Annotated in this window: 58 protein-coding genes and 1 riboswitch (2 of these 59 only partly in view); of the genes, 46 read left to right on the forward strand and 12 right to left on the reverse strand. The window is 51.4% G+C overall.

Annotated features, from left to right (window positions below; all coding sequences use genetic code 11):
* The 12 genes from NSQ22_RS07675 to NSQ22_RS07730 all read left to right on the forward strand — a co-directional run.
* Positions 1–663, forward strand: partial view of an ABC transporter ATP-binding protein gene (locus NSQ22_RS07675; protein ID WP_008879385.1) — the 3' portion only. 318 nt of this gene lie to the left of the window's left edge; 663 of the gene's 981 nt are visible here — the last part of the coding sequence; the start codon falls outside the window, past its left edge; it ends in the stop codon at positions 661–663.
* The gene (locus NSQ22_RS07680; RefSeq protein WP_099232826.1) at positions 653–1,426 is read left to right on the forward strand and encodes an ABC-2 family transporter protein; all 774 of its coding nucleotides are present in this window, start codon (positions 653–655) and stop codon (positions 1,424–1,426) included. The genes NSQ22_RS07675 and NSQ22_RS07680 overlap by 11 nt, the downstream gene beginning before the upstream one ends.
* Before the next feature lie 2 nt (positions 1,427–1,428).
* Positions 1,429–2,217 carry an ABC-2 family transporter protein gene (locus NSQ22_RS07685; protein ID WP_029760904.1) on the forward strand — a complete coding sequence of 263 codons (789 nt, stop codon included), beginning with the start codon at positions 1,429–1,431 and terminating at the stop codon, positions 2,215–2,217.
* Positions 2,218–2,362: 145 nt separating this feature from the next.
* Positions 2,363–2,752 (forward strand): MerR family DNA-binding transcriptional regulator, encoded by a 390-nt coding sequence (locus NSQ22_RS07690; protein WP_060475808.1) that lies wholly within the window; start codon positions 2,363–2,365, stop codon positions 2,750–2,752.
* Entirely contained in the window at positions 2,749–4,278 is a 1,530-nt protein-coding gene (locus tag NSQ22_RS07695; RefSeq protein ID WP_099232824.1) for a long-chain-fatty-acid--CoA ligase, read from the forward strand. The genes NSQ22_RS07690 and NSQ22_RS07695 overlap by 4 nt, the downstream gene beginning before the upstream one ends.
* Before the next feature lie 26 nt (positions 4,279–4,304).
* Entirely contained in the window at positions 4,305–5,984 is a 1,680-nt protein-coding gene (locus NSQ22_RS07700) for an acyl-CoA dehydrogenase family protein (RefSeq protein WP_029760901.1), read from the forward strand.
* A gap of 169 nt (positions 5,985–6,153) precedes the next feature.
* Entirely contained in the window at positions 6,154–6,303 is a 150-nt protein-coding gene (locus tag NSQ22_RS07705) for a hypothetical protein (RefSeq protein WP_190300632.1), read from the forward strand.
* Between the two features lie 75 nt (positions 6,304–6,378).
* Complete coding sequence (locus NSQ22_RS07710) at positions 6,379–8,220, forward strand: monovalent cation:proton antiporter family protein (RefSeq protein WP_029760899.1); 1,842 nt, start codon at positions 6,379–6,381, stop codon at positions 8,218–8,220.
* Positions 8,221–8,289: 69 nt separating this feature from the next.
* Positions 8,290–9,225, forward strand: a complete 936-nt coding sequence (locus tag NSQ22_RS07715; protein ID WP_029760898.1) for an alpha/beta fold hydrolase — start codon at positions 8,290–8,292, stop codon at positions 9,223–9,225.
* 68 nt (positions 9,226–9,293) lie between these two features.
* Complete coding sequence (locus tag NSQ22_RS07720) at positions 9,294–9,962, forward strand: SOS response-associated peptidase (RefSeq protein WP_029760897.1); 669 nt, start codon at positions 9,294–9,296, stop codon at positions 9,960–9,962.
* Between the two features lie 12 nt (positions 9,963–9,974).
* Complete coding sequence (locus NSQ22_RS07725) at positions 9,975–10,379, forward strand: DCC1-like thiol-disulfide oxidoreductase family protein (protein WP_029760895.1); 405 nt, start codon at positions 9,975–9,977, stop codon at positions 10,377–10,379.
* A 57-nt stretch (positions 10,380–10,436) separates the two neighbouring features.
* Entirely contained in the window at positions 10,437–10,832 is a 396-nt protein-coding gene (locus NSQ22_RS07730) for a ClpX C4-type zinc finger protein (protein WP_008879374.1), read from the forward strand.
* A 12-nt stretch (positions 10,833–10,844) separates the two neighbouring features.
* Here NSQ22_RS07730 and NSQ22_RS07735 read toward each other — a convergent pair whose 3' ends face one another.
* From NSQ22_RS07735 to NSQ22_RS07750, 4 genes are all read right to left on the reverse strand, one after another.
* A complete protein-coding gene (locus tag NSQ22_RS07735; RefSeq protein ID WP_011887283.1) occupies positions 10,845–12,041 on the reverse strand; it encodes an MFS transporter in 1,197 nt (398 codons plus the stop codon).
* A gap of 111 nt (positions 12,042–12,152) precedes the next feature.
* Positions 12,153–12,998 (reverse strand): MetQ/NlpA family ABC transporter substrate-binding protein, encoded by an 846-nt coding sequence (locus tag NSQ22_RS07740; RefSeq protein WP_172437897.1) that lies wholly within the window; start codon positions 12,996–12,998, stop codon positions 12,153–12,155.
* Between the two features lie 40 nt (positions 12,999–13,038).
* Positions 13,039–13,704, reverse strand: coding sequence for a methionine ABC transporter permease (locus NSQ22_RS07745; RefSeq protein ID WP_011887284.1), 666 nt, complete (start codon positions 13,702–13,704; stop codon positions 13,039–13,041).
* A complete protein-coding gene (locus NSQ22_RS07750; protein ID WP_011887285.1) occupies positions 13,694–14,707 on the reverse strand; it encodes a methionine ABC transporter ATP-binding protein in 1,014 nt (337 codons plus the stop codon). Before NSQ22_RS07750 ends, NSQ22_RS07745 begins: the two co-directional genes overlap by 11 nt.
* 89 nt (positions 14,708–14,796) lie before the next feature.
* A riboswitch (SAM riboswitch) is annotated at positions 14,797–14,904 on the reverse strand.
* A 192-nt stretch (positions 14,905–15,096) separates the two neighbouring features.
* On the opposite strand from NSQ22_RS07750, the gene NSQ22_RS07755 reads away from it, so the two are divergent.
* From NSQ22_RS07755 to NSQ22_RS07830, 16 genes are all read left to right on the forward strand, one after another.
* Positions 15,097–16,632, forward strand: a complete 1,536-nt coding sequence (locus NSQ22_RS07755) for a bifunctional ADP-dependent NAD(P)H-hydrate dehydratase/NAD(P)H-hydrate epimerase (protein WP_029760892.1) — start codon at positions 15,097–15,099, stop codon at positions 16,630–16,632.
* Positions 16,633–16,907: 275 nt separating this feature from the next.
* Positions 16,908–17,348, forward strand: a complete 441-nt coding sequence (locus NSQ22_RS07760; RefSeq protein ID WP_011887287.1) for a GNAT family N-acetyltransferase — start codon at positions 16,908–16,910, stop codon at positions 17,346–17,348.
* Between the two features lie 126 nt (positions 17,349–17,474).
* The gene (locus NSQ22_RS07765) at positions 17,475–18,224 is read left to right on the forward strand and encodes an IclR family transcriptional regulator (protein WP_008879365.1); all 750 of its coding nucleotides are present in this window, start codon (positions 17,475–17,477) and stop codon (positions 18,222–18,224) included.
* Between the two features lie 2 nt (positions 18,225–18,226).
* Positions 18,227–18,928 carry a 5-oxoprolinase subunit PxpB gene (pxpB, locus tag NSQ22_RS07770; RefSeq protein ID WP_029760891.1) on the forward strand — a complete coding sequence of 234 codons (702 nt, stop codon included), beginning with the start codon at positions 18,227–18,229 and terminating at the stop codon, positions 18,926–18,928.
* Positions 18,912–19,892: a biotin-dependent carboxyltransferase family protein gene (locus NSQ22_RS07775; RefSeq protein ID WP_029760890.1), complete on the forward strand. Its 981-nt coding sequence runs from the start codon at positions 18,912–18,914 to the stop codon at positions 19,890–19,892. Before pxpB ends, NSQ22_RS07775 begins: the two co-directional genes overlap by 17 nt.
* The gene (locus NSQ22_RS07780; RefSeq protein WP_029760888.1) at positions 19,879–20,649 is read left to right on the forward strand and encodes a 5-oxoprolinase subunit PxpA; all 771 of its coding nucleotides are present in this window, start codon (positions 19,879–19,881) and stop codon (positions 20,647–20,649) included. The genes NSQ22_RS07775 and NSQ22_RS07780 overlap by 14 nt, the downstream gene beginning before the upstream one ends.
* The gene (locus NSQ22_RS07785; RefSeq protein WP_008879361.1) at positions 20,646–21,839 is read left to right on the forward strand and encodes an NRAMP family divalent metal transporter; all 1,194 of its coding nucleotides are present in this window, start codon (positions 20,646–20,648) and stop codon (positions 21,837–21,839) included. The genes NSQ22_RS07780 and NSQ22_RS07785 overlap by 4 nt, the downstream gene beginning before the upstream one ends.
* Before the next feature lie 154 nt (positions 21,840–21,993).
* Complete coding sequence (locus NSQ22_RS07790) at positions 21,994–22,830, forward strand: HAD family hydrolase (RefSeq protein WP_029760887.1); 837 nt, start codon at positions 21,994–21,996, stop codon at positions 22,828–22,830.
* Positions 22,831–23,033: 203 nt separating this feature from the next.
* Entirely contained in the window at positions 23,034–24,716 is a 1,683-nt protein-coding gene (locus tag NSQ22_RS07795; protein ID WP_008879359.1) for a long-chain fatty acid--CoA ligase, read from the forward strand.
* Entirely contained in the window at positions 24,716–25,696 is a 981-nt protein-coding gene (locus NSQ22_RS07800; RefSeq protein ID WP_008879358.1) for a phosphotriesterase-related protein, read from the forward strand. Before NSQ22_RS07795 ends, NSQ22_RS07800 begins: the two co-directional genes overlap by 1 nt.
* 320 nt (positions 25,697–26,016) lie before the next feature.
* Positions 26,017–27,696: a DUF6044 family protein gene (locus tag NSQ22_RS07805; RefSeq protein ID WP_172825304.1), complete on the forward strand. Its 1,680-nt coding sequence runs from the start codon at positions 26,017–26,019 to the stop codon at positions 27,694–27,696.
* Between the two features lies 1 nt (position 27,697).
* Positions 27,698–28,720, forward strand: a complete 1,023-nt coding sequence (locus NSQ22_RS07810; protein ID WP_081157365.1) for a glycosyltransferase family 2 protein — start codon at positions 27,698–27,700, stop codon at positions 28,718–28,720.
* Positions 28,721–28,896: 176 nt separating this feature from the next.
* Positions 28,897–29,706 (forward strand): hydroxyethylthiazole kinase, encoded by an 810-nt coding sequence (gene thiM, locus NSQ22_RS07815; protein ID WP_008879355.1) that lies wholly within the window; start codon positions 28,897–28,899, stop codon positions 29,704–29,706.
* Between the two features lie 15 nt (positions 29,707–29,721).
* Positions 29,722–30,525, forward strand: coding sequence for a bifunctional hydroxymethylpyrimidine kinase/phosphomethylpyrimidine kinase (thiD, locus tag NSQ22_RS07820; RefSeq protein ID WP_008879354.1), 804 nt, complete (start codon positions 29,722–29,724; stop codon positions 30,523–30,525).
* A gap of 5 nt (positions 30,526–30,530) precedes the next feature.
* Positions 30,531–31,196 (forward strand): thiamine phosphate synthase, encoded by a 666-nt coding sequence (gene thiE, locus NSQ22_RS07825; protein WP_011887289.1) that lies wholly within the window; start codon positions 30,531–30,533, stop codon positions 31,194–31,196.
* Positions 31,197–31,350: 154 nt separating this feature from the next.
* Positions 31,351–32,901 (forward strand): IS1182 family transposase, encoded by a 1,551-nt coding sequence (locus NSQ22_RS07830; RefSeq protein ID WP_013399800.1) that lies wholly within the window; start codon positions 31,351–31,353, stop codon positions 32,899–32,901.
* 133 nt (positions 32,902–33,034) lie between these two features.
* On the opposite strand, the gene NSQ22_RS07835 is transcribed toward NSQ22_RS07830, so the two are convergent.
* The gene (locus NSQ22_RS07835; protein ID WP_008879352.1) at positions 33,035–34,030 is read right to left on the reverse strand and encodes an acyltransferase family protein; all 996 of its coding nucleotides are present in this window, start codon (positions 34,028–34,030) and stop codon (positions 33,035–33,037) included.
* 48 nt (positions 34,031–34,078) lie between these two features.
* Between NSQ22_RS07835 and NSQ22_RS07840 the strand changes: the two genes are divergently transcribed.
* The 4 genes from NSQ22_RS07840 to NSQ22_RS07855 all read left to right on the forward strand — a co-directional run bounded on the left by NSQ22_RS07840 (position 34,079) and on the right by NSQ22_RS07855 (position 35,550).
* Positions 34,079–34,321, forward strand: a complete 243-nt coding sequence (locus tag NSQ22_RS07840; protein ID WP_223812841.1) for a hypothetical protein — start codon at positions 34,079–34,081, stop codon at positions 34,319–34,321.
* A gap of 2 nt (positions 34,322–34,323) precedes the next feature.
* Positions 34,324–34,503 (forward strand): H-type small acid-soluble spore protein, encoded by a 180-nt coding sequence (locus NSQ22_RS07845; protein ID WP_008879350.1) that lies wholly within the window; start codon positions 34,324–34,326, stop codon positions 34,501–34,503.
* A gap of 108 nt (positions 34,504–34,611) precedes the next feature.
* Positions 34,612–34,782, forward strand: a complete 171-nt coding sequence (locus NSQ22_RS07850; protein ID WP_029760881.1) for a twin-arginine translocase TatA/TatE family subunit — start codon at positions 34,612–34,614, stop codon at positions 34,780–34,782.
* Between the two features lie 189 nt (positions 34,783–34,971).
* Positions 34,972–35,550, forward strand: coding sequence for a YitT family protein (locus NSQ22_RS07855; protein ID WP_008879348.1), 579 nt, complete (start codon positions 34,972–34,974; stop codon positions 35,548–35,550).
* Between the two features lie 115 nt (positions 35,551–35,665).
* On the opposite strand, the gene NSQ22_RS07860 is transcribed toward NSQ22_RS07855, so the two are convergent.
* From NSQ22_RS07860 to NSQ22_RS07870, 3 genes are all read right to left on the reverse strand, one after another.
* Positions 35,666–37,045 (reverse strand): S8 family peptidase, encoded by a 1,380-nt coding sequence (locus tag NSQ22_RS07860; protein WP_081157369.1) that lies wholly within the window; start codon positions 37,043–37,045, stop codon positions 35,666–35,668.
* A gap of 95 nt (positions 37,046–37,140) precedes the next feature.
* The gene (locus NSQ22_RS07865) at positions 37,141–37,431 is read right to left on the reverse strand and encodes a spore coat protein (protein ID WP_035498240.1); all 291 of its coding nucleotides are present in this window, start codon (positions 37,429–37,431) and stop codon (positions 37,141–37,143) included.
* Between the two features lie 20 nt (positions 37,432–37,451).
* Positions 37,452–37,637 (reverse strand): hypothetical protein, encoded by a 186-nt coding sequence (locus NSQ22_RS07870; protein WP_008879345.1) that lies wholly within the window; start codon positions 37,635–37,637, stop codon positions 37,452–37,454.
* Between the two features lie 357 nt (positions 37,638–37,994).
* Between NSQ22_RS07870 and NSQ22_RS07875 the strand changes: the two genes are divergently transcribed.
* Positions 37,995–38,135 carry a hypothetical protein gene (locus NSQ22_RS07875; protein WP_008879344.1) on the forward strand — a complete coding sequence of 47 codons (141 nt, stop codon included), beginning with the start codon at positions 37,995–37,997 and terminating at the stop codon, positions 38,133–38,135.
* Positions 38,136–38,210: 75 nt separating this feature from the next.
* Here NSQ22_RS07875 and NSQ22_RS07880 read toward each other — a convergent pair whose 3' ends face one another.
* Both NSQ22_RS07880 and NSQ22_RS07885 read right to left on the reverse strand, forming a co-directional pair.
* Positions 38,211–38,567, reverse strand: coding sequence for a hypothetical protein (locus NSQ22_RS07880; RefSeq protein ID WP_008879343.1), 357 nt, complete (start codon positions 38,565–38,567; stop codon positions 38,211–38,213).
* A 44-nt stretch (positions 38,568–38,611) separates the two neighbouring features.
* Positions 38,612–39,715, reverse strand: coding sequence for a histidine kinase N-terminal domain-containing protein (locus NSQ22_RS07885; RefSeq protein WP_081157366.1), 1,104 nt, complete (start codon positions 39,713–39,715; stop codon positions 38,612–38,614).
* Positions 39,716–39,898: 183 nt separating this feature from the next.
* Here NSQ22_RS07885 and NSQ22_RS07890 point away from each other — a divergent pair, with 183 nt between their 5' ends.
* The 4 genes from NSQ22_RS07890 (at position 39,899) to NSQ22_RS07905 (ending at position 44,161) form a co-directional block, all read left to right on the forward strand.
* Complete coding sequence (locus NSQ22_RS07890; protein WP_015374614.1) at positions 39,899–41,032, forward strand: IS4-like element IS5377 family transposase; 1,134 nt, start codon at positions 39,899–39,901, stop codon at positions 41,030–41,032.
* Between the two features lie 164 nt (positions 41,033–41,196).
* Positions 41,197–42,120, forward strand: a complete 924-nt coding sequence (cysK, locus tag NSQ22_RS07895; protein ID WP_008879341.1) for a cysteine synthase A — start codon at positions 41,197–41,199, stop codon at positions 42,118–42,120.
* A 186-nt stretch (positions 42,121–42,306) separates the two neighbouring features.
* Positions 42,307–43,416 (forward strand): AbrB family transcriptional regulator, encoded by a 1,110-nt coding sequence (locus tag NSQ22_RS07900; protein ID WP_008879340.1) that lies wholly within the window; start codon positions 42,307–42,309, stop codon positions 43,414–43,416.
* Positions 43,417–43,522: 106 nt separating this feature from the next.
* A complete protein-coding gene (locus tag NSQ22_RS07905; RefSeq protein ID WP_008879339.1) occupies positions 43,523–44,161 on the forward strand; it encodes a Bax inhibitor-1/YccA family protein in 639 nt (212 codons plus the stop codon).
* Between the two features lie 55 nt (positions 44,162–44,216).
* On the opposite strand, the gene NSQ22_RS07910 is transcribed toward NSQ22_RS07905, so the two are convergent.
* Together NSQ22_RS07910 and NSQ22_RS07915 are read right to left on the reverse strand one after the other, a co-directional pair.
* Positions 44,217–45,017 carry an ABC transporter permease subunit gene (locus NSQ22_RS07910; protein WP_081157378.1) on the reverse strand — a complete coding sequence of 267 codons (801 nt, stop codon included), beginning with the start codon at positions 45,015–45,017 and terminating at the stop codon, positions 44,217–44,219.
* Positions 45,014–45,901 carry an ABC transporter ATP-binding protein gene (locus NSQ22_RS07915; protein ID WP_081157379.1) on the reverse strand — a complete coding sequence of 296 codons (888 nt, stop codon included), beginning with the start codon at positions 45,899–45,901 and terminating at the stop codon, positions 45,014–45,016. Before NSQ22_RS07915 ends, NSQ22_RS07910 begins: the two co-directional genes overlap by 4 nt.
* Before the next feature lie 173 nt (positions 45,902–46,074).
* On the opposite strand from NSQ22_RS07915, the gene NSQ22_RS07920 reads away from it, so the two are divergent.
* The 9 genes from NSQ22_RS07920 to NSQ22_RS07960 all read left to right on the forward strand — a co-directional run.
* The gene (locus NSQ22_RS07920; protein ID WP_008879336.1) at positions 46,075–46,662 is read left to right on the forward strand and encodes a TetR/AcrR family transcriptional regulator; all 588 of its coding nucleotides are present in this window, start codon (positions 46,075–46,077) and stop codon (positions 46,660–46,662) included.
* Positions 46,663–46,721: 59 nt separating this feature from the next.
* On the forward strand, positions 46,722–47,516 hold the full coding sequence (gene hyi, locus NSQ22_RS07925) for a hydroxypyruvate isomerase (RefSeq protein WP_081157385.1): 795 nt from the start codon (positions 46,722–46,724) through the stop codon (positions 47,514–47,516).
* On the forward strand, positions 47,513–48,409 hold the full coding sequence (locus NSQ22_RS07930) for an NAD(P)-dependent oxidoreductase (protein ID WP_081157380.1): 897 nt from the start codon (positions 47,513–47,515) through the stop codon (positions 48,407–48,409). Before hyi ends, NSQ22_RS07930 begins: the two co-directional genes overlap by 4 nt.
* Positions 48,410–48,586: 177 nt before the next feature.
* On the forward strand, positions 48,587–49,909 hold the full coding sequence (locus NSQ22_RS07935; RefSeq protein WP_081157381.1) for an FAD-binding oxidoreductase: 1,323 nt from the start codon (positions 48,587–48,589) through the stop codon (positions 49,907–49,909).
* A 2-nt stretch (positions 49,910–49,911) separates the two neighbouring features.
* Positions 49,912–51,270, forward strand: a complete 1,359-nt coding sequence (locus tag NSQ22_RS07940; RefSeq protein WP_008879332.1) for a (Fe-S)-binding protein — start codon at positions 49,912–49,914, stop codon at positions 51,268–51,270.
* Positions 51,267–52,715: an FAD-linked oxidase C-terminal domain-containing protein gene (locus tag NSQ22_RS07945; RefSeq protein WP_081157382.1), complete on the forward strand. Its 1,449-nt coding sequence runs from the start codon at positions 51,267–51,269 to the stop codon at positions 52,713–52,715. The genes NSQ22_RS07940 and NSQ22_RS07945 overlap by 4 nt, the downstream gene beginning before the upstream one ends.
* A 107-nt stretch (positions 52,716–52,822) precedes the next feature.
* Positions 52,823–55,006 carry a malate synthase G gene (locus NSQ22_RS07950; RefSeq protein WP_081157383.1) on the forward strand — a complete coding sequence of 728 codons (2,184 nt, stop codon included), beginning with the start codon at positions 52,823–52,825 and terminating at the stop codon, positions 55,004–55,006.
* Positions 55,007–55,184: 178 nt separating this feature from the next.
* On the forward strand, positions 55,185–56,411 hold the full coding sequence (locus NSQ22_RS07955; RefSeq protein WP_060475815.1) for a malic enzyme-like NAD(P)-binding protein: 1,227 nt from the start codon (positions 55,185–55,187) through the stop codon (positions 56,409–56,411).
* On the forward strand, positions 56,408–56,822 hold the 5' portion of the coding sequence (locus NSQ22_RS07960; protein WP_011887305.1) for a fumarylacetoacetate hydrolase family protein. Its footprint extends 365 nt past the window's final position; the window shows 415 of its 780 coding nt (coding positions 1–415); it begins with the start codon at positions 56,408–56,410; its stop codon lies off the right edge, out of view. Before NSQ22_RS07955 ends, NSQ22_RS07960 begins: the two co-directional genes overlap by 4 nt.

The raw sequence follows: 56,822 nt of genomic DNA on the forward strand, positions 1-56,822 counted from the left end.
CAGCTCATTTGGGACATTCCGCCGATGGAGACGTTTTTGGTCAATAAAGCGATTTATGACATCGACGATCGATCATTCCGCCAGACGTTAGAAGAGCTTACTGAGCTGCTCGATTTAGCGCCGTTGTTGGACAAACCGACGCGCAGCTTGTCGCTTGGACAGCGGATGCGCTGCGAGTTGGCGGCGGCGCTTTTGCATCGACCGCAAGTGTTGTTTTTAGATGAGCCGACGATCGGGCTTGACGTTCATACGCAAGAAAACGTGCGCCGCTTTATTGTCGATTACAACCGAGAGCATGAGACGACCATTTTGTTGACATCGCATTACATGGGCGATGTCGCGGCCCTTTGTGACCGGGTGATGATCATCAACTATGGGCGGCTCATTTACGATGGGGAGCTCTCGGTGTTGACGGAGAAGCTGGCGCCGTACAAGCGGCTTGAAGTCCGGTTTTCGCGGCTCCCAAACATCAGCTGGGACGAGTATGGCGAAGTAGCGGAAATGGAAGAGGGAACGGTCGTGCTCAGAGTGGCACGTGAGACGGCGGCGGGGACGGCGGCGCGGTTATTGGAGCGGTTTGATGTCCGTGATATTAATATTGAAGACCCACCGCTTGAGGAAGTGATTACGCGCGCGTTTCAGGAGGGTGTATATGGTTCGTAAATATATCGCCCTGCTGCGTATGAAGTATATCGAAATGCTCGCGTACCGCTTGGCGACGTTCGTTTGGATGACGGGTGCCATCACCCAGCCACTCATTACGATGTTCGTTTGGATGAACATTCATCCGGAAGAGAGCGAGTCGTTTCTCTTTTATTTTATGGCCGTTATTTTTGTCGAACGGATGACGAGCGCATGGGATGTATGGGAGCTTGACCGTGAAATCCGCGAAGGGACGTTTTCAAACTTGTTGCTGCGGCCGCTTCATCCGATTCATTGGGCGATTGCGGAAAATATCGTCTATAAATGGTTGTTTCTCGTCATTTTAGTGCCGGTTTGGATGGTAGGAGCGGTGTGTTGGCCAGCGCTTCGCCCGCATATGACAGGAAGCCAAATCGGGTGGTTTTTGGGGGCCGTCGTGCTTGGTGCCGCCCTTCGCTTTTTGCTGAGTTACTCGTGTGGGTTGCTTGCGTTTTGGGTGACCAAAGTGGCGGCCGTGTACGGCGTCATCGATGTCATTTCATTGTTTTTGTCGGGAAGAATCGCGCCGCTTGAAATGCTTCCGCCGCAGCTTCGGGAATGGAGCGAATGGCTGCCGTTCCGCTATATGATCAGCTTCCCGATTGAAATCGCCACCGGAGCGGTGAGAGCGGAGGAATTGGTGCGCGGCTTTGCCATCGCGGCAGGGTGGCTGTTTGTGTTGGCCGCTGTTTTACAATGGCTGTGGAAGGCGGGAATGAAAAAAAATCAAGCGGTAGGTGGATGACTATGCGGCGATACGGGCGGGTGTTCCGCGAATTTTTCCGTGCCTGTTTTGTGGAAGAAATGGAGTATCGAAGCGAATTTTTTGGCAATTTTGCAGCTAGTTTTTTTGGCGTTGGCATGGCGCTGCTCACCGTCCATATCTTTTTTTACCAGACGGATGATTTAGGAGGCTGGACGTATGCAGAAGTGCTTGTGTTGCTCGGCATCTTTAATATGCTGCGCGGGTTCATTGACTTCGCCCTTCGTCCGAACATGCCGCGTCTGCTTGAACACGTCAGGCGTGGTACGCTCGATTACATTTTGACAAAACCGGTCGACAGCATGTTTTACGTCAGCTTCCGCCATCTTGTCTTTTGGCGGCTCATTGATGTGGCACTCGGCCTCGGCGTCATCGGCTATGGCTTGTATATCGAGCGCTATGTTCCGTCGGCGGTCGATGTACTTATGTTTCTTGTCGTTATGGCTGCTTCGCTTTTGTTGATTTATTCGCTATGGATGATGCTGATGACGACGTCGTTTTGGGTCGTGCGCATCGATGACTTGTCGTTTATTTTCGATTCATTTTTTGAAACGGCTCGCTTTCCTGGCAGCATGTACCGCGGCGCGGTCCGGATGGTGATCACTTACGTGTTGCCGGCTGTATTAATTACGAATACACCTGCGCTGGCGCTGCTTGGAAAATGGAGTGTTTCGACAGTGCTTGCCGCTTTGGCTGTGGCCATTCTCTTTTTATGGCTTGCCCGCCGCTTTTGGCGCTTTGCTTTGCGCTTTTACACAGGCGCGGGCGGGTGAGGTTTTATCCGTCTTCATGCAAAGGGTGTCTCGTTTCTGTTGAGACACCTTTTTTCTTTGATGAGAAAGCAGGAGGTTGATTGACTTTTACGTCAACGTCAATTAAAATAAAATTCAGAATATTAAATCTACAGAAAGGATTACGATGGGCTATTTTACCATTTCTGATTTGGCGCAGGAGTTTCATGTAAGCACACGGACGATCCGCTATTATGAAGAGCGCGGGCTGCTTACCCCGATTCGGACGGAGTCAGGGCAACGGCTGTATACGAAAAAGGAGCGGGCAAAGCTCAAGCTCATTTTGCGCGGCAAACGGTTCGGCTTTTCGCTTGAGGAAATTCATGAGATGATTGCGCTGTTTGATGAGGATCGCACCGGAAAGAAACAACTCGAAAAAACGGTCGAATACGGACGTAAAAAAATTAAGGAGGTGAGCGAGCGGATTGACGATTTGCTGAAGCTGAAGGCGGAGATGGAGGCGTTGCTTTCCGATTTTGAAAAGCGATTGCGAGAATGGAAGGATAGAGCTGAATGAACATTTCTGAACTTCTCGCCCGTCATGCGAGGAAGTTTCCTGAAAAAACGGCGGTCATTGATGGGGAAACGGAGCTTTCGTATGCTGAAGTGAACCGAACGGTCAACCGTTTGGCGTCATCGCTCGCTCGGCTCGGGTTGGGGTGCGGTGATAAAATCGCGTTGTATATGCCCAACACAAAAGAGTTTGTGTTTTCGTACTTTGCCGTTTTGCGCCTTGGCGCGGTTGTCGTGCCGATCAACGCCCGTCTTACGGCATCGGAAGTACAGTATATTTTGGATCATAGCGATGCGAAGGCGCTCATCGCCCACGATTCAGTGCATCAGGCGCTCGTTCCGCTTGTTGGTAAAAGCGATGTCATTTGGATCAAGACAGGAAAGGAGGAAGATGGCTGGCGGTCGCTTGAGGAGTTGATCGGTTCGGGGGATCCAAAGGAGATCGTCTGTTTGGCTAAAGAAGAGGATGAAGCGACGATTTTGTATACATCGGGAACAACCGGGCGACCGAAAGGAGTGTTGTTCACTCATCGCAATATTATCACGGTTGCGGACATGATCGTGATCGAAACGAAAATCGATCGCCATAGCCGCTTGCTGCACCTGATGCCGCTTAGTCATTCGGCACCGCTTCATCTGTTTTTCGTCGGTGGTATGTATGTCGGCGCCACTCACGTCGTAGCGCCCGCGTTCTCCCCTGAGGCGTTGCTTGAATTGGTGGAGCGGCATAAGATTACTCACTTTTTCGGCGCACCAGTGGCGTATTTGTTAACGGCAAAACACCCTCGGTTTATGGATTACGACCTGTCTTCCGTCCGTTATTGGATGTACGGAGGGGCTCCGCTGTCGCGCGAGGAAGTGCGGTTTGTTGCCAGCCGTTTTGGCGCTGAGCGGGTGATGTGCCTATACGGATTAACGGAGGCCGGCCCGAATGGTACGTATTTAGCTCCTGAGGAACATGAAGAAAAAGCAGGAAGTGTCGGTAAATATGCCGCCCTCCATTGTGAAGTGGCGATCGTCGATGAACAAGGAAATGAAGTTGCGCCTGGTGAAGTCGGCGAGATCGTGTTGCGCGGCGAAAGCGTGATGAAAGGATACTACAAAGATGAGGAAAAAACGAATGATGTGATCCGAAACGGCTGGCTGTACACGGGGGACTTGGCGCGCCGTGATGAGGACGGCTACATTTGGATCGTCGATCGGAAGAAAGATGTCATTATTTCTGGAGGAGTTAACATTTATCCGAAGGAAGTCGAAGATGTGCTGCGGACGCATCCAGCGATCGCTGATGTCGCCGTGATCGGTGTGCCTCATCCGGAGTGGGGCGAAACAGCGAAAGCGTTCGTTGTGCTGAGTGCGCCGCTTGAGTTGCTTGCTGAGGATTGTAAGCGCTTCCTATCTGGTAAGCTGGCTGACTATAAAATTCCCCGCTTGTATGAGGCGATTGCTGAATTGCCGCGCAACGCGACGGGAAAAGTGTTGAAACAAGTGCTCCGGGCGCGGGAGGCGGCGCAGGAAGTACAGGGATGATGAGAAAAGAGGAAAGGGGAGGGACGATGAAACCGCTTCGTGAAGCCGATCCGAATTTGCTTGCCAATTTGAAACGGTATTTGGATGATGAATTGTACCAGTATGCTGAAGAAAAAATTGAATCGTTTTACGAATTTTGCTTGACGGAGGTCGACCGCCGCGCTGTGCATACCGACCGTGAAGGGCAACCGCGTCTAATGAAGTACGACCGTTTTGGAAACGACATTTCCGAAGTGTGGGTGAATGAAGGATACGAACAGACGGCGAAACAGACGTATGAAACGGGAATCGTCGGCTATGTGCATAAACCGATTCCCGAGCTCGGGAAACAAGGAAACTATATTTACTCGTACGCCCAAGGATACATCTTATCGCAAGCCGAGCCCGGGTTTTATTGCCCGGTGACACTGACGATGGCGACGGCGTATGTGCTTGAACATTTCGCTGATCATGAGTTAAAAACTCGGTACTTGCCTCATGTCATTTCCACCGGTGAGATCGAGCTGTATGAAGGGGCGACGTTTTTAACTGAGCGGCAAGGCGGGTCGGATGTTGGGGCCAATGCAGTGCGCGCTGTACCGTGCGGGGATCATTATAAACTGTACGGAGAAAAATATTTTGCCAGCAATGCCGGGCGCTGCGGCGTAGCGCTCGTGTTGGCGCGCATCGACGGGAGCGGGCCAGGGACGAAAGGGTTGAGCTTGTTTCTCGTTCCATGGCGCAACGAGGATGGGACGTTAAACGGCATCACCATCCGCCGTTTAAAGGATAAATTAGGTGTGCGCGCCGTGCCGTCCGCCGAAGTTGTGTTTGATGGAGCCAAGGCTTATGTCGTCGGCGATCCGCGAAAAGGTTTTTATTATATGATGGAAGCGCTCAATTTGTCTCGTGTTTGCAATGCGATCGCCTCAGTCGGTATCATGAAGCGGGCGCTCGAGGAAGCGAAACAATACGCCGAGCGGCGCACGGCGTTTGGCCATCAACTGACCGATTACCCAATGGTGCGCGGGACGCTCGCCGACTTGACGGCGCGTCAAGAAGTGGAAACGAGCGCCTGCTTTGAGATGGTCGCCTTGTTTGACCGCGTCATGACCGCGCCACATGAGGCAGATGAATCGGAGAAAGCATGGCTCAGGCTTCTGATTGCCCTTCTTAAGATGCGTACGGCCGAAGAGGCGATCGCGTTTAGCCATGAAGCGATTGAAATGCACGGTGGCAACGGGTACATTGAGGATTTTGTCACCCCGCGTCTGCTTCGTGACGCCCAAGTGCTGACCGTCTGGGAAGGGACAGCCAACATTTTGGCGCTCGAGGTGCTGCGGCTCATGCGCAAATACCGTATCCACGAGCGGTTTGCCGCCGAGATGAAGGCACGGCTCGAGAGGGTGGCGGACGAGATGAAGCTGCTCGCTCGTCCCGTGGCAGAGGGGCTTAAGGAATTGGTGGCAGCACTCGCACGTCTTGGCGGCCAGGCGGAGGAAGTGCAGACATTTCATGCGAAAACGGTGGCCAACCGGATGTGCGATGTGTATTTGAGCATCATTGCTCTCGAGCGCGGGCAAGAAAATGAGCGAAATCGATTGATCGCTGAGCTGTTTTTGCAACGTGTCTGGGAGCGGGGGCTTGTCGATGAACGGATGACATCGGTGCGTGAGTTTGACTTGATTGTTCAAGCGAAAGGAGCAGCGCCGCTTTCGCATTCATGAGCGGATGGCACGCAAGGGATGATGAGCGAAAGAGATGCACGCTCTTTTGCGGGCATCTCTTTTTGCTAGATGGATAGCTGCCTAAACGAACAAGTGGGTCAAGTGACAAAATTTCAAGCAAATATCCTATACAACAAAGGAAGGAATCGTTTCCCGACTCAATGTCATCTTGTCGTGTGTCTACAAAAACGATGACTGCTTAAAATCGGCCGAGGTGGAAACAGCGATTCAGTTGCACCGCGCCTTAAAATTCGTTAAGATGAAAAGTCTAGAAGGCCGTAAATTGATTTTGGCGGTGGCTGCCGCTAAACACGGATGAGCCGCTCTGTTCTCGTTTGGCAGGAACACGGCTCCGACGGCCTTTTAGGAATGTTCGTTTGGAAAGGGGAAAGTTATGGCCGAACAGTCATCGCTCACTTCGTTATTGATTGTTGTTGTTGCGGCGTTTTTAACGCCTATCGCATTAAATCGGCTTCGGTTGCAAATCATTCCGGTCGTGGTGGCGGAAATTCTCGTTGGCATTGTGATCGGAAAAACAGGGTTTGATCTTGTACAACCGGACATGTGGATTGAGACGTTGTCTACGCTTGGTTTTTTGTTTTTAATGTTTTTAAGTGGGCTGGAAATTGACTTTTCGATGTTTGCCAATCAACCGAAAACAACCGGCAAACAAAGAAAAGAACCAAATCCGTTTGGAGTTGCTCCACTCATTTTTGTGGCGATTTTTGCTTTGTCGTACGGTCTTTCCTATTTATTTGTCGTCTTTGGTTATATAGACAACGCGTTTTTCATGACACTCATCATTTCGACCATTTCCCTCGGGGTCGTTGTGCCAACGTTAAAAGATACAAACTTGATGGAGACAACCATTGGACAGACAATTTTACTTGTTGCGGTGATTGCTGATTTAGCGACAATGATTTTGCTGGCTGTGTTCGTTTCGCTTTATGAGCCTGAACATGGAAGTACATGGCTGTTGCTTGGCTTATTTGCTTGCGGGGTCGTGTTTTATTTTGTCGGAAAACATTTCAAGAGACGGTCGTTTGTCGAGACAATGGCGAAGGGAACAGTTCAAATCGGAACCCGCGCGGTATTTACTTTGATGATTGTGCTCGTCGCATTGTCCGAGACATTTGGAGCGGAAAACATTTTAGGAGCATTTTTAGCCGGGGTGCTCGTTTCGCTGTTGTCGCCGAATAAAGAGTTGCGCCATCAGCTTGATTCGTTTGGCTACGGTTTTCTCATTCCCATCTTCTTTGTCATGGTCGGTGTTGATTTAAATTTACGTTCGCTCATCACTGAACCAACGATTTTAATGATGATTCCGTTTCTTTTTTTGGCGCTGATCGTATCGAAAGTCGTCCCGGTGTTTTTGCTCCGCATTTGGTATGATACGAAAATGACGTTGGCCGCCTCGTTTTTGCTTGTGTCGACATTGTCGCTTGTCATTGCGGCAGCTGCCATCGCCAAACGGATCGGGATGATCGATGAGACGATGGAAGGGGCGCTCGTTTTAGTAGCTGTTTTGTCTAGCATTGTGGCACCGACTTTGTTTAAAAAATTGTTTGTTCGCCCGAAAGACGAAGGAAAAATCACCGTATCACTCATCGGAGTGAATCAGTTTACCTTGGCGGCTGCCCGGGAGCTTGATTTGCATCGATACGACGTAAGGCTTTTTCATGCTCAGCGGGAAGACATGGAGCGAACAGGAGCGGGCGATGTTTTCTCCATCGTTCGTATCGCTGATTACACAAAAGAGGCGTTGGAAGAGCAGGGAGCTTTTGCGGCTGACATTGTTGTCGCTTGGACTGGGAATGAGAAGGTGAACGCTGATGTGGCGCTAGCGGCGAAGGAACAAGGGGTTGGGCGAGTTTTGGTGCTTGCAGAAAGCCCGAAACAAGTGGAGCGGTTGAACGACGAGGGGATTGAAGTGTTATCTGTGCTCCGCTCAACCAGTTCCATGCTGCGGGCGTCCATCGAATCACCAAGGGTGGCGCGGATGATGATCAACAAAGATACAACACTGCATGAAGTGGCCATGAACAATCCGGATTATGACGGGATCACGCTTCGTCGTTTTCCATTTATGGGCGACTGTATTATCGTCCGTATTTTCCGCGAGAATGAGTTTATCGTGCCTCATGGCGATACGGAATTGCAAAAAGGCGATCGGCTGATTGTGACGGGTTCGGGCGAATATGTTGAACAGTTGCGCCATCGGCTTGAGAAAGCATAAAAATGATAGAGGAGAGAAGAGGGTCACGTGTAGTGGATAGAATGAAAAAACGAATGAGGAGAGGAAGCGATGGAATTAGGCCGCGCATCACATCGTCCTATACGGCGTGTTTGGATTCCGTTGTCGCTTGCCATTGTTGCGCTCGGGGTGCTGGCTTGCATCGGTTTGTCCGTTTATGTCGGCTGGCAGCTGACTCATAAAGAGCGCCAGCCGATTACCGAGGCGCCGAACGACTACGGGATGGTGTATGAAAATGTCATCTTTACAAGCAAAGACGGGGAGACAGCGCTCAAAGGCTGGGTCATTTCGCCGCAGAAACCGGCGCGCATGACAGTCGTTTTTGCCCATGGGTACGGCGGCAACCGCATTCAGAAGAACGTTCCGTTTTTGCTGCTTGCCAAGCGGTTGGCGGCGGAAGGCTACCGCGTCATTTTATTTGATTTCCGTGCCAGCGGCGAGTCGGACGGAGAGATGATTACGATCGGTGTGAAAGAGAAAGAGGATTTGCTTGGCGTCATTGATTACGCAAAACAACATTACCGCGAGCCGGTCGCTTTGTATGGCATCTCGATGGGAGCGGCGACGTCGATTTTGGCAGCAGCAGAGGATCGTGATGTTCGTGGGGTGATTGCTGATAGCCCGTTCAGTGACTTGGAATCGTATTTGCGCGCCAACATGCCCGTATGGACGCATTTGCCTGATGTGCCGTTTACGTATTTAATTTTGGCGATTGTGCCGGCGTTGGCTGATTTGGATTTAAGATTATCTTCGCCGATTCACGCGGTTAACGATGTGGCACCAAGGCCGGTGTTGTTCATCCACAGTAAAGATGACCGTTCGATCCCGTACGAAGAAAGTATGAAGTTGTATGATACCCATCCAGATATTTTTCAACTATGGCTGACGGAAAAAGCAGATCATGTGAAAAGCTTCTCGTTATATAGAGAAGAATATACAAAACGGGTATTGGCATTTTTGCGTTCATTGGAATCGCCATCTCCTTAAGGTGGCCGAGGTTTGCTCTCGGTCGCTTTTTTATACCTGAAACAACATCATAAAAAGGAGCGAAGAACATGTGCGGCCGGTTTACACTTATTGCGGATTTAACGACATTGCAAGCCCTATTTCGTTTTCGTTATCAGGGCTCGCTCGCCCCGCGCTTTAACATCGCTCCCAGCCAGGAAGTGTTGACGGTTGTGGCCGAAGAAGGGGAGCGAGTCGGCAAAATGATGCGCTGGGGGCTTATCCCGTTTTGGGCGAAAGATGCTCGCATCGGGGCGAAAATGATCAACGCGCGAGCGGAAACGGTCGATGAGAAAGCGAGCTTCCGCCATGCGTTCAAGCGGCGACGCTGTTTGATTTTAGCCGATGGATTTTATGAATGGAAAAAAGAGGGGACAAAAAAAGTGCCGTATCGGTTCACGCTCGCAACGGACGAACCGTTTGCGTTCGCTGGGCTGTGGGAGCGCTGGGACGGGCCAAGCGGGCCACTGGAAACGTGCACGATCATTACAACGAAGGCGAATAAACTCGTTGCGGCCATTCACGATCGGATGCCGGTCATTTTGCCTTTCGAGCGGCATGAAGACTGGCTTGATCCAAGCTTTGATGACAGCGAGTATTTGAAATCGTTCCTGCAGCCGTATCCGAGTGAACAAATGCGAATGTACGAAGTGGCGCCGCTTGTCAATTCACCGAAAAATGATATTAGCGCCTGCATTGAGCCGGTCAATAGCCGATAAGGGGGGAGTGAGGTGTCTCCCATCATTCTTTTTGATGGCGGCTGCTTGTTTTGCCATGACAGTGTGTGGTGGATCGCTGCGCGTGACCGGAAGGCGGTGTTCCGCTTTGCTGCGCAACAAAGCACCGTCGGTCGGGCGTTGTTGGAAAAGGGAAATGTACTAGGAAGAGATACGGTCGTCCTCATCGAAGACGGTTGTTATTATATCAAGTCGGATGCCGTTTTGCGCATCGGCCGTCACCTTGCCTGGCCATGGAATGGGCTGGCGGCGGCTGGACTTCTCGTTCCGCGGCTGCTCCGCGACTTCGTGTATGACCAAATTGCCGCCCGCCGTCACCGCCTCATCCGCAAGCAAGACCGTTGTCAGCTGCCGCCCCCTGAGTTGCGCGCCCGTTTTCTAGATGAATCGCTGCAGTGAGGAAGGAAAATGTGCCTGTTTGTCGTATTAGAAAGGAAAAATATAAGGAGGGGGAGTATGACAAACGGGACAACACGGTGGCTGGATGAATGCACGGCCGCGGCGCTTGAGCGGTTTGCCGATGATGTGGCTGCGATGGCCGAACAGAGCGGGGACGAAGCTCGCCGTCGATTTTACGAAGGGATGGCGGTGGCGGCGAAATTGACAGCACTGCGTTGGGAAGGCAAATGTGCTTATATTGATAGCCATTTGCTTGATAACGTGTATGAAGCGCTCTCCGTCTTCCCTCTTGAAAAGCTGGAAGAGGCCTTGGCGTTGGAAGCGCAAGAAGCGTGCGACGGTCGCTGTTCGTTTTGTTTGAAAGAAAAGCCGCGGCTCATTAACGGACCGCTGGCATCAATTTGTGAAGATTGCCTGCAATTTGGGCTGCAAGTCATTACGAAGCAACCGTAATGGAAGCGGCGGTCATCTTACGTGTGATGGCCGCCGTTTTTCCGCAAACAGGATGAGTGGGTAAGATAAGGAGAGTAATGCCAAAATAAAGGCGATGACGCCGATCCAATGAAAGTGAACCCAAACGTAACCGCCCGCCGTTCCGGCGAGGCTTGACCCTAAATAATAGAAAAGAAGATATAAGGAGGACGCTTGCGTTTTATGAATGTGCGTCCGTTCCCCAATCCAAGCGCTTGCAATCGAATGGCAGCCGAAAAAGCCAAACGTAAACAGCGCCAGACCGGCTATTTTTACGAGTGCCGAAGGAGCGAGCGTGACAAACGCTCCAAGTGCTGTTACAGCCACCGAAAGGCGAAGGGTGCGCGCATGGCCGTACTCATCTGCCTTCCGCCCCATATACACAGAGCTGAAGCTGCCAAAGATATATACAATAAATAAAAACCCGAGCACCGACTGGCGGAACGAATACGGCGGTTCGCTTAACAAAAAGCTGATGTAATTGTAGAGCGTCACAAAGCCGCCCATAAACAAAAAGCCAAGGACAACGAGCGCCATTAGCGGCTTGTTGCGAAGATGGACAGCGTACGTCCGCCATGCTGCTTCGTCGCTGTTTCGCCGCTGGGGTGCCTGTCTTGGAGCAGGCAGAAGGGCGGTGAAGGCGAGGCAAAGCGCTAGGGAAAGAAGGCCGATGATCCCAAGTGCCCATCGCCATGAAAAAAGATCGGTAAGCACCCCAGTCAAAATTCGTCCGGCCATGCCGCCGATCGATGTGCCGCTAATATAAAGCCCCATCGCTTTGCCGACGCTTGCCGGGTGGAATTCTTCAGCGACATAGGCCATCGCCAATGAAGGAATGCCTGCTGCTGAGATGCCAATGAAGGTACGCGCTGCAAGCAGCACCGCAAAGTTTGGGCTGAACGCCATTGCGATGGCAAGGAGCGAGGTCAGCCACATCGATACTGTCATCACGCGTTTTTTGCCGATTCGATCTGACAAGTTGGCGGCGATCAGCATCATAACCGCAAGCGTACCGGTCGATGCCGATACGGTTAAGCTCGCTGCTGCGGCGGAAACGTCAAACTGTTTAGCGAAAATCGGCAGCAGCGGTTGGGTCGTGTACAGGACGGCAAATGTCACAAAGCCGCCAAAAAATAATGATGCGCTTGCTTTGATGTATTCGCTGCTTCCTTTTTCAATGTATGTCAACATTGATCGCCTCTTTTGGAACGAAATGAAACGGAACACTTCTACTATACTGCTTTTTTATCCCCATCGTCTACAGAAGAAAATGCCGCCCATGCAGAGCGGCGTATCGTTGTGTTATTTGTTTCGTTCTAGCATCCATTTCGGTTTGCCGAACCCTCGAAACTCTTGATCAATGACTTTCTCAAATTCTTTTGACTCGACTGCTTCTTTGAGATCTTTGACAAACGGTTGGTTCAAATCTTTTGTATTGACAACAATGCGATTCCGGTAGTCATCCGGCATGTTTTCCAACGCTAAGGCGTCGGTTAAATCCATTTTCGCCGCTAAGGCGAAGTTGCCGGGGACAGCTGCCAAATCAACACTTTCCACCGTGCGCGGCAGCTGGCCAGCTTCAATCGGCTTGAATTGGAGATGTTTCACATTTTCTTTGACATCTTTTTCTGACACCGTGAGCGGGTTTACGGCTGAGTCGAGTTTAATTAAGCCGTGATCTTGCAAAATTAACAACGTCCGCGCCAAGTTCGTCGGGTCGTTCGGGATGGCGATTTCGCTCCCGGCGGCCACTTCATCAAGTGATTTGAATTTGTTTGAATAAATGCCCATTGGGGCGGTCGGTACAACGATGACTTCCGAAAGGTCCAAGTTGTGCTCTTTTGCGAAATTTTCCATATAAATTTTGTGCTGGAACAAGTTTGCATCTAGGTCGCCGTTGGCTAAAGCCAAGTTTGGTTGGATATAATCGCTGAATTCGACGACGTTTACTTCATACCCTTTTTTCTCCAAAATCGGCTTGATCGCCTTATTCACCATATCACTGTACGGACCGGAAGTCGCTCCGATTGTCAACTCTTTTTTCTCTTTCGATTCAGCGCTGCTCTCAGATGAGGAGCTGCTGTTGCCGCAGGCGGCAAGAGTGCCGAACACGAGAAGCAATGTGAGCGCCATCAACCATTTTTTCATCATGAAGTCCTCCCTATGAGTGAGTTTAATAGTAAGCGGCCTATCGCTTGTCAACAAGACGAGCGATGCGGTCGCCGGCAAACTGGATGACTTGGACAAGGCAAATTAAAATAACAATAGTGGTGATCATGACCGTATTGTCATAGCGGTAATAGCCGAAACGAATGGCTAAATCGCCGACACCGCCGCCGCCCACGATTCCGGCCATTGCGGAATAGCCGACTAAACTGATTGTTGTAATTGTTATTCCTTGTACAATGCCCGGTCGGGCTTCTGGGAGCAGCACGTCTTTAATGATCATCCACGGCGTCGCCCCAACCGCCACCGCTGCTTCAATAACGTCTTTTTCAATCTCGCGCAACGAGGTTTCCACGATTCGTGCGAAAAAGGGAATAGCCGCCACCGATAAAGAAACAGAGGCTGCTGTCGGTCCGATCGTAGTTCCCGTGAGGAGCTTTGTCAGCGGTAAGAGACCGACAAGCAAAATGATAAACGGAATCGATCGAACCATGTTAACGAGAAAGCCGAGAACGGATTTTAAAATGGCATGTTCCAAAAACAAGCCGCGGTCGGTGACGAACAGCAAAACGCCAAGCGGCAATCCAACAATGATCGCGACAAACAAGGAAATAGCCACCATATAAATCGTTTCGAAAAACGCCTTATTCAACTCCGGAAGCAGGCCTAGTAATGTATCAAGCAGCATGCGAAACAACCTCCAATCTGTTCGTCCGTTTAGCGATATAATCCATCGCCCGTTGAATTTCATCCTCTTTCCCGATCAGCTCCATCACAAAAATACCGAGCGGTTTGTCTTGGATATACTCGATTTTGGCATGCAAAATATTTCCTTTTACTTCAAATTGTTGCAACATATCGGAAACGATTGTTTCCGTCGCGCTTTTGCCTTCAAACTGAATTTTCACGATCGTCCCCGTATGCGTTTCCCGTAAATGTGCAGGCAAGTCAACATGCATGACGCTATGGACGAACGATCTCGTTAATTCTTCTTTCGGATGGGTAAACAGCTCATAAACGGTGCCGAGTTCAATCACTTTGCCGTTTTGCATGACGGCAACGCGGTCACATATATGTTTGACCACTTCCATTTCGTGAGTAATGAAGACGATCGTAATACCGAGCTCACGGTTAATTTTTTTCAGCAGTTCTAAAATCGATTTGGTCGTGCTCGGATCGAGCGCCGATGTGGCTTCATCGCATAACAGGACGGTCGGATTGTTAGCGAGTGCCCGGGCGATGCCGACGCGCTGTTTTTGCCCGCCACTCAGCTGCGCCGGATAGGCGTCCCGCTTGTCGGATAGACCGACCATGTCGAGCAGCTCATTGACCCGTTTTTCGATGTCCGGTTTCGGTTTTTTAGCTGCTTTTAAGGCGAAGGCGATATTTTCAAATACTGTTTTCGAGCTAACTAAAGAAAAGTGTTGGAAAATCATTCCGATTTTTTGGCGCACTTGCCGCAGTTCTTTGGCATCTAATGCTGTTACATCGATCCCATCGATGAGAATGCGGCCGGATGTGGGACGTTCTAGGGCGTTTAAGCAGCGCAGCAGCGTGCTTTTTCCAGCGCCGCTGTAGCCGATGATGCCAAAAATTTCACCATCGCGAATCGTAAGTGATACGTTGTCTACCGCAACGGTTTGTTTCTTTTTCGTTGTATACACCTTTGTAACGTTTTGAATGTCGATCATGTCCATCCTCCTTGTGTTGATAGGTAGAATTTGGTAAACAAAAATGCCTCTTTCATTCGGAAAGAGGCATCGGTGGTATGTAAACTCCCGACTTATCTTTCAGAATGAAAGCCATTCTGCAGGAATTAGCACCGTTCCCTCAAGGGGAGGTTGCCGGACGTCATTGGGCCTGTTCCCTCAGTCACTCTTGATAAGCGGTTTGCTGTATGTAATTTTTATGAAATTCATGATAATGCGACAGCTATGTGTTGTCAATATGTATTTTCCATTCGGATTCTTCAGGAAACGTTTACATCGTTGCGCTTCTAGAGAAAATATTTGTGCTCGTCTTTCGCTTGGAAAAATTGTACACTAAACAATAGGGATGGAAATGGAAAGGGGAATGGGCAATGATTCCGATCGTAACGGCTGATGAAATGTACGCCATTGACCGAGAAGTGGCCGAGCGGATCGGCATTCGTGATGACTCGTTGATGGAAAACGCTGGGCAGGCACTGTTTCGGGTGTTGAAAGAGCGAATTCCACACACGGCTAGGGTGGCGGTGCTCGTCGGGACGGGCAATAACGGCGGCGACGGATTGGTCATTGCACGCATGTTGAAAAGTTATGGTTATGACGCCGATGTATGGCTCGTGCCGCTGCAAGAGAAGGTGAAAGGCGCGGCGCGCACGGCGCTTGAGGTGTACGAGCGGTCGGGGTATTCTTGGATAGCTTATGAGGGGAATGAACGAGCGTTTGCGGCACACGTGCCACATTACGACGTCATCATTGACTCGCTCCTTGGCATTGGCATCAAAGGAGACGTGCGCCTGCCGTATAAAGAAATCATTGAGCAAGTGAATCGCACGTCCGCAACGGTATACGCGATCGATGTGCCAAGCGGGGTGCCGGCTGATGGAGGCGATGTCAGCACCGCCATTCGTGCTGATGCGACGCTTACCGTCCAATGTCCGAAGCTTGGGGCGTATACGTTTCCTGCGGCGGATTATTACGGAGAGATCGCTGTGGTCGATATCGGCATCCCGCCGCTAGCGGTGCAGGTGAAGACAGATGCCCGGTTTTTGTGGGAACATAGCGATGTGGTGCAGACAATGCCGAAGCGAAAACGGTCATCGCATAAAGGAACGCACGGTAAGCTGCTCATTGTCGGCGGATCTAAGGAGATGAGCGGGGCGGTAACGATGACAGCGAAAGCGGCACTTCGCAGCGGGGCCGGGCTTGTGACGATGGCCGTTCCGGAAACGGTGTACGAGGCAGTTGCCAGCCGTGTGCCGGAGGCGATGTACCGGTTATGGCCGGCAGAGGGTGGCGCATTTGCTGGCGTGGCTGATTGGGCTGGGCTTGATATCGACGCGATGGCCATCGGCCCGGGAATGGGGCGAACGGAAGGAGTGCGACGCTTAGTGAGCGAACTTGTGCGCCAGCCAGTGCCGCTTGTCATTGATGCAGACGCTTTGTTTTTTTGGGATGACTACGCCGAACGAGTGCGCGAACGGAGCGCCCCGACGGTGATTACCCCGCACCCGGGAGAGATGGCGCGCATTGTCCATCGTTCCATTCGCGAAGTGGAGCATGACCGCTTTGGCGTATCGAAGCGGCTGGCTATGGAATATGGTGTGTATGTCGTCTTAAAAGGGCCGTATACGATTGTCACCACGCCAGACGGGGCGCAATATGTGAACGCGACCGGCAACCCGGCGTTGGCTAAGGGGGGAAGCGGCGATGTGTTGACTGGCATCGTGGCGGCGTTTTTGTTGCAGCATGAGGCGGTGCAGCCGGCGGTGAATAATGCTGTGTTCGTCCACGGCCAAGCAGCTGATTGGCTTGTGCAAAACGGTCATTCACTGTGGGACGTCTTGGCTTCTGACGTCATTGACGCATTGCCGGCTGTGTTGGCTAGGCTGGGCGATGGTGCGCAAGTGTGAACGTGATGGGAGTGGCCAGCCGTTTTACTAGGAAGAAGGTCTTGGCTGCTCAACGTTTACGGATAAAGAAAAGAAAGGAAGCGTCTTCAAAGCGCGCTTCCTTGTTTGCTTTTGGCAACAAGCGATTCAATGTGCCCAACCGGTCCCGCGGTTCGTTATGCTTTTTACGTACGAGCAGGACGATCCGCTTTCCGGGGAAGCGGGGGTGGGGGAATCTTATTCTTCCATTTTTGGATAAACATAGATATAATTAATTGCACAAATAGAGAAGGGGGATGGAAACCGTGCCACAATTCGTTTGGCTTGAAACTGAAGAGGAAGTGAGAAGCGCTTTTCCAGTCATGCGTGAGCTGCGCACTCACTTAGATGAGGAAACGTATGTCGCGCTTGTGCGTGAAGCGAAAGAAAAAGAAGGGTACAAGCTAGTGGCCTTATATGATCAAGATAAAATGGTTGCTGTCATCGGATTCATGCCGATGATCACACTCTATAATGGTCGTTTTATTTGGGTGTGTGATTTGGTCACCGCTTCGAGCGAGCGGTCGAAAGGGTACGGGAAAGCGTTGTTGTCGTATGTACACGATTGGGCGAAAGCGCATGGCTACGGGATCGTTTCGTTATCGTCCGGTTTGCAGCGAACCGATGCCCATCGTTTTTACGAGCAAAAGATGGAATATCAAAAAGTGAGTTATGTGTTTTTGAAACGTTTATCTTGAAGCCAACAGCGTCCATTTATCGGACGCTGTTTGTTTTTTGTAGAAAATAATTGGACTTTTCGTTATAATTTAAATAAAATTCATATTTCGGAATTATCATTCCGATATTCGGAACAAGGAGAGGCCATGAATAAAACGGTTTTGAAAACAAAAGAGCTGCTAGATTTGTTTCTTGATTGCGAGCGGTTAACGCTGCCGGAGATGGTTGCGCGGCTTCGGATGCCGAAAACGTCGGTGTACCGGATGGCGCAGTCGCTTGTGGCGCTAGGCTTTTTGCAAAAACAAGGCGACCAGTATGAACTCGGCTTGTCGTTATTGACGTTCGGAGCGCTTGTCGCCGAGCGGCTCGATATTCGTCGAGTGGCGCTGCCGGTCATGGAGCGGCTGAAAGAGGAGACGAAGGAAGCAGTGAATTTAGTCATCCGCGACGGCGATGAAGCGCTGTATATCGAAAAAGTGGAGACGTCCGAACCGGTGCGCGTCTATACGAAAGTTGGGCGGCGTGCACCGCTGTATGCTGGGGCGTGCCCGCGCGTCTTGCTTGCGTTTATGGATGAAGTTGACCGGGAACGGTATTTAGAACAAGTGGAACTAGTGAAAATCGCTAAATGTACGGTGACAGACAAACAAGTGTTGCGCCGATTGGTAGAAGAAGGCCGGAATCAAGGCTATACGGTTAGTTGTTCTGAGCTGGAAAACTACTCTGCTGCTGTTGCTGTGCCGATTTTCAACCATGAAGGGGCAGCGGTTGCTGGGTTGAGCGTCGCCGGTCCGGAACCACGTTTTTCGCCCGATGATGTGGTGCGCATCGTTCCGCTATTAAAGCAGGCGGCGATGGATATCTCACGTGAACTTGGTTTTCAAGGGAAGGGGTAACGATGGAATACACGTTGTTTCCGTTATGCGAATACGCGGTGACCGTTCGATTTGCCAGTTACATTGACGAAGCCGTAAACGATATCGTTCACGAAACAGCAGCCCGGCTTCAGGGAGAGAGAAAAGAAGGCATCAAGGAAATCGTGCCGGCGTTTTCCTCACTGACCGTCTATTATGATCCGGTGGTGGCCGGAAATTATGCTGACGTATGTGCCTGGCTGCGCGAGAATATCGGATCGACCGGACAGGCCACCCGCCATTCGACGCGAACCATCGTCATTCCCGTTTGTTACGGCGGCGAGTTCGGGCCGGATTTAGCGGATGTCGCCCGCTTTCATGGGATGACGGAAGATGAAGTGGTGGCGCTTCATTCCTCGGGCCGTTACCGCGTCTATATGATCGGTTTTTCACCCGGGTTTGCCTATTTAGGGGGCTTATCACCGCGTTTGGCGACGCCGAGGAGGTCGGTGCCGCGCACAACGGTGCCTGCCGGTTCGGTCGGCATCGCCGGCGGACAGACGGGTGTTTATCCGCTCGCGACGCCAGGTGGTTGGCAATTGATTGGCCGGACACCGCTTCGGCTGTTTGATCCGCATCGGGAGAAACCAAGCTTGCTTTCAGCGGGTGACATCGTTGAGTTTCGCCGGATTACCGCTGAGGAATTTGCACGTTGGAGAGAGGAACATGATGATGGACGTCATTGATGGTGGATTTTTTACAACTGTCCAAGATGGCGGGCGCATCGGCTATCGAAATGCCGGTGTGCCGGTTGGTGGGGTGATGGACGCTTGGGCGTATCGCCTTGCCAATGCGCTTGTTGGCAATGAGGGAGATGAGGCGGTGCTCGAAGCAACGATGTCCGGTCCGACCCTTCGTTTTCACGTCGAGACGGTCATCGCCGTATGCGGCGGCGATTTCCCATGCACGCTCAATGGAGAACCGATGGCCATGTGGAAACCGGTGATTATTCGGCCGGGAGATGTCCTAAAGGTTGGGGTGTGCCAGGCAGGGTGGCGCGCCTATATCGCAGTGTCAGGAGGCATCGGTGTTCCGTCTGTTATGGGTAGTCGCTCCACATACGTTCCAGCGCAGCTAGGTGGTTTGTCGGGCCGCCCGCTCCAGCCTGGAGATGTGCTTCCAATTGGCACTGCACGTGAGCATAACATTCGTAAGCCATTTCGTTGGGGACTTTCTTCAGATGCCGGTCGATATATCGACGGAAAAACGAAAACGGTGCGTGCTGTCCCAGGACCGGAATATAGCGAGTTTACGCCAGAAAGCCGCAGGCAGTTTTTTGCCGCCCGCTATCATGTGACACCGCAGTCCGACCGGATTGGTTACAGGCTTTCTGGACCGGCGTTGGTGCTTGGGCGCGAGCGGGAGATGGTGTCGGAAGCGGTTGTGTTCGGCACGGTGCAAGTGCCGACATCCGGCCAGCCGATCGTGTTGATGGCTGACAGTCAGACAACAGGGGGCTATCCGCGCATCGCCCAAGTGGCGGCAGCTGATTTGCCAGTGTTGGCACAGGCGCGCCCAGGCGACCGCATTCAATTTCAGCCGATTGCGCCGGAGGAAGCGGTGCAGCTTTATATCGAACAACAGCGGCGGCTGGGCCGCTGGATTGCGGCCATTCGCCGCCAATGGGGGGAGAAAGATGAAAACGATTGATTTGAACTGTGATTTTGGTGAAAGTTTTGGTGTGTATCGGCTTGGAAAGGAAGAGATTTTGCCGTATATCACTTCTGTCAATATTGCCTGTGGATTTCATGCTGGCGATCCGCTTGTCATGCGGCAAACGGTACAGCTTGCCATCCGTCATGGAGTCGCCATCGGTGCCCACCCGGGGTTTCCCGATTTGCTCGGCTTTGGACGTCGGATGATGGCTGTGTCACCGGAGGAGGTGTATGCGTACGTCGTGTACCAAATCGGCGCGTTGGCCGCGTTCGTCAAGGCGGAAGGGGGAGTGATGACGCACGTCAAGCCGCACGGCGCCTTGTACAATATGGCGGCGAAAGATGCGAGGATTTCAGAAGCGATCGCCAAAGCGGTATATGATGTCGATCCGACGCTCATCTTGTACGGCCTGGCGGGTAGCGAGCTCATCCGCGCTGGACAGGCGCAAGGCTTGCAGACGGCGAGTGAAGTGTTCGCCGACCGCACATATCAAGCTGACGGTTCGCTCACACCACGAAGCGACCCGCAGGCCATCATCGCCGATGAAGATGAAGCGGTCAAGCAAGTGCTCATGATGGTTTGTGACCGGCATGTCCGCTCAGTGCAAGGGACGGCGGTGGCGATTGAAGCCGATACGGTTTGTCTTCACGGCGACAATGAACAGGCGGTGCGGTTTGCTAAGCGGCTGCATGAAGCGTTACAAAATGAAGGCATCGCTATTCAGGCGATGCGGAAGGAGACGAGACGATGAACAAAAAAGAAAGCAGGCTCAGCGTGCTGATCGGAGCGGTCTTTCTCATGGCGACATCGGCCATCGGCCCGGGATTTTTGACGCAAACGACCGTATTTACCGTCGAGCTGGCGGCCAGTTTCGGGTTTGTCATTTTGCTTTCCATTTTGCTTGATATCGGCGTCCAAGCGAACATTTGGCGCATTATTGCTGTCTCCGAGCGACGGGCGCAAGATATTGCCAACGCAGTGCTGCCCGGCCTCGGGTATGTGTTGGCGGCGTTTGTGCTCCTTGGCGGACTCGCCTTTAACATCGGCAACATCGGCGGAGCTGGGCTCGGATTCAACGTGTTGTTTGGCATGTCTCCAAAGACTGGGGCAATCGTGAGTGCCATCATCGCCATCGCCATTTTTCTCGTCCGCGAAGCTGGCAAGGCAATGGACCGTTTTACTCAATTACTCGGATTTGTCATGATTGCGCTGACGCTGTATGTTGTGTTCACAGCTAAGCCGCCACTTGGCGAGGCGGCCGTTCGGGCGGTCGTTCCCGAAAAAATCGACTTTTTAGCCATTGTGACGCTTGTCGGCGGTACGGTTGGCGGATATATTACGTTCGCTGGAGGGCATCGGTTGCTCGATGCCGGCATCAAAGGGAAGGGAAGTTTGGCGGAAGTGACAAAAAGTGCAGTCTCAGCGATCGGTGTCGCCTCGCTTATGCGCATGTTGCTGTTTTTGGCCGCGTTAGGCGTTGTTGCCAAAGGATTGACGCTTGATCAAACCAATCCGCCAGCTTCGGTGTTCCGACTGGCCGCTGGGGAAATCGGTTACCGGCTGTTCGGTGTCGTTATGTGGGCTGCCGCCATTACGTCGGTTGTCGGATCGGCCTACACATCGGTATCGTTCATCCGCACGTTCCATCATGTTTTGGATCGGTTTCACCGCTGGATCATTGTGCTATTTATTCTGATTTCGACAGTCGTATTTGTCTTGATCGGCCGTCCAGTGAAAACATTGATTTTAGCCGGAACACTAAACGGACTGATTCTCCCGTTGTCACTTGGGGTTATGCTTGTCGCTGCCTATAAGCGAAACATCGTCGGCGACTATCGCCATCCGCTTTGGCTTACCGTATTTGGAGCCATTGTGGTCGCCTTGATGGCTTATATGGGAATATATACAGCCGTGCAGCAACTGCCGCAGCTGTTTCAGTGAAATGGAAAACGTGATGTCTGTCGTTCATTTCCAACATTTGCATTTCCTCGCCGCCCTTTTGTAATATAGAAACGGGCCTGCGGCAACCGCATTGCAGTCTTTATGGCTCAATGCATCAAGGCCACAGGAGCGGGGAAAGGAGACAAACAGAACGATGAACGGGGCAAATATTAAAGCGGTCGTGTTTGATCTAGATGGAACGTTATACGAGGAAACAGGGCATTTTGATTATTACGCCGAACAAGTGGCGAAACGGCTTGGTGAAACGGATCGGGCGCACTTTTGGAATGATTACCGGGCAGTGCTTGCCGGGCGTCATCCGCTTCGCATCGGCAGTGTGTATGATACAAAAGAAGATTTGATTTTATGGATGGAGAGAGGAACTATTCAAGAGGTGTGCAGCTGGAGCGGCGAACGGCTGGAAACCCGTGATGCCGAAGCGCTCTATCAGGGGGCGGTAACGATTGATTTGGACCGATTTTTCAGCATCGGTGACCTTTGGTGGGTGCCAAGTTCCATCGGCCGCCATTACGGACTGACGAACGAGGACACATATGCCGCGTTTTTAGAGACGCGCGAATGGATGATGAGCCCGGAGTTTGAAATGAACAGGACGCCGGAGCTTGTTGAGACGCTAGCCAAGCTGCGCGAGAAAATGACACTCATCTTGATGACGAACAGTCCAGAACCGGATAGTGAAGCGATTTTGCGGAAGCTTGGGTTGGCGGATGTATTCGATTATAAAATTTTCCAAGCGGCTAAGCCGCTCAAAACGGCTGTTCATTTGGAAGCCATCCACATGCGCTTTGGTGTTGATTATAGGCAAATGCTTTGCGTCGGCGACAATATCGGCAATGATATTGCTCCAGCCCGCGAGCTCGGCTGCCGGACAATGTTGATCGACGCGCATGGTTTGGCGAAGCCAGATGATGCCGATGTCATTGTTGCTTCGACATCAGCGTGTGTGCCGGTGCTGCGCCAACTATTGTAGTTGGCGTACTTTTTATTCGGATTTGTCTGAATGTTATTGAAATTATCTCTATGACTGATTACAATAAAAAGTAACAGTTTACATACTAACCGGTTAGTAAGCGGTGTAGTTAAGGTCTAGGTGTATCGGTAGTTTTGTTCATCGATTTCTGAAAACGGCGGTTGCCCTCGTGGGGCCGTCGTTTGAAAAGGGGGAGGGGTTTCATGAATACACGTCACTACCCATACTGGCCGAAGCGTCTGTCGAAAACGTTAACCGTTCCGGAAACGACGTTGGTCGATCATTTGGCAACAACGGCGAAGCGCTACCCAAACAAAACGGCGATTTATTACTATGGAGCCGCGTATTCGTACAAACGGCTGCTCGATGATGTGAATGCACTTGCCGGCTGCTTGCAGCAAAAGTTGTCCGTCGAACCAGGCGACCGCGTTTTGTTGTATATGCAAAATTCTCCGCAGTTTATCATCTCCTACTATGCCATTTTGCGCGCCGAAGCGATTGTCGTACCGATCAATCCGATGAACACCTCAGAAGAACTTTCCTTTTACATCAACGATTGTGAAACGAAAGTGGGGATTGTTGGACAGGAACTGCTTGACAAAGTCGTTCCTCTTTTCGGCCGGACGCCGCTTGAGCACGTCATTGTGGCTGCGTACGCCGATTATGCGTCCGATGAGTCGCCGGTTGCCTTGCCCGTTGAAGTGGCAGCGCCGCGGCAGATGATTAGGGATGAGCGCCTTTTGTTATGGACTGATTGTCTTGATGCTGGCTTGCCGCCACTTCCATATCACGGTCATGTCGATGATATCGCAGTCTTGCCGTACACATCCGGAACAACTGGGGTGCCAAAAGGCTGCATCCATCCGCATCGAACGGTGAACGCTAACACAGTTGGCGCCTATTATTGGAGCAATGTGACGAGCGATTCCGTCGCATTAGCCACATTGCCGTTTTTCCACGTCACCGGGATGGTGCATAGCATGCATGTGCCGATTTTTGCTGGCTCGTCGATCGTGCTCATGACGCGTTGGGATCGGGAGGCGGCTGCGCAGCTCATCGAGCGGTACCGATGCACTCATTGGGTGAATATTAGTACGATGCTCATCGACTTTTTAGCCAACCCAGCGCTCGGCCGTTACGATATCTCATCGCTTGCGAGCATTTCCGGCGGCGGGGCAGCGCTACCAGAAGCGGTGGGGGAAAAGCTGTTTGAGCTCACCGGCGTCCGCTACTTTGAAGGCTATGGGTTAACCGAGACGATTTCACAGACACATTTCAACCCGCCAGACCGGCCGAAGTTGCAATGCCTCGGTGTTCCAGCGTTTGATGTTGACGCACGCATCATCGACCCAGTAACTGGCCGGGAGCTTGGCGTTGGTGAAGTCGGCGAAATCGTCGTCCATGGCCCGCAAGTGTTCCTCGGCTATTATCGGCGCGAAAAGGAAACGGAAGAAGCATTCATGGAATTAGACGGAAAACGGTTTTTCCGCACCGGTGACATCGGGCGGATGGACGAGGAAGGCTATTTCTTCATTGTCGACCGCGTCAAACGGATGATCAACGCCTCTGGGTATAAAGTGTGGCCGACCGAAGTCGAGTCGCTCCTTTATAAACATCCAGCCGTCCAACAAGCTTGCGTCGTCGGCGTGCCGGATCCGCGCCGTGGTGAAACGGTCAAAGCGTTTATCGTTCTTCATGACGATTACGTTGGCAACGTGACAGAAGAAGAGATCATCGAGTGGGCCAAAACGCAAATGGCGGCGTACAAATATCCGCGCCTCGTCGAGTTCCGCACATCGCTGCCGATGACATCAAGTGGCAAGCTGCTTTGGCGGAAATTGCAGGAAGAAGAATATGAAAAAGCGGGGAAAGGGGCGAACACCTAATGGCAAGGATGGTGGAGACGGTCGTTGGCCCTGTGGCGGCGGATCAGCTTGGCAAAACGCTCATCCATGAACATTTTCTTTTCGGCTATCCGGGATTTCAAGGCGATGTGACACATGGCCCATTCCGCGAGAACGAAGCACTTTGCGTGGCGATAGAAGTGGCGGAGAAAATGAAACGGCACGGCATCCAAACGGTCGTCGACCCAACGCCGAACGACTGCGGGCGCAACCCGGCGTTTTTGCGACGTGTCGCTGAAGAAACTGGACTGAACATCATTTGCGCCACCGGCTATTACTATCAAGGGGAAGGGGCGCCTCCGTATTTCAAATTTCGCCAGCTGCTCGGGACGGCCGAGGACGATATTTATGGCATGTTTATGACCGAATTGACAGAAGGGATTGCCGATACGGGAATCAAAGCCGGTGTCATCAAGCTAGCCTCGAGCAAAGGGCGCATTACCGAGTATGAGAAACTGTTTTTCCGCGCCGCCGCCCGCGCGCAAAAAGAAACGGGTGCGGTCATCATCACCCACACGCAAGAAGGAACGATGGGGCCGGAACAAGCCGCCTATCTGCTTGAGCATGGCGCCGATCCGAAAAAAATTGTCATCGGCCATATGTGTGGCAATACCGACTTAGATTACCACCGTCAGACGCTTGCTTACGGCGTATACATTGCTTTTGACCGTTTCGGCATTCAAGGGATGGTCGGCGCTCCGATGGATGAAGAACGGGTTCGTACTTTGCTTGCTTTGCTGCGCGATGGGTATGCTCATCAAATCATGCTGTCACACGATACGGTCAATCTTTGGCTCGGTCGACCGTTTGCGCTGCCGGAGCCGTTTGCCGAGATGATGAAAAACTGGCATGTGGAGCATTTGTTTGTGAACATCCTCCCTATATTGAAAAAAGAAGGAATCCGTGACGAAGAGCTTGAGCAAATGTTTGTCCGCAATCCGGCTGCCTTGTTCTCCGCTTAGATGGTCAAAAAGCGCTGCTTTTAATCATGCGGCGGCACAGCTGAACTAACAGTTCGTCTGTCTTCAACAGAGATACAAAGGGAACCCTCATACGGTCGTTCCGTGCGTATATAGAGTGATGAAAGGGGGCGTTGCTTGTAAGTCCCCTTCTTCCTTGTGCGGGTTTGGTGAATGGATGAATGTGAAACCGCTGTTGCTTGGCTTGGACGGGCAATAGCGGCTTTTTATTTAGCATCCGCTTTTTTCCATCATCATGAATAATTTTCCTAAGGCGTTGAAAAATAAGGAAAGACATGAGCCGGGCGAAAGGAGGAGAAAAGGTGCCGGCGATCGAAAAGCGACTCCTGTTCTTCTCGCTGCTTGCCATCGCCTTGTACGTGTCGCCGTATTTTGTGCTCGGTGAAGATGCACATATGCGCGTCCATGACAATTTGGATTCGAACATTGCTTGGTATAAAGTGCTCACCCGCAGCGGTGAGTTGTTTGGACCGATCGATGGAGTTATCCCGCAAATCATTAACGGGCTGCCGCGCAATGCGTTCGGCACAGAATTCAGCGGCATCGTGTGGCTTCATGCCTTGTTTCCGTCCGTTTACGCCTATGGTCTCAGCCAAGCGATCACTCGCGTTTTTGCGTTCATCGGCATGTATTTGCTGTTGAAAACACATGTCCTGCCCGGCCAGCGTTGGCTATGGATCCGTATCGGTGCTGCCTTGACGTTTGCGTTGACGCCGTTTTGGCCGTCGGGAATGTTAAGCACGCTCGGCATGCCGCTCGCGCTTTGGGCGTTTTTAAACATCCGCAACGGTGAGCGCTCATGGGTGAACTGGGCGGTATTGACGCTATTGCCGCTTTATTCGAGTTTTGTTCTAGGCTTTTTCTTTTTCTTAAGCGCACTTGGTGTTTGGTGGCTTATTGATGTCATCCGCGGAAAAGGGTGGAACTGGCGGTTTTTTGCCGCGATCGCCTATATGACAATGCTTTATTTGGCGGTTGATTACCGGCTTGTTCATTCGCTTTTGTTTGCCGATGAACCGACAAGCCGCGACGAGTATTTCCATGCTCGCCTGCCGCTTTGGCGCGTCATTCGTTTGACATTCAAAAACTATGTGCTCGGACATACACATGTGATGACCGTGCACGGGCTCGTCATCTTGCCGTTGACGTTGCTCGCCTTATATTTGGTATGGAAGCGGAAGCGTTGGCGGCAGGAAACGCCGTTTGTTGTGCTACATGTGCTGAATTTTGCCTTGTCCACATGGTATGCGTTTTGGTTTTACAAAGGATGGCTGCCGCTAACCGAACGATTCGATTTACTCGATAAGTTCAATTTTGCTCGCTATCATTTTTTGCGGCCGATGGTCATTTATGTCTTGTTTGCGATGGCACTGAAAATTGTTTGGCAGGAAGGACGGAGATGGCGGGCGGTCGGCGCAGCGGCGATAGCCCTGCAGCTGTTGGTGCTCATCTCGTACAATGAGGAAATCGTCTATCGCAATAAACCGTCGTTCCGGGAATTTTACGCCGAGAAGCAGTTTGCCGTCATCCGTGAGTATATTGGCCGTCCTGTGCATACATACCGTGTCGCCAGCATTGGCATCCATCCGGCGATCGCTCAATACAACGGTTTTTACACACTTGATACGTACAACAATTTCTACCCGTTGGAATACAAACATCGCTTCCGCCGCATCATTGCTAAAGAGCTCGAAAAAAACAAAAAGCTGCGCGAGTATTTCGATGAGTGGGGCGGACGCTGCTACTTGTTTGTCGATGAGCTTGGCAAACATTATATGTTTAAGAAAAACTCAAAACGAACGATCCGCCATCTTGAATTAAACACGAGGGCGTTTTACGAGATGGGTGGGCGCTATATTTTTTCGGCGTTGCCGATTGAAAACGCAGCAGAAAATGCCCTTCGCCTTGAACGAGTGTTCCGATCTGATGAATCGGCATGGACGATTTATTTATACAAGGTGATGCGGGAAGGAGGAAAATGACATGTCCGATCCGGTATTGGCTATAGTCGTACCGTGCTATAACGAGGAAGAAGTGCTGCCCGAGACAATCGGCCGCTTGCGGTCGTTGCGTGAAGAACTGATCGAAGAGCGACTCATTTCACCAAAAAGCGCGCTCCTGTTCGTCGATGACGGCAGCCGTGACAGCACATGGAAGCTCATTTACAAGGCGAGCTTGCGGTATCCGGAAGTGAAGGGATTGAAACTGGCGCGCAATGCCGGCCACCAAAACGCGCTATTGGCTGGGCTGTTTGCAGCTAAAGCGCATGCGGACTGCTTCATCTCGATCGACGCTGATTTGCAAGACGATTTGTCAGCCATTCGCGCGTTTGTACAAAAGTTTCGCGAAGGCTATGATATCGTTTACGGCGTGCGCCGGCGGCGCGACACGGACACGTGGTTTAAACGTCATACCGCCCAAGGATTTTATCGGTTAATGAAGATGTTTGGCGTCGATCTCGTTTATAATCATGCCGACTATCGACTGATGAGCCGGCGCGCTGTTGAAGCGTTGGAACAGTTTGGAGAAGTGAATTTGTTTTTGCGCGGCATCGTCCCACTTATAGGTTTCCGGTCGACATCCGTTTATTACGATCGGAAGGAGCGGTTGGCGGGGAAAACGAAATACCCGTTAAAAAAGATGATCGCTTTTGCGCTCGATGGTGTGACATCGTTCAGCATCACTCCGATCCGTTTCATTTCGCTCATCGGGTTCGTCTCTTTTGTCATCAGTCTGATGTTCGGCGCTTACTTTCTTTTTTTAAAGTGGGCCGGGCATACAGAGACGGGCTGGACATCGCTGATTACGTCGATTTGGCTGTTAGGGGGATTGCAGCTCATTGCACTAGGGCTGATCGGTGAGTATATTGGTAAAATTTACAAGGAAACAAAACGGCGGCCGCGCTATATCGTTGATTTGGATTTATGGAATTGGCCGCTGCCGCAGCGGCTGTCGCCAGCATCGACGTCTGAAGAGCCGGACGCGGCAGAATTGACGCGGCCGTAGCAGGAGAAAAGGCAGGTGGCGTTCGGCACTGCCTTTTTTTTCTTTTCTTGCAATTGAAAAAAAGAAAGAGTAGACTGATGAATGGGACAAATTCATCATTCTGTAAGACGGAAGTATGGCGGTCGTACCTAACACCGCCAAGGCAGAGGCATCGATAGGAAAGGGGAGAATCGGAGATGGGCAACTGGCACGAATGGGCGGAACTGCTCGAGCGGGTGCGAGGGACGAAACCGCTCGTCCATAATATTACGAATGTCGTCGTGACGAATTTTACGGCGAACGGGCTGTTGGCGCTCGGCGCTTCGCCGGTGATGGCGTACGCGAAAGAGGAAGTGGCCGAGATGGCGAAGCTTGCAGGAGCGCTTGTGTTAAATATTGGAACGTTGAATGCAACGGAAGTCGAGGCGATGCTTATTGCCGGCCGGGCGGCTAATGAGGCCGGGGTACCGGTGATTTTCGATCCGGTCGGTGCCGGGGCGACCAGCTACCGAACAGAGACGGCGCACCGCATCGCCGAACAGATTCAACTCGCGGTTGTGCGCGGCAATGCGGCGGAAATCGCCAATATGATCGGTGAATCGTGGATGATTAAAGGAGTCGACGCCGGTGAAGGAAGCGGGGATGTGGTCGCTTTGGCCAAACGGGCGGCAGCCAAGCTCGGCACCGTCGTGGCAATTACCGGAAAAGAGGATGTCGTCACAGATGGACAGGCAGCATATTTGATTCACAACGGCCATCCGCTGTTGACAAAAGTGACCGGGGCAGGTTGTTTGTTAACGTCCGTCGTTGGAGCGTTTGCGGCTGTTGAGCAGGATGCTGTGAAGGCAGCGGTTGCGGCGTTAACCTATTACGGAGTCGCAGCTGAACAGGCAGCCGCCGAAGCCGGACAACGCGGCCCAGGCAGTTTTCAGGTGGCGTTTTTGGACGCCTTGGCTCGCATTGGCGTTGATGATGTGAAGCGTGAGGGACGGGTTGAACAACGGTAAAAGGGGAGGAGAACCATGACGGTGTATAAAGCGTTGACGATTGCTGGGTCGGACAGCGGCGGTGGCGCCGGCATTCAAGCGGATTTAAAAACATTTCAAGAGCTTGGCGTCTTTGGCATGTCAGCGATTACGGCGGTGACAGCACAAAACACGCTCGGCGTGCAAGGCGTCTATCCGCTTTCGGCTGAAGCGGTGGCTGCACAAATCGAATCGGTTGCGGTTGACTTGGGCGTGGATGCGCTCAAAACCGGGATGTTGTTTAGCGCTGATATTATCCGCACCGTTGCAGAGCAAGTGAAAAAACATGGCTGGGAGCGGCTTGTCGTCGACCCGGTGATGATTGCCAAAGGCGGTGCCCCGCTGTTGCAGGAAGAAGCGGTTGCGGCGTTGAAAGAAGCGCTGTTGCCGCTGGCGTTTGTCATTACACCAAACATTCCGGAAGCGGAAGTATTGACTGGCATTGCCATTCGCACGATGGATGACCGCCGTGAAGCGGCGCGCCTTCTCCATCGCATGGGCGCCCGCTATGTCGTCATTAAAGGCGGCCATGACGATGATGGCGAAGAAACAGTCGACTTATTGTATAACGGCAGCGAATTTTCTTACTTCAAAAGCAAGCGGATTGATACGCGTCATACGCATGGAACCGGCTGTACGTTCGCCGCAGCGGTTGCGGCCGAGCTCGCGAAAGGAAGACATCCGGTGGATGCTGTCGGGACGGCGAAATCGTTCGTACAGGCGGCGATCTCTCATTCGCTCGGCATCGGCCAAGGCCACGGGCCGACCAACCATTGGGCATACCGTCAATACGGGGAGTGAGAACGATGGCACGCATTACGAGCGAAGAGATGAAAGAACGGCTTGCTGTTTACTTTATTATGGGAAGCCAAAACAGCGAACGGCCGGCAGAGGATGTGCTCAAAGAAGCGCTTGACGGCGGTGTGACGCTGTTTCAATTTCGCGAAAAAGGAAGTGCTGCCTTAGAAGGGGAGGAAAAAGAAGCGCTCGCCCGGCAGTTGCAGCGTCTTTGCCGCACTTACGGCGTGCCGTTTATCGTCAACGATGATGTTGAGCTGGCCATCGCCATTGATGCGGACGGCGTCCACGTTGGTCAAGATGACGAAGACGCACGGCGCGTGCGGGAAAAAATTGGCGATAAAATTCTTGGTGTTTCGGCGCATAATGTGGAAGAGGCGAGAGCGGCCATCGAAGCGGGTGCCGACTACATCGGCGTCGGTCCGATTTATCCGACACGTTCAAAAGACGATGCGAATGAAGCGCAAGGTCCGGGAATTCTCCGCCACTTGCGCGAACAAGGAATCACGATCCCGATTGTTGCTATCGGTGGAATTACGGCTGATAATACGAGAGCGGTCATTGAAGCTGGAGCAGATGGGGTGTCAGTCATTAGCGCCATCGCTTCCGCCCCGGAGCCAAAAGCGGCGGCTGCAGCGTTGGCGACGGCGGTGCGGGAGGCCAACCTGCGCTAAACGACAGTGAAACCGTCAAAAAAAGAGGATGTCCCAAAAGTGTTCGCATAGCGTTCGCTTTTGGGGCACTTTTTTGGGCAAAAAAAGAAGAAAACCGTTCCTTTTTTGGTATAATAGAGTCACCACAACCCTACCAAGAAAGGACGGTTTTCTTATGTACATTTATTATAACCGAGATCAACTCATTTTGCCAATGGATCTTGAAATTCTCATTCCCAAACATCATCTTTGCCGGATCGTGGATCTAGCCGTGGAAAAAATGGATCCAGCTCTGCTCGTTTCCCTCTATCCCGGCGGAGGCCGCCCAGCCTATCATCCGAAAATGATGTTGAAAGTCATCCTGTATGCCTACGCCAATCGGATCTATTCCTCTCGCCAAATCGCCAAGCAATTGAAAGAAAACATTTATTTTATGTGGCTATCCGGCCATCAAACACCGGATTTCCGCACCATCAACCGATTTCGGTCGGAACGGATGAAGGACATCATTTACGAAACGTTTTTCTCCATTGTCGATCTTCTGCGTCAAGAAGGGTTGGTCAAACTAGAGGATTACTTTCTGGATGGAACGAAAATCGAGGCCAGCGCCAACAAGTACACGTTCGTTTGGCGCAAATCAACGGAAAAGTACGATCAGAAGTTGGAGGAGAAATTCCGGAAAATCGTAGCCTCGATCGAACAGGTGGTAAAAGAGGATGAAGAGTCGGAACAAGAAGGAGATTTTCAAGAAAAGCTGGAAGCTTCACCGATCACGTCTGAAAAGATCGAAGCCGTGATCGAACAAGTGGAAGAACATCTAAAGAAAGAGCCGAAGAATCGCACGTTAAAGAAAGCAAAACAGCAATTGGAACAAGACATTCTCCCCCGTAAGAAAAAATATGAAGAATACAAAAAAGTGTTAGGCGAACGAAACAGTTTTTCGAAAACGGACCCCGATGCGACGTTTATGCGGATGAAAGACGACCATATGAAAAACGGCCAGCTCAAACCGGGATATAATGTGCAGATAGGGACAGAGAACCAATTCATCACTGGATTTAGCGTGCATCAACGGGCGGGGGATGCCGGATGCTTCATTCCACATTTGGAGCAATTGGCCGCCTATGGGCGTCCCATGCCTAAACGAGCGATTGCGGATTCCGCCTATGGGAGTGAGGAGAACTACACGTACTGCGAGAAAAAGCAGATCGTCGCGCTGATCAAGTACAACACATTGGACCGGGAACAAACGAAAGCGTGGGCGAAAGAGATCGGCCGAATCGAGAACATGACGTACGATGAGGAATTGGATGAGTGGATTTGCGCGAAAGGGGAACGGCTGGTGTTTGTGTATAAACGGAAGGAAACGACCGACAACGGGTACGTCATCGTCAAACGGACGTATCGTTGTACAGCATGTGCCGGATGCCCGTTTCAAGCAGCATGTGCCAAAGGCAAAGACACGAAAACCATCCGCGTTTCCTTGAAAAATCAACAACAACGGCAAGAAATCCGGAAACGGCTGTCCACGGAAGAAGGGGCGACGACATATCGAAGACGGCAAATCGAAAACGAGCCGGTGTTTGGGCAAATCAAGCATAATCAGCAATTTCATCGGTTTTCATTGAGAGGCCTCCCAAAAATTACCTTGGAGTGGGGTCTAGTTTGTGCTGCCCACAATTTGAGAAAGTGGGCCACAACGACCGACCCAACAAGGAAAAAATAGGATAAAATTCGGAAATAAGGAGAAATTCCTGCCTCAAAAAAGGAATAAATAACCAAATGGTAAGAAAAAGAAACAGAGGCTACTCTCAAAAGGTCGGTTTAGACGACCTTTTGAGACAGCCTCTTTTTTCGTGCTACGATGTTGTTTGCCTCCATTTCGGCAGCCGCCATTCCAAAAGCGGCCGAACAAGCCGGATGACCGGTTTGCTCCCGAGAACGAGCATTACGGCGACCGATAGCACAAGCAGAAGTGGATAGCCGTGCACGTCCATAATAAAATCGGGGAACGATGTTTCGTGCAAATATTTTAAAATAAACCCGTGCAAGATATAGATGTAAAACGTGCGCGCTCCCAGCACGGAAAAGGAGAAGCGTCGGCTTGGGATGAGCGATAGAAAGCTGAACATCATCAGCAGGCTCGCGACGTAAATGGCGAGACGGCTCATCATGCCAGCCGGCTCGGAGACGCCAAGCGTATCGTACGATTTCGAGCCGTACAGCCAATCTTGTGGCAAATCTGGAAAGCCAAAGCGAATGAGCAAAAACATGCCGGCAAGCACGATCAGTGAAACAATGCGCACCCGTACGGCAAACAAGCGCTCGATTGTCGGCTTTTCAAAGAAAAACCCGAGCAAAAAGAAAGGGAAAAACGTGAGCGTTCTTGACAAGCTCAGCCATTTTTCCGCTTCGAGCATGCCGCCCGTAAGCCCAAGCAAAAGCGCCAGCGGCAGTGCCATTCGTTTTGGCAGCCGGCCGAACCATAACAACAAGACGTTCCAGCTGAATAGGCTAAGCAAAAACCATAAGCTCCAATGCGGGGTCAATAACTCAAACTCGAGCGACTGCTTGTCATACAAAAAGAAATAGTAGACGGAATATAGCAGTTGGAACAAAATATATGGAAGTAATAACTTTTTTGTGATTTTTTGCAAGTAGCCTCGTTCATAAAATTTTTTGGAAAAATAGCCAGAGATAAAAATGAACGCTGGCATATGGAAAAAGAAAATCCACGTATACAAGCTGTGCACCCATAGGACACTGTCGATGTATGGGCGTAGAAAGTGGCCAAACACGACAAGGAGCATGAGCGCGCACTTCGCGTTGTCAAAATAATAGTCCCGCTCCTTCACGGTGTTTCCTCCTTTCTATATACACCATTCGAATCATACTCCCTTTTTTTGGGGGAGTCAACTGTTGCCACAAGGCAGCTGGGGACGGCTGACCGTGATATTAGTTTATCCAAGAAAGGTGATGATTTAGTGAAAAACGACCGGCATGAAGCAGAGGATATGACGCCGTTATTGCAACTCATTAACGCTAAAGGGGACAAAGGAGAACTGCGTGAGCTCGTCTGCAGTGATGAGTTGTTTTGGAAAAGCTTGCGAACGCAGGCAGAAGATAGTGCAAAAGGGGGCGAATAGGAATGGAGACGCTGAGGGCGAAACGGATTGCCGAGGCTGGGGAGGTCGTCCCGGTGATGTATGAAGGAAAATCGGTGATCATTCAACATGTCGATGAAGAGCAAGAAATGGCGCGCATTTATTTCGTCGATGAACCGGAACGCGAGCAAGATGTGCCGGTGCGTCTGCTCGAGGAACGATAGGCGATGGGCAAGTCGTCGCTGTTTTGTCAAGGGAAAGCCGATGACACGTCTTGTTCTGGTATGATATAATGATTGAAAAAATGACGTTTGAACATTGGAGTGACAAACATGAACATCGGCTTTGGAGAAATTGCGCTTATCGTCTTTTTCGCTTTGTTGATTTTTGGTCCGAAAAAGCTGCCAGAATTAGGACAGGCAGCCGGCAAAACATTGCGTGAATTTAAAAACGCAACAAAAGGCATCATCGATGACGACGAGAGGACAAAAGCACAAAAATAAGAGGCTAGGCAAAGAGGTCTAGCCTCTTATTTTTGTATTTCGTCCACGAGCCGTCAAACGATCTGCCGGTTTCCTTCGCTGGTCTGACAAAAAAGAGACAAGCTTGACTAGGAAAGGCCATATACATATATGAGAACATGTTGTTCGTTTCTTGTTGGCCGAATGGCCAACGCGGCGGAGGGATCAACCATGGTAATGAAAAAAATGATGGCAATCGTCGGGGGAAGCCTGCTGCTTGGCATCGGCATCAATGTATTTTTAGTTCCCCATCATTTGCTTGATGGGGGGATGATCGGTCTTGGGCTGATCGCCAAATACGTCTGGCACGTTCAGGCGGGGTTGACGATGATCATCTTGAGCGTCCCCCTTTATTTGGCGGCTTGGTTTTGTTACCGTCCGTTTTTTTACAACAGCTTGCACGGTCTTCTGTTTTCCTCGTGGATGATTGATGTATTATCGGTTTTGCGCGGCATTGTGACGTTAGATCCGCTCTCGAGTGCCATCATTGGCGGGATGCTTGTCGGCGCGGGCATCGGTCTGATGTTGCGAGAGGAGACAAGTACGGGCGGCACCGATTTACTTGCTCAGTTTATTTCCAAATGGACGAATTGGAACGTTGGGGTCATTATCTTTGTCATTGATGCCTGTATTATTACGAGCGGAAGCATCCTGATCGACTCCGTGCCATTCGTTCACTCCCTTATTGTTGTCACCGTTGTCGGTGCAGTGACAACGATATTGACGCGCCAAAAAACGATGGGGGTGTAGTCTAATCCCCATCGTTTTTCACGGCAGCTCTTCTTATGGGCGAAGACTATGTCGAGCCACTTTGACGTTTGGAGGCGGAAAAACGTACACCATGTCAATGGAGCGAGAGAATGGCTTATGACGAAGCGGCTGCGGATTTAGCCAACTCGAGCGCGCGGTAGACGTTAATGAGCCCATAGCCGTAATGCGGGTCTTTTCCGCGGTCGCCCAAATCGTCAGCACTTTGAATAATAATATTGCGCACTTCGTCATTGGTGAGGCGCGGGTTGACCGAGCGAATTAAGGCAGCGAGTGCGGTGACGTGCGGCGCAGCCATTGACGTGCCGGAAAGGGCGGCGTACCGATGTCCGGTAAACGTGCTGGCAATGTTTGTTCCAGGCGCGACGACGTCTACATAATCGCCATAGTTAGAGTACAATGCGTACGAAAGATCAGGGTCTACAGCCCCAACACTGATCACTTCCGGGTAAGCGGCCGGAAAGCTCGGCTGGGACGTGCTGTCATTGCCGGAAGCCGCCACAAGCACGACGTCATGGGCATCAGCGTATCGGATCGCTTCCTCGAGCACCGAAGATGGCTGGTAATTGCCGAGGCTTAAATTAATGACTTTCGCCCCGCGGTCAACCGCCCAATAGATGCCTTTGGCTACATCGATGCTCGTCCCGTAGCCGTCAGCGTTTAACACCTTGACTGCCATGATTGGGTTGAACCATGTGATGCCGGCGATCCCTTCCCCATTGTTTGGTTGTGAGGCGATAATGCCGGCCACATGGGTGCCATGGCCGTTTTCGTCATCCGGAGAGCGGTTATCAGCCAACACGTTGTATCCGTGGCTGAGTCGATGGGCTAAATCAGGGTGAGTTAGGTCGACCCCGCTGTCGATGATGGCGACAGGTACGGTTTGTTTGCCGCGTGACAACGTCCAGCCGGCTTCTGTATCAATGGCGGGCAAATTCCATTGGTAACGGGCGTAAAACGAGTCGTTCGGCACATCCGTTTGCCGCGGAAGGTCGTTTTGCATGTAAATGTAGTTCGGTTCGCAATAATCAACTGTCGGAAGCGTACGGAAATAGCGGCGCATTTCCTCGTACGTTCGTTTGTGCGAACGGAACACAAACACCTGATTCAACCGTTTGACCAGCCGTCCGTCAATGGCCGCCTCCATTTGCCGAATGTCATGGTTCGCAGGTGTTGTCCGGAAACGGACGATAATTTCATTATAAAAGTAGTGGCTTCGGTCGCCGCGGCGGTTATGGCGGATTTCTTGGATGCGTGGATGCTCGTTTAATCGTTGTTTCAGCTGTTCCCCCGCGCTAAGGCTGTCTAGGGTGACGACAGTCGGATGCGTATGCGCGTCTTTGGTGTCAAACGGCTTAAGCCGCGGAGGGACGGGAGCGTTTTTTTCGGTCGCCGGCCGGCTGAAACTAACGGCAGCGACGACAATCAAGGCGACGACTGCACTGATGGCTATCCATATTGTCGATCGGCGTTTCACCATGTTCACCTCCTTTTTTGTTAGGATGGGCGAATGACGGGCAAATGATGAAAAAATGGGATTCTCCCTTTGACAGGGGAATCCCATGAATCCATTTAGTGACCGGCCGATTGCACCATTTGTTGTGCTGCTTGTATATCCAGACGCAGCTGCTCTTGGACATTGGTCGGATGATAGTATCCTTTGTTGACCATATATTGGCTAATTTGTTCATGAAATGCAATCGCGTCATTTAAATGTTGTTTCAGTATGTTGCGCACTTCCGGGGTCGCTGCTTCGGCAAGAGCCGTCGCACACCCTTTGATCGCACTTTTTGCTCCAATGAGATAGTCAGCAGCGATTATTTGCTCATTTAATACACCGATTGGCATCGTTGTTGACTGCATCGTTGTTCCTCCTTCGTTCATTACGATAATAAGTTTTGCAAGTCGAGGATGTGCTGCGTCGTTTTTTGAATGTCTTGCTCGATGAGCGATTTCAGTTGCGGGTCGCTCACCATTTGCCGCATGGCCATACTTTTAGCGAGGCATGTATTTTTAAACATAAGTAGTTCGTGCAACTCCAACGCTTCGTGTGTTCCTATCACTTTCATCCCTTTCACCACCCTTTTGTGACATAGTATGTGCCTGCCTAGGTGCGGTATAAGTGGGGAGTGATGGAAAAGTTGGGGTGTGGAGTTTCCAAACAGCTGAATAATTGAAAAAAGAACCACATGTACCTCGAGTTTTCTTGGTGACAGGATACAAATTGTTACCGATGGCGGTCGCGTAGGTGTTGGTATGAGCTGCGTATCGATCCTCAGAAAAGTGGTTGAAGGGGATGCCGAGCCATGATTGAGGTTGCGGGCATGTGATTGATTGGTGTCGCTCACGTTGACCGCATTGGGAACAGTTCCCTTGCAATGGCCGCTGCTTGGCGGCTCACACTAATAGGCAAGGGAGGGAAAACAATGAACGAAACATGCTTTTATTGTCAGTGCGAGTGCGACGACAACGTGCATTACGTTTCGTTCTATACAAACGGCAAGGAACACGAGGAAACGCTCTGTCCGGAATGTTATGAAGAGTGGTTGCAAGGCATGAAAGGTTGATCTCTTTCCTAGCTTTTTCCTTGCTTGAGAGCAAGGTTCTTTTTGGCGGAGATAATAAACAAAACCGCACCGCGATCAAATCGGTGCGGTTTTTTCCGAGAGCGGCGGGGTGACGATGGTGTCATCCAAGTTGCACGTTTCGTCGTAACAACGGTATACAGCCCCCTTCCCCCTCGGGGTATGGAGCGACAGCAATAAAATGTGCTCACTTCCAGTGCGGGTGACCTTTGTTTCCATTTTGAGCGCCATATCATTCAGCGTCAGTGAGTAAAAACGATATGTCAAGCCAAGCCATGTACGTTCAGACTGGACGGTATCCGGATGATGGCGGATGAGTTCAGCGAGCTCGGCGAACGAATGACTTTCCCGCTGCATCCATTCATGGAGGGCAGAAGTTGTTTGCTTTATCCAATTTTTCCATGACAGTTTCATCAGCATCACCTTTTTTCATCCAGCATGCCCGTTTCCGCCGCTCATTATACAGGCAACCGGATGGAGAAGGTCGTCATGTTGGCATCAGACGAACAGCTGATTTCCCCGCCGTGGTCTTCGATCACTTTTTTACAAATGTAAAGGCCGATGCCCGTCCCTAATTTTTTTGTCGTAAAAAACGGCTCAAAAATGGTTTCAACAATATCAGCAGGAATCGCCGGACCGTTGTTGGCGATTTCAATGATGACCCTTCCTTCTTGGGAGCGGGCAGCAATCTTGATGCGGCGCGGCTTTTCCTTTTCTTTTACCGCTTCGATCGAGTTAAGCAAAATGTTTACTAATACTTGGCGAAGTTGGTCTTTATAGGCAAAAATATGTATTGATTCATCGATCGCCAACGAAATGTCGACATCGCTGTCGACGATCGTCGCGTATAAAAAATCCATGATTTCCTCTAACAATTGGCGCAGCGAAAATGTTTCTTTTTCGCTCTCAACAATTTCTTGGCGCGAGGCATGCAAAAATTGTGAAATGCGAAATTTCAGCTGCTGCAGTTCATGATCGATAATGTCTAAATATGGCAAATGAGGATGCTCAAATTTTAACAATTGGATAAAACCGATAATGGCTGTCAGTGGATTACGAAATTCGTGCACAAAACTAGACGACATTTGCCCGAGCAAGGTCAGCCGATCTTGGTGCGACCTGGCGATCAACATATTTTTCTCGCGCAGCTCTGCTTCTTTCAGTTCGTTATATTCCTTGACGGCATGAAATAAAAATTGGTCAAACAGCTCGTTCATATGGTCGATGAGCGGAGCTAGCTCGGTGATCGGCAATGGCGCGGTTAACGCGTGCTTAATGATCAACCGCCGCCCCAAGTTAACGTTGTAGACAAGGGTTCCGATCCCAGCGTTCATTTCCGCCCGTTCCTTGGCGACTTTGTTGGCTAGTCGTTCAACGGTCTCACCGGACAGCGACTGCGATAACGCTTCTTTGACTAGCGTAAACATTGCCAAGCTATTTTGCTCAACACGGTCAATGTATTTATCATCAGCGGCAATTTTCATCTGTTGCCGCCAATGGGCAAGAAAGCAAGGCAGATGGGCTTCTAAATGGGTGACGAGCTGTTGTGCGGCAGATACCAAAAAAATCCACCTCTCTTTCCATCTTTTATTATCATTATAAGAGGGAATATCGAACTAGAACAGAGGGAAAATCATAATATCAGGCGTGTTGATTATCCAATAAAATCCAAAGGGTATAGAAAAAAGAGCACCTTTCCTGTAGAATGTGAGTAGCGACACAAACAAACCCAGGAGGTGCTCTCTATGAACAAGCATACCACACTCCCGAATTTGATGCAAAAACTTGTTTCGGATGAAGAGATTCAACTGATTGCCGAAGCGGTTGGGTATCGTGATTCGTCTCGAACCTTTACGTTGCGCGAGTTGATTCACTTCTTCCTGCTGGCCGCCATGCATCAATGGAAAAGCTTTCGCCACGGAGCCGATGTGGGGCCTCTGTATGGATTGCCGCGATTCCATTATTCAACTGTATCCAAGAAAGCGAAAGAAGTTCCCTATGACATCATGAAACGCTTGTTGGCGTTGATCATTTCCAAGTGCAACCGCCAAACCCGCCGTTCGCTTCGGTTTCCCAAACCGCTTCGGGTGGTGGATTCGACGACCGTCACGGTCGGGAAAAACCGCCTGCCATGGGCGCCGTATCACGGCGAACGCGCCGGAGTGAAGCTGCACGTCGCGTATTCGCCGGAATCCTCGTTGCCGGCAGACGTGGTGGAAACCATCGGACTGCGTCATGATGGCCCGGTGGGAGAACAGTTGACGAACGCTCAACAAGTGCTGGTGGAAGACCGGGCGTATTTCAAAATCGAACGCCTCGATCGATTTGTGGAGCAGCATCAGCTCTTTGTCATTCGGATGAAGGACAACATCGAACTTCATCAGAAAAAAAGCTTGAAACGCCTTTCCAGCACATCCTCATCGGTTCAAGCCGACTTCACGTGCCAGTTGGGGACGAAACAATGCCGCTCCACCAAGCGTCACCGGGTGGTGATCTTTCGAGATGCGAATGGCCGCGACATTCGGGTCGTGACGAACCTCTTCCATGCGTCTGCGGAAACCATTGCCGACATGTACCAACAACGTTGGACTGTTGAGGTCTTTTTCCGTTGGGTGAAGCAATATCTGAATGTCCCGACCTTGTTTGGCACGACGGAAAATGCGGTATACAACCAACTGTTTGCGGCGTTCATCGCGTATGTGTTGCTGCGATGGCTGTATGATCAAACCAAAAAACAGACGAACGTCTCTCTTTCCTTCATTTCGTTCGTTCGCCGTTTTTTCTCTGGGCAGCTTCCTCTCGATTGGAAATCCGGGATGGCCGCTGCTTTGTTTGAGTATGCCCAAATTTATGGAAGGCGTATGTCTAATTTTGGATAATCAACACTCGTGTCATAATATAATCCGATAAAACTAGTTTTCTTTCACAAAAAAGACCAAGAAATGCCTGTCCACATAGGAAAGACAGACTGTTTGAACAAAAAAAGAAAAATCATGTATAATGAAGCAGACAGAAATATCTTCCAAAAAGGTTGGGGAACGTCATGAAACTGTATGACTCCATTTTAGACTTAATTGGCGGCACGCCGATCGTGAAGTTGCGGCGTCTTCCAGACCCAGACGGGGCGGATGTATATATGAAGCTTGAATCGTTCAATCCGGGCGGCAGTGTCAAAGACCGGCCCGCTTGGGAAATGATTCGTCGGGCTGAAGCGGAAGGGAAAATTACACCGGGAAAAAGCACGATCATCGAACCAACGTCCGGCAACACCGGCATCGGTTTAGCGATGGTATGCGCCGCTCGAGGTTATCGTTGCATCATTACGATGCCAGATAACGCGACGACCGAGCGGGTGAAAATTTTAAAGGCCTACGGAGCAGAAGTGCATTTGACACCGGCGGAGAAACGGATGCAAGGGGCGATCGATGAGGCGAATCGGCTCGCCAGCGAAATCCCTGGCAGCTTTATTCCGATGCAATTTGAAAATCCGGCCAACCCGGATGCGCACCGGCATACGACGGCAGTCGAAATTTATGAAGCGTTTTCCGGCCGGCTCGATGCGTTCGTGTTGACGGCCGGCACCGGTGGGACGGTGACCGGGACAGGAGAAGAGCTGAAAAAACGCATTCCGAATTTGCGCATTTACGTTGTCGAGCCATACGGCTCGCCCGTGTTGTCGGGCGGTAAACCAGGACCGCATAAAATTCCCGGCACGGGCCCAGGGTTTATCCCGAGCATCTTAAACCGTTCGATTTATGATGACATTTTTTTGATCAAAGATGAAGATGCCCAACAGATGGCACGTGAACTGGCGGCGAAGGAAGGGATTTTGGTCGGTGCCTCGGCCGCTGCGAGCGCCTATTACGCCGTCAAAGTGGCCAAGCAGTTTCCAAAAGGAGCGCGCGTTCTTTGCATGGCGCCTGATTCGGGCGAACGGTATTTGTCGTCCGATTTATTCGCGGATTAAGCAGAGGATGCAAACGTTGGTTTCACGGCTTGTTGCCTTGCAAAGGAAGGGACATTCCTCTCCGTCAAACAGGAGAGGAATGCTTTTGTTTATAGAAAGCAGGCAATAAGGCAGCCGTTGCTGTTCCCTTTTACTTTCGGACAGCCGTCAAAAGGCTCACGAAAGGTGGAGAGGAAGTGTTGAGGTTTGGAAAGAGAACAACGGTGGAACAACATCGCACGCATTGCCTTAACGTTTGTCATCGCGGCATCGGGCGGCGTCGGCTTCGCCCTTTTGCGCATTCCGCTTCACTGGGTGCTCGGTCCAGCGGCAGCGCTGCTTGTAGCGGGACATTTTCTGAAAGGAAAGCTGTATTGGCCGACGGCCATCCGCAACGCGGGGCTCATTCCGATCGGTTATACGCTTGGCACGGCGCTGACGGCAGCGACGCTTGGCGAGATGGTCCGGCAGTTGCCGTCAATGCTGTGGGCGACAGTGTTGATTTTGCTCTTTAGCTTCCTGTTTTCTTGCCTGATGGCGAACGTGACCGGTATTCCGCTCCGCTCTGTCGTCACTGGCAGCATTCCAGGCGGTTTGTCGCAAATGATCGTTCTTGGTGAGGAGCTAAAAGGAGTCGATATGACGGTCGTTACGCTCTTTCAAGTGATGCGCCTCATGGGCGTTGTCTTTCTCGTTCCGTTCATCGCCTTGAACCCGCTCTTTTCCGGACGCTCTGGAGCGGCTGTGGACGCCGGAACCGCACAAGAGCCGGATTGGACGATTGGTCTTGCTTTATTCTATTTTGTCGTTACCGTTGCCGGTGCACTCGTTGGCAAGCGCATGAAACTGCCGACTGCCTATTTGCTTGGCCCGATCATCGGAACGGCGGCGCTTGTGGTAGCTGGGGTGCCGGCGCCGGATTTGCCAGCACCGATATTGGATATCGCGCAAATTACGATGGGGGCTTATCTTGGTTTAATGCTCAAACCAGCCGACATCAAGGGGAAGCGGAAAATGATGCTTACGGCGGCTGCCATGGGTTTTTCTCTTATTTTGTTTTCTATGGCTGCTGCGTTCGTATTGACAAGCTTGCACGGCGTCCCTTATTTGACCGCGTTTATCGCTTTGGCGCCAGGCGGCATGGATCAGATGGGGATTTTGGCGCAAGAAGCGAAGGCGAGCCTGGCGATCGTTACGAGTTACCAAATGTTCCGCATTTTCTTCATTTTGTTCGTCGTCCCGCCGGTGCTGAAAAAGCTGTTCGCTGCCCGATGGTTTCAACGGATCGAACGTTGGCAAATGCGGCATGGCGGATGAGCATGGCGGATGAGGAAGGACGCGATGGCGATGGTCGCGGAAAAGTGAGGGCTGTGACAAGTGTCAGATATATGCTAAACTAGAAAGAAAAAGGAGGGGAGTCGCGATGAATCATTCGACCGTTTACCGTCCGCATAGCCCGATCGCCAAGCTGGCTGTTTCATTTCTGGCGGCGCTTGCTGTTGCAACGGCAGGGCTGTACGTGGGACAATGGGTGCCGGCCGGCCTTTATTTGCCGCTTTACGCGCTTGAACTGATTTTGCTTCTTGTGATGATTTTCGCCCGCCGCAAAAAAGCGGTCGGCTATCCGCTCATGTTTGCGTTTATGCTCGTCTCCGGCGCCACGCTGCACCCGCTGATCGGCTATTACATTTCCGTCATTGGTGCTGCGGCGGTGTTGAAGGCGTTTATGCTTGCGGTCGTATCGTTTTCCGGCGTCGCCATTTATGCGGCGAGAACGAAAGAAGATTTTTCGTTTCTTGGCGGGTTTTTAATGCTCGGCCTGTTTGCCTTGCTGGGCTTATTGATCATCCAATGGTTCATTCCGTTCTCAAGCATCGGGCAAATGGGAGTGGCGGCGTTAGGAATTTTAATCTTCCTCGGTTTTACGATTTATGACATCAACCGCCTCGCCCGCTACGGCTTTACGGAAGCCGATATCCCGATGATCGTCGTCAATATTTATCTTGATTTTATCAACTTGTTTGTTTATATTTTGCGTTTTTTCGCCAGCGATGAAGATTGAGCGCCAAAAAAGGGCTGCTTCCCAAAGGAGCAGCCCTTTTTCCGTGATGGTGTCATTAAAGCGGCAAATCGCGTTTGGAAAAAGTGACAATCCCCGCTGTGTAGCTGATAACGCCGATTGCCAATAGCAGACAGGATGGGAGCCATTCCGCTTGACCTTGAGCGATGGCTCCAGGCTCGAAGGCGGCAAAAATCGATCCATACCGGAGCCATTCCGCTTTTTCAGTCAGCTTGCCGATGAGATCGAAACTGTAAAACAGAACGGTGATCCCGCTGGATAAAGACAGCGCTCGTTTTTCGTCATTGGCTATGGCGCAAAAGAAAAATGAATAGCCGCTAATGGCGAAAAAGAGAAGAAAGCCACTGACATTGATTGCGAGAAATCGTTTTTGGTGCAGAGCATCATTCGTGACTAGCCATGCATCGGCAGCAAAGCCGGCCGCTGCGGAGGTGAGGATGATGGCTGCTAGTCCAGTGAGCAGCACGAGCGCTTGGGTGAAGGCGATGGTCTGCCGGGAATTCGGCGTCGCAAGCAAATATGCCATCGAACCGCGGTCGATGGGCCGAGCCAGCAGTTGATTGGCAGCAGTAATGCAATAAATGGACCCGAGCAAAAGAAACAGCAATCCGTAATATTCGCCGGCGATGAATTCAAGCAAATTGCCCATACCGGTGATGTTGAACGCTTTTAGAAACCCGCTTGGCAGCTGCTGTAAATAATGATTGATGATTTTTGAGTCTGCCAACGATGGATAAATGGCAGCCACCAGTACGATGTAAAAGGCAGATCCGGTCGAATAGCCAATGATCGTTTTTGTCTGTGCTTTGAGCATTTGTTTGTATAAGGAGACATTCATTGTTCATCCCCCCGGCGGTCATAGTAATGCATAAAAATATCTTCTAGGCTTTGTGTGCGGAGATCGAGATTTTGCACTTGGTATTGGGCCAGCTCGCGAATGAAGGCATTGTAGTCTCCTTGCACCGCGATGCAAACGTGGCGGCCGTCATGGTGGATGACCTCGAGCGGCGAGGAAAGCAATTGGGCAACCTCCTCTTCACGAGACAACATGACATCGAACAGTTTCCGCTGCATCGATTGCAATTCATGAACATCGTTGACCGCCATCAAGCGGCCGTCTTTCATGATCGCCACCCGGTCGCATGTCCGCTCGATTTCAGGGAAGATGTGCGAAGATAAAAAGATGGTTTTTCCTTTCTGTTTTTCTTCGCGAAGGAGATCGATAAACGTTTGCTGCATCAGCGGGTCGAGGCCGGATGTTGGTTCATCGAGAATGATCACTTCGGGATTATGCATGAGAGCGGCGACAAGGCCGACTTTTTGTTTTGTTCCTTTGGACATTTTCCGGATAGGGAGGCGGGTGTCTAATTGCAACCGTTCAATTAGTTCATCACGATAGCGTGTCGTTTTCATTCGCCGCATCCCGGCGAGCAGGTCAAGCAGTTCCATTCCAGTCATTCCTTCGGGAAAAGCGATTTCACCCGGTAAATAACCGACCAATGCCTTCACGCGGACGGACTCTCGCCAACAGTCGAATCCATGGATGAAAGCGCGTCCTTTCGTCGGTTTCAGAAATCCAAGCAAGTGCCGGATCGTTGTTGATTTTCCCGCGCCGTTCGGCCCTAAAAATCCGAACACTTCGCCTTGGCGGACGGTGAAGGTGACATCAAAAATGCCCCGGCCGTTCGGAAAGACTTTCGTTAACTGTTGCAATTCGATCATGACATGATCTCCCCTAGAGATAAATTTTGAAATGTTTATATAAAAATATTTCATTCCTATTATATTTTAAAATTTAAGTGTTTATCAATTAATTTTGTAATTTTTATTTCTGTTTTATTAAAATTAAGGGTAGAATGAAAATAAAAGAAAAGCGAGACGGAAGGTGGTTTTTGATGAATGGATTTGCCAAGCGGACGGAACAAAAAAAACAGGCGATCAAGCAAACGGTGTTGGAGTTGCTGCGGACGAGCGATCCACGCGGGATGACGATCCAAATGATCGCCAAGCAGGCTAACGTGTCGCCAGTGACGATTTACAATTATTTCGGGAGCAAGGAACATCTCGTCCGCGAAACGCTTATCGATTATATGATCCGCCAGGTGGAAGAATACGAAGCCTTTTTAAAAGAAGACCGCTCATTTGCAGAAAAAGTGAAATATATCATTTTTCAAAAGAAAAAAGTGTTGGGAGAAATCCAAGTTGACTTCATTCATCGCCTTATAAAGGAGGATGATGAATTTCGCCGTTCGGTCGATGTGCTTTACGAAACGAGGGTGCTGCCGCTGGTGATCGAAATGATTCGCGAAGCCCAAGAAAATGGAGAGATTGCCCCGTACTTATCCATTGATACGCTGCTTTTGTATTTGAATTTATGGCGCGACGTGTCAGAGAAAATCCCTGTTTCTTTGTACAGCGAACGGCTGATTGATGAGCTGCTGCTTCTGTTTTTTTACGGTGTGAAAGGAGAACAGGAGCGGTGAAAAGCAGGAATTGACGGAAAGGGAGGCGAATAAGGGAGAAAAATGGGGGGAGGAGTATGATGAAATTTGCCGTCAATGTATCAACGATTTTTACTGAAGTGCCGTTTCTTGATCGATTCGCGAAGGCGAAGCAGCACGGATTTTCGCTTGTGGAGTGCCAGTTCCCGTATGCGGCGGCGCCGGAAGCGATTGCTGATGAATTGGGAGAGCACGGGTTGTCGCTCGTGTTGATCAATTTGCCGGCTGGCGATTGGGAAAAGGGAGAGCGCGGGATCGCGATTTTCCCCGACCGTCATGATGAATTTCGCCGCGCTCTTGAAGACGGTGTGCGTTATGCACTAAAGCTTGGCGTGCCGTGCCTTCATTGCATGGCCGGGGTCGTTCCGAAGAGTGTACCGCGGGAACAGGCGAAGGAGACGTATCTCCGCCGCCTCGACGAAGCAGCGACAACGCTTGCCGCCCATGGCCTGACGGTAACGATTGAGCCGATCAATCCGTTCGATATGCCGGGTTACTTTTTAACGAATATTGAGGAAGCTGCGGCGATCATTCGCGAACTCGGTCGGCCGAACGTAAAGCTGCAGTATGACGTGTACCATATGGCACGGCTTGGTTTTGATGTGGCGGCAACGTTTGCCGCTTACGAGCCGCTCATTGCCCATGTGCAGTTTGCTGATCACCCGGGTCGGCACGAGCCTGGAACAGGAGTGCTGCCGTACGACGAGATTTTTTCGTTTTTGCAGGAATGCGGCTATGATGGGGTGGTTGGACTTGAGTACATCCCCGCGCGGGAGAGCAGCGAAAGTTTTGCTTGGTATGACGCTTATCGCATGAAAGGAGGAGTAGGACGATGACGAATGTCGGCTTTATCGGGTTGGGGGTGATGGGCTCGCGCATGGCGAAGCGGTTGCTTGATGCCGGGTTTCCCGTAACCGTGTACAACCGCACGCCGGAAAAAGCGGCGATTCTCGTTGAATCTGGCGCCCGGCAGGCAGAAACGATCGCGGCGTTGGCGAGTGAAGTCGATGTGATTTGTACATGCTTGTCCATGCCTGATGATGTCATCAATGTCTACACAGGGGAGGGCGGTGTTCTTAGTGCAGCCCGTCGAGGAGTGATTTGTCTCGATTTTACGACCGTCGGTCCAAAGACGAGCCGTTTCGTAGCCGGACGGGCCGGTGAGCGCGGTGTCGCTTATTTGGATGCGCCGGTAAGCGGGGGGCCGGAAGGAGCAGAACAAGGAACGCTTACGATTATGGTCGGTGGCGATCAAGCAGCATGGGAGCGGGTACGGCCACTTCTGAGCGTGTTAGGAAAAACAGTCGAATATTTAGGGGAAAGCGGCGCCGGCAGTGCGGCGAAAATACTCAATCAATATTTAGTTGCCGTCCATTCCGTCGCTGCGGCAGAAGCGATGGTCGCCGGCGTCGCTTATGGGTTGGATGCTGGAAAGTTGTATCGGTTGTTAAAAGAAAGCTACGGAGACAGTCGAATGCTGCGCCGCCATATGGAGCAGTTCGTGCTGCCGCGTCAATTCGCGCCTGGTGGGGCGGTGAAGTATGTACATAAAGATGTGCGCTTGGCGAATGCGTTCATGAACGAAATCGGCATCAATCGCTGCCTCGGCTCCGAGGCTGAAGAAACGTTTGCGGCGGCGATGGACGCTGGCCTTGCTGATTTGGATATGTCGGCGGTCATCCAACTATTTGAGCGACAGGTCGGAGTGACAGTAAAAGAGACAGAATGAGCAGAATGGTGTGTGAATTCAAAAAATTCATTGAAAAAAAGAGCCATCAATGCTTTAATAGAAGTAGAGTCACCTCCTGCAGGAGGTGGATTGGCTGAAACGTCAAGCACGTTTCGCTTTTTTTAAAAACTAAAAAAGAAACGTTGTTTCGTATTACGGAACAAAGGAGGGGCAATCATGCTCTCGTTGACATGGCTGGATGAGTTATGTGCGTTTTTGTCTCCGGAACAAATGGAAGTAAACGAATCTCCTCATCCGCTTGGCAATAGCGGTGCGGTGACCGTTTACCCGCAGACGGAAGAAGAAATCGCCGCTGTGCTCCGTTATGCCGACCGTCAGGGCAAAAAAGTCGTTGTCATGGGCCGCGGTACGAAACGAGGGTTTGGCGGACAGCGGGAACAGGCGGATATTTTGCTGTCCTTAGAAAACTATGCAGGCATTGTCGAACATGCGGCTGCCGACATGATGGTCACTGTGAAAGCGGGGACGGTGTTTGGCGATTTGCAGCGTGAGCTTGCCCCGTACCGACAAAAAGTAGCCTTAGATCCGTTCTGGCCGGATGAAGCGACGGTTGGTGGGGTGATTGCGGCGAACGACAGCGGTCCGAAGCGGCTTGGCTACGGAGCGGCACGCGATTCGGTCATTGGGCTGCGCATTGTGTATCCGAACGGTACGGTCATCCGTTCCGGCGGTAAAGTGGTGAAAAACGTCGCCGGTTATGACATGAACAAACTGTTTATCGGGGCGATGGGGACGCTCGGTGTGCTGAGTGAGGTTACATTAAAGCTCCGGCCGCTTGCGAAATATGAAAGTGTTGTATTGCTGTCGTTTCCAAGTGGCGATGTCCAATCGATTCACTCGTTCGCTGTTTCCTTCCTAGATACGATGATGGAGCCGATTTGTTTTGAACTGCTTACCCCGACGCTCGCCGAACGATTGACGGGACGACCTGTCTATACGCTCGTGATCGGATTTGAAGATGTGGAAAAGGCCGTTCACTACCAGGAGCAGTGGGTGGAGCGCCTCTGTCCAAAAGCAGCTTCAATGGCCGTTTTAGCCGGCGAGGAGGCAGAAGCGTTTTGGCGGACATTTTATACGATCGCGCCGAACGGGCGTCTGACGACAGCGGGAGGGGGCGTTGAAGCGGCGGTGAAAATTGGCGTTGTCAACTTGGATGTGCTCTCGGTTTTGCGAGAAAGCGAGTTAATCGCGGATCGCTGCCACGTTCAAATTGAGGCGAACGGCGGATTGGGTCATGGGCTTTGCCAAGCGTATGTGCGCGGCAGCGAAGAGGGAGTGATCGCCGCCGTTGAGGAGCTGCGCCAAATGGCGGTTCGCTTGGGCGGCTATGCGGTCGTCAGGCATTTGCCATTTTTCTTGCGCCAACGCATCGATGTCTGGGGAGGAAAGCCAGCGTACTTTTTCCTGCTCGAAGGGATTAAGCGGAAAATCGATCCGAATAAAACGGTCAACGATCAGCGCTTTATTGGGGGGATTTAACGATGAGTACAGTGACGAGTGAGCGGACGGGCAGCCCGGCGTGCGCAACCGCAAGCCTTGGCAACTACCGGTTTGCCGACTTGCCCGACCCGAGCAAATGGGCGGATTGCGTTCATTGCGGTATGTGTTTAGAGTCGTGTCCGACGTACGAACAAACCGGTGAAGAACAACATTCTCCACGTGGTCGTGTTCACTTGATGAAGTCGGTCGGTGAAGGGAAGCTTGATTTAACGCCGGATTTGCTTGACCCGATTTTTACGTGCTTAGACTGCCGCGCCTGTACGACAGCGTGTCCGGCTGATGTTGATGTCGGCGGTCTCATTGAACAAGTGCGCGGCCAGCTCCGCCAGGCGGTGCCGCTCACGGGGTGGAAGGCGCTTGTGAACGACTTCTTCTTAAAAGGGATATTCCCGCATCCGTCGCGCCTTGATTGGCTTGGTCGTCTGCTGAAGCTGTACCAACAAAGTGGACTGCAGACAGTGGCGCGCAAAACGGGGATGCTGCGGGTAATGCCGGACCATTTGGCCGAGATGGAAGCGATTTTGCCGAAGGTCGGCACGCCGGTGCGGAAAAAGTATAGGAACGAGCCGTTGATTAAGGCAAAAGGGGAAACAAAGCGGACGGTCGCGATCTTGACTGGCTGCATCATGGACGTGATGTTCTCAGATATTAACGAAGCGACGATCCGCGTGTTGACCCGTAACGGCAACGATGTCGTCATCGTCTCTGATCAGACGTGTTGCGGGGCGCTTCACGTTCATGCCGGCGACCGCGAAACGGGGCGGAAGCTCGCCAAGCAAAACATCGAGGCGTTTCAAGGTGTGGACCATGTGATCGTCAACGCCGCTGGCTGCGGTGCGATGTTGAAAGAATATCCGGAATTGTTCCGCCATGATCCAGAATGGCATGAAAAGGCGGAACAGTTTGCCGCGAAAGTCGAGGATGTGTCTAAATTTTTGTATGATACGGGCTTCAAGGCGCCAAAAGCAGAATTGAATGTGCGCCTCACGTATCACGATGCGTGCCATTTAGCTCATGGACAAGGCATCCGTAAGGAGCCGCGCGCCGTCATTGAAAGCATTCCAGGCGTGGAGATGGTCGCCATGCCGAACGCTGACCGCTGCTGCGGCAGTGCAGGGATCTACAACCTCACCCATCCGGACATGGCGCAAGCAGTGCTTGAAAGCAAAATGCAAAACGTGCCACAAGATGTGGAGCTCATCTCGATGGGCAACCCGGGCTGCATGTTGCAAATGGCGCTGGGCGTCATGAAGCATGGGCGAAATCAAAAAATCGTCCATACGGTGCAATTGCTCGATTGGGCATACCAAAAAGAGGAAGGGAAGGACGTGCGCATATGAGAAAACGGCCCATTGCAACGAATGACCCGCATATTCGGGCGCTTGCCCGCATCGTTGGGGAAGAGGCGATTTTGTATCGGAAAGAAGACTTAATCGCCTATGACTGTGACGGTTTCACCGTCCATCGCCATTTGCCCAAGGCGGTCGTGTTCCCAAACAGCACTGAGGAAGTGGCGGCGGTCGTCAAATATTGTCATGAGCATGAGCTGCCGTTTCTTGCCCGCGGTGCCGGCACGGGGCTAAGCGGTGGAGCGATTCCATTAAACGGAGAAGTCATTATCAGCCTGACAAGGATGAAGCGGCTTTTGCACGTCGATCTCGAAAACCGGCGCGCTGTCGTCGAGCCAGGGTTTGTCAACTTGAAGTTGACGAATTCCGTCGCCCACCGCGGCTACTACTACGCGCCTGACCCGTCAAGCCAATATTGCTGCACGATCGGCGGCAATGTTGCGGAAAACGCCGGTGGCGCCCATTGCTTAAAATACGGAGTGACGACCAACCATATTTTGGGACTTGAAGTAGTCTTACCTGATGGTGAAGTGATTGAAATCGGGGGAAACGGTGTTCCCGACCCACCCGGCTACGACTTGCTCGGGCTGTTGACCGGATCGGAAGGGACGCTCGGCATCGTAACGAAAATTACCGTTCGCTTGCTAAAAAATCCAGAGGCGAAACAGACGGTGCTTGCGTATTTTGATGAAGTGGAAGATGCCAGCCAAACCGTTTCCGACATTATTTCGGCCGGAATTGTGCCGGCGGCGCTCGAGATGATGGATCAAACGGCCATCGAGGCGGTCGAAGCAGCTGCGTTTCCAGTCGGACATCCAAAAGATATTGCCGCACTTTTACTTATTGAAGTGGACGGCATTTCCGCCGGGATTGGCGAACAAATTGACGATATTTTAACGATTTGCCGCCACCATCATGTGCGCGAAGTGAAAGTCGCTGAGTCGGAAGAAGAACGCGCTCGCTGGTGGGCGAATCGGAAAACCGGCTTTGGTGCCATGGGGGCGATATCACCCGACTATTTAGTGCAAGACGGCGTCATTCCGCGCAGCCGGCTGCCTGAAGTGTTGCGAGAAATTGCGAACATTAGCCGCAAGTATGGACTGAGAATCGCGAACATTTTCCACGCTGGTGACGGCAACTTGCATCCGCTCGTCTTGTTTGACGCCAGCCAACCAGGGGAGACGGAGCGGGCGCTTGCGGCCGGAAGTGAATGTCTCAAGGCGTGCGCGGCCGTCGGCGGGTCGATTACCGGGGAGCACGGCGTCGGTCTTGAGAAAAAAGAAGAGATGCGCTTTATTTTCAGCGATGAAGAAATCTTGGCGCAAACGGCGATCCGAGACGTGTTCAATCCGAAAAACTTGCTCAACGCGGGCAAGCTGTTCCCAACACCGGGGCGGTGTGTAGAGACAAAACAGGTGTCGTCGACAGTAAAATGAAAATTTTACAAAAACGATTGTCAGCGGTTTCGTTTCATGATATCATCTTTTTAGATTAATTTAGAAACAGTGTTTCGCAATAAGAAACAAGAAAGGAGAAAGAAACGATGACTGAGTATGTGCAAGCGGGGACAATTCAAGTCGCGAAAGTGTTGTATGAGTTTGTCAATGAGGAGCTGTTGCCGAACAGCGGACTTGACCAAGACAAGTTTTGGAGCGATTTTGCCGCGCTGATCGCCGACTTGACGCCGCGCAATAAAGAGTTGCTTGCGCGTCGCGACGAGATTCAGGAGAAATTGAATGAGTGGTATAAAGAACACCGCGGCCGCTTTGATTTTCATGAATATAAAGCGTTTTTAACGGACATCGGCTATTTGGAGCCAGAAGTGGAGGATTTTGAGATTACGACTGACAATGTCGATGAAGAAATTGCCGTGCAAGCAGGGCCGCAGCTCGTCGTTCCGCTGACGAACGCCCGCTACGCGTTAAACGCTGCCAACGCCCGTTGGGGCAGCTTGTATGATGCGCTGTATGGCACGGACGCCATTAGTGAAGAAGACGGCGCCGAGCGCGGTTCGTCGTACAACCCGGTGCGCGGAGCGAAAGTCATTGCTTACGGGCGGCAATTTTTAGATGAAGCAGTACCGCTTGTGGAACACTCCCATAAGGATGCTGTCCAATACGCCATTGTTGATGGGAAGCTTGTCGTGACGACAGAAGGAGGGGCGACGACAGGGCTGAAAGAGCCGGAAAAACTCATCGGCTTCCAAGGCGAGCCGCAAAACCCGACGGCGGTGTTGCTGAAAAACAACGGCCTTCATATTGAAATTCAAATCGACCGTGAACATCCAGTCGGCAAAACAGATAAAGCCGGCATCAAAGACATCGTCTTAGAAGCGGCCGTGACGACGATTATGGACGGCGAAGATTCGGTCGCAGCTGTCGACGCCGAGGACAAAGTGGTCGTGTATCGCAACTTGTTCGGGTTGATTAAAGGCGATTTGACGGCGACGTTTGAGAAAAACGGGAAACGGCTGACGCGCACCTTGAATCCGGATCGTGAGTACAAAACGCCAGATGGCGGGGAGCTTGTGCTGCCGGGTCGTTCGCTCATGTTCGTGCGCAACGTCGGCCATTTGATGACAAACAACGCTATTTTGGATGCGAACGGCGAAGAAGTGTATGAAGGAATCATCGATGCGGTAGTTACGAGCTTAATCATGAAACATTCACTCATCGGCAACACGCGCTACTTGAACTCGCGCAAAGGCTCGATTTACATCGTCAAGCCGAAAATGCACGGATCGGCAGAAGTGGCATTTGCCAATGAGCTGTTTGACCGTGTCGAGGATATGCTCGGCCTTGAGCGGAATACGATTAAAATTGGTGTTATGGATGAAGAACGGCGGACATCGCTCAATTTGAAAAACTGCATTTACGAAGTGCGCGACCGCATCGTCTTCATTAATACCGGCTTCCTCGACCGGACTGGAGATGAGATTCATACATCGATGGAAGCAGGACCGATGCGGCGCAAAAACGATATGAAGTCGTCGACATGGCTGGCCGGCTATGAAAAATCGAACGTGGCGGTCGGGCTCGCAGCCGGATTCCGCGGCCGGGCACAAATCGGTAAAGGGATGTGGGCGATGCCGGACTTGATGGCGGAAATGCTGAAACAAAAAGGTGCGCAATTAAAAGCCGGCGCGAACACCGCATGGGTACCGTCTCCGACTGCTGCTACGCTCCATGCGCTCCATTATCATCAGGTGAACGTTGCTGCCGTACAAAATGAGCTGGCCAATGATCGGAATGATTATCGCGACGACATTTTGCAAATTCCGGTTGTCGACAACCCGCAATGGACGGCGGACGAAATTCAAGAAGAGCTCGACAACAACTGCCAAAGCATTTTAGGTTATGTTGTCCGTTGGATTGACCAAGGGATCGGCTGCTCGAAAGTGCCGGACATCCACAACATCGGATTGATGGAAGACCGGGCCACGCTCCGCATTTCGAGTCAAATTCTCGCCAACTGGCTTCACCACGGTATTTGCACGAAAGAGCAAGTGTTGGAGACGTTCAAACGGATGGCGAAAGTCGTCGACGAACAAAACGCCGGCGATCCGAACTACCGCCCGATGGCGCCAAACTACGACGATTCAGTGGCGTTCCAAGCGGCATGCGATCTCGTGTTCCTCGGCTATGAACAGCCAAATGGTTATACGGAGCCGATTTTGCATCGTCGCCGCCAAGAAGCAAAAGCAAAATTTGCTGCCGTTCAACAGTAAGCGATCCATTGCAAATGAACAAGGGCCGAGCGCCCTTGTTCATTCCTACTCTTATTGATTAGAAAATTCAAAAAATAATAGAAAGGGGGCAGCTCCTAGTTGCTACTGGCCGGTTACAGAACGCAAAGCAGCATGAAGGCGGCATAGATGGGACGAGGTTAGTAGCTAGGGATTGGTTATGGAAAATTTGCGGGAACGAGCATTACTTGTCCACCGACAGGCAAAAGGAAAACTGTCGGTTGAAGTGAAAGTGCCTGTTGTGGATGCAAATGACTTAAGCGTCATTTATTCGCCGGGAGTGGCTGAACCGTGCAAAGAAATTTACGCCAACAAAGATGAGATGTATGACTATACGATAAAAGGCAATTTCGTCGCCGTTGTTTCCAACGGTACTGCGGTGCTCGGGCTCGGCAACATCGGTGCGCGGGCGGCGCTTCCGGTGATGGAAGGGAAAGCCGCCTTGTTTAAAGCGTTCGCCGGCATTGATGCGGTGCCGCTTTGCTTAGACACCGAGGACCCAGAACAAATCATCCAAACTGTCAAACTGCTCGAGCCAACATTTGGTGGTATCAATTTGGAGGATATTTCCGCCCCTGCCTGCTTTATCATTGAAGAGCGGCTGCGCCAAGAAATGGCGATCCCTGTGTTTCACGATGATCAGCACGGTACGGCTATTGTCGTCGCCGCTGGGCTGACGAACGCCTTGAAAGTTGTCGGCAAACGGCTCGCCGATTGTCGGGTTGTCATCAACGGTGCAGGCGCTGCCGGGGTGGCGATCGCCAAACTGCTGTTGTCGATCGGGGTCGGCGACCTCATTGTTTGTGATACAAAAGGCGCGATTTATGAAGGGCGCCCACACGGTATGAATGCCATGAAAGAGGAATTAGCAAAACAGACGAATCAGCGCCGTGTTTCCGGGATGCTGGAAGAGGTGATTTCAGGTGCCGACGTGTTTATCGGCGTCTCAGTTGCCGGTGCGCTGACGCCGGCAATGGTTCGGTCGATGAACCGGGGGGCGATTGTATTCGCCTTGGCCAATCCGGTGCCGGAAATCATGCCGGATGAGGCGAAAGCCGCAGGCGCTGCCGTCGTGGCAACCGGCCGCTCAGACTTGCCGAACCAAGTGAACAATGTGCTGGCGTTCCCCGGCATCTTCCGCGGTGCGCTCGATGTGCGGGCGACGCAAATTAACGAGGCGATGAAAATCGCTGCTGCCGAAGCCATCGCCGGGCTCATTCAGCCGGAAGAACTGACTGAGGAGTACGTCATCCCGAACCCGTTTGACCAACGTGTTGTGGCGGCGGTCGCTTCTGCTGTTGCCCGTGCTGCCATCGAGACCGGGGTGGCTCGGAACAAGGAGAAATATGAGGGAAAAACCTTGTTAGAGAGGGGTAACCACCAATGAAGTTTGCCCGTTTTATCGCCGCTGGCGAGATTCGCACCGGTGTAGTGAGCGGCGAAGTCATCCGTGAAATTGAAGGAGACATGTTTACGGCTTGGGATTATACCGGCAACGTATTTCACTGCAATGACGTTTCGTTTGTGGCACCGCTTGTGCCGCGCCATGTGATCGGCATTGGCGCTAACTACGTGGCAGCGCGTGAACAACTGCCGGCTCAACTGCCGGACATTCCTGTCTTTTTCTTTAAACCGTCTTCATCGGTCATCGGTCCGGAAGCGGACATTGTCATTCCAAACGGAATCGACGAAGTGAAGTTTGAATCTGAGCTGGCTGTTGTCATCGGCAAAGAGGCAAAACAAGTGAGCGAGGAGAACGTATGGGCGTACATTTTTGGTTATACGGTCGCCAACGATG

Origin of the sequence: Geobacillus sp. FSL K6-3411, assembly GCF_037965715.1 — a bacterium.
Lineage (GTDB): Bacteria > Bacillota > Bacilli > Bacillales > Anoxybacillaceae > Geobacillus > Geobacillus thermodenitrificans.

Excerpts from the sequence above, each read along its gene's own strand:
- NSQ22_RS07955 (WP_060475815.1), top strand. The coding sequence starts at position 55,185 with ATGGAAAATTTGCGGGAACGAGCATTACTTGTCCACCGACAGGCAAAA.
- NSQ22_RS07810 (WP_081157365.1), top strand. The coding sequence starts at position 27,698 with ATGTCCGATCCGGTATTGGCTATAGTCGTACCGTGCTATAACGAGGAA.
- NSQ22_RS07800 (WP_008879358.1), top strand. The coding sequence starts at position 24,716 with ATGGCAAGGATGGTGGAGACGGTCGTTGGCCCTGTGGCGGCGGATCAG.
- NSQ22_RS07750 (WP_011887285.1), bottom strand. The coding sequence starts at position 14,707 with ATGATCGACATTCAAAACGTTACAAAGGTGTATACAACGAAAAAGAAA.
- NSQ22_RS07950 (WP_081157383.1), top strand. The coding sequence starts at position 52,823 with ATGACTGAGTATGTGCAAGCGGGGACAATTCAAGTCGCGAAAGTGTTG.
- NSQ22_RS07795 (WP_008879359.1), top strand. The coding sequence starts at position 23,034 with ATGAATACACGTCACTACCCATACTGGCCGAAGCGTCTGTCGAAAACG.
- NSQ22_RS07695 (WP_099232824.1), top strand. The coding sequence starts at position 2,749 with ATGAACATTTCTGAACTTCTCGCCCGTCATGCGAGGAAGTTTCCTGAA.
- hyi (WP_081157385.1), top strand. The coding sequence starts at position 46,722 with ATGAAATTTGCCGTCAATGTATCAACGATTTTTACTGAAGTGCCGTTT.
- NSQ22_RS07865 (WP_035498240.1), bottom strand. The coding sequence starts at position 37,431 with ATGCAGTCAACAACGATGCCAATCGGTGTATTAAATGAGCAAATAATC.
- NSQ22_RS07935 (WP_081157381.1), top strand. The coding sequence starts at position 48,587 with ATGCTCTCGTTGACATGGCTGGATGAGTTATGTGCGTTTTTGTCTCCG.
- NSQ22_RS07920 (WP_008879336.1), top strand. The coding sequence starts at position 46,075 with ATGAATGGATTTGCCAAGCGGACGGAACAAAAAAAACAGGCGATCAAG.
- NSQ22_RS07710 (WP_029760899.1), top strand. The coding sequence starts at position 6,379 with ATGGCCGAACAGTCATCGCTCACTTCGTTATTGATTGTTGTTGTTGCG.
- NSQ22_RS07830 (WP_013399800.1), top strand. The coding sequence starts at position 31,351 with ATGTACATTTATTATAACCGAGATCAACTCATTTTGCCAATGGATCTT.
- NSQ22_RS07775 (WP_029760890.1), top strand. The coding sequence starts at position 18,912 with ATGATGGACGTCATTGATGGTGGATTTTTTACAACTGTCCAAGATGGC.
- NSQ22_RS07720 (WP_029760897.1), top strand. The coding sequence starts at position 9,294 with ATGTGCGGCCGGTTTACACTTATTGCGGATTTAACGACATTGCAAGCC.
- NSQ22_RS07780 (WP_029760888.1), top strand. The coding sequence starts at position 19,879 with ATGAAAACGATTGATTTGAACTGTGATTTTGGTGAAAGTTTTGGTGTG.
- NSQ22_RS07760 (WP_011887287.1), top strand. The coding sequence starts at position 16,908 with ATGGAAACCGTGCCACAATTCGTTTGGCTTGAAACTGAAGAGGAAGTG.
- NSQ22_RS07735 (WP_011887283.1), bottom strand. The coding sequence starts at position 12,041 with ATGTTGACATACATTGAAAAAGGAAGCAGCGAATACATCAAAGCAAGC.
- NSQ22_RS07790 (WP_029760887.1), top strand. The coding sequence starts at position 21,994 with ATGAACGGGGCAAATATTAAAGCGGTCGTGTTTGATCTAGATGGAACG.
- NSQ22_RS07850 (WP_029760881.1), top strand. The coding sequence starts at position 34,612 with ATGAACATCGGCTTTGGAGAAATTGCGCTTATCGTCTTTTTCGCTTTG.
- NSQ22_RS07680 (WP_099232826.1), top strand. The coding sequence starts at position 653 with ATGGTTCGTAAATATATCGCCCTGCTGCGTATGAAGTATATCGAAATG.
- thiD (WP_008879354.1), top strand. The coding sequence starts at position 29,722 with ATGACGGTGTATAAAGCGTTGACGATTGCTGGGTCGGACAGCGGCGGT.
- NSQ22_RS07940 (WP_008879332.1), top strand. The coding sequence starts at position 49,912 with ATGAGTACAGTGACGAGTGAGCGGACGGGCAGCCCGGCGTGCGCAACC.
- thiM (WP_008879355.1), top strand. The coding sequence starts at position 28,897 with ATGGGCAACTGGCACGAATGGGCGGAACTGCTCGAGCGGGTGCGAGGG.
- NSQ22_RS07685 (WP_029760904.1), top strand. The coding sequence starts at position 1,429 with ATGCGGCGATACGGGCGGGTGTTCCGCGAATTTTTCCGTGCCTGTTTT.
- thiE (WP_011887289.1), top strand. The coding sequence starts at position 30,531 with ATGGCACGCATTACGAGCGAAGAGATGAAAGAACGGCTTGCTGTTTAC.
- NSQ22_RS07785 (WP_008879361.1), top strand. The coding sequence starts at position 20,646 with ATGAACAAAAAAGAAAGCAGGCTCAGCGTGCTGATCGGAGCGGTCTTT.
- NSQ22_RS07915 (WP_081157379.1), bottom strand. The coding sequence starts at position 45,901 with ATGATCGAATTGCAACAGTTAACGAAAGTCTTTCCGAACGGCCGGGGC.
- NSQ22_RS07945 (WP_081157382.1), top strand. The coding sequence starts at position 51,267 with ATGAGAAAACGGCCCATTGCAACGAATGACCCGCATATTCGGGCGCTT.
- pxpB (WP_029760891.1), top strand. The coding sequence starts at position 18,227 with ATGGAATACACGTTGTTTCCGTTATGCGAATACGCGGTGACCGTTCGA.
- NSQ22_RS07880 (WP_008879343.1), bottom strand. The coding sequence starts at position 38,567 with ATGAAACTGTCATGGAAAAATTGGATAAAGCAAACAACTTCTGCCCTC.
- NSQ22_RS07765 (WP_008879365.1), top strand. The coding sequence starts at position 17,475 with ATGAATAAAACGGTTTTGAAAACAAAAGAGCTGCTAGATTTGTTTCTT.
- NSQ22_RS07890 (WP_015374614.1), top strand. The coding sequence starts at position 39,899 with ATGAACAAGCATACCACACTCCCGAATTTGATGCAAAAACTTGTTTCG.
- NSQ22_RS07715 (WP_029760898.1), top strand. The coding sequence starts at position 8,290 with ATGGAATTAGGCCGCGCATCACATCGTCCTATACGGCGTGTTTGGATT.
- cysK (WP_008879341.1), top strand. The coding sequence starts at position 41,197 with ATGAAACTGTATGACTCCATTTTAGACTTAATTGGCGGCACGCCGATC.
- NSQ22_RS07730 (WP_008879374.1), top strand. The coding sequence starts at position 10,437 with ATGACAAACGGGACAACACGGTGGCTGGATGAATGCACGGCCGCGGCG.
- NSQ22_RS07745 (WP_011887284.1), bottom strand. The coding sequence starts at position 13,704 with ATGCTGCTTGATACATTACTAGGCCTGCTTCCGGAGTTGAATAAGGCG.
- NSQ22_RS07740 (WP_172437897.1), bottom strand. The coding sequence starts at position 12,998 with ATGAAAAAATGGTTGATGGCGCTCACATTGCTTCTCGTGTTCGGCACT.
- NSQ22_RS07910 (WP_081157378.1), bottom strand. The coding sequence starts at position 45,017 with ATGAATGTCTCCTTATACAAACAAATGCTCAAAGCACAGACAAAAACG.
- NSQ22_RS07905 (WP_008879339.1), top strand. The coding sequence starts at position 43,523 with ATGAATCATTCGACCGTTTACCGTCCGCATAGCCCGATCGCCAAGCTG.
- NSQ22_RS07845 (WP_008879350.1), top strand. The coding sequence starts at position 34,324 with ATGGAGACGCTGAGGGCGAAACGGATTGCCGAGGCTGGGGAGGTCGTC.
- NSQ22_RS07855 (WP_008879348.1), top strand. The coding sequence starts at position 34,972 with ATGGTAATGAAAAAAATGATGGCAATCGTCGGGGGAAGCCTGCTGCTT.
- NSQ22_RS07755 (WP_029760892.1), top strand. The coding sequence starts at position 15,097 with ATGATTCCGATCGTAACGGCTGATGAAATGTACGCCATTGACCGAGAA.
- NSQ22_RS07700 (WP_029760901.1), top strand. The coding sequence starts at position 4,305 with ATGAAACCGCTTCGTGAAGCCGATCCGAATTTGCTTGCCAATTTGAAA.
- NSQ22_RS07690 (WP_060475808.1), top strand. The coding sequence starts at position 2,363 with ATGGGCTATTTTACCATTTCTGATTTGGCGCAGGAGTTTCATGTAAGC.
- NSQ22_RS07875 (WP_008879344.1), top strand. The coding sequence starts at position 37,995 with ATGAACGAAACATGCTTTTATTGTCAGTGCGAGTGCGACGACAACGTG.
- NSQ22_RS07930 (WP_081157380.1), top strand. The coding sequence starts at position 47,513 with ATGACGAATGTCGGCTTTATCGGGTTGGGGGTGATGGGCTCGCGCATG.
- NSQ22_RS07870 (WP_008879345.1), bottom strand. The coding sequence starts at position 37,637 with ATGAAAGTGATAGGAACACACGAAGCGTTGGAGTTGCACGAACTACTT.